This is a genomic window from Paenibacillus antarcticus (assembly GCF_001637225.1).
Classification (GTDB): Bacteria; Bacillota; Bacilli; order Paenibacillales; family Paenibacillaceae; genus Paenibacillus_AQ; species Paenibacillus_AQ antarcticus.
This window is the reverse complement of record NZ_LVJI01000003.1, coordinates 1-57,671: the sequence shown is the minus strand read 5'-3', so window position 1 is coordinate 57,671 and position 57,671 is coordinate 1. Positions and strand designations below refer to the sequence as shown.

Annotated in this window: 51 protein-coding genes, 1 tRNA gene and 1 other RNA gene (1 of these 53 running past the window's edge); 42 read left to right on the top strand and 11 right to left on the bottom strand. The window is 41.9% G+C overall.

The genetic code is table 11. The features are described from left to right. The 6 genes from hisF to trxB all read left to right on the top strand — a co-directional run. A protein-coding gene (gene hisF / locus PBAT_RS04295) for an imidazole glycerol phosphate synthase subunit HisF (protein WP_068646936.1) crosses the window boundary here: on the top strand, positions 1–508 show its 3' portion. It extends 251 nt beyond the left edge of the window; only the last 508 of its 759 coding nucleotides appear in the window; the start codon falls outside the window, past its left edge; its stop codon occupies positions 506–508. Then, a complete protein-coding gene (gene hisIE / locus PBAT_RS04290) occupies positions 505–1,200 on the top strand; it encodes a bifunctional phosphoribosyl-AMP cyclohydrolase/phosphoribosyl-ATP diphosphatase HisIE (protein ID WP_068646934.1) in 696 nt (231 codons plus the stop codon). The genes hisF and hisIE overlap by 4 nt, the downstream gene beginning before the upstream one ends. Before the next feature lie 16 nt (positions 1,201–1,216). Then, the gene (hisJ, locus tag PBAT_RS04285) at positions 1,217–2,041 is read left to right on the top strand and encodes a histidinol-phosphatase HisJ (RefSeq protein WP_068646932.1); all 825 of its coding nucleotides are present in this window, start codon (positions 1,217–1,219) and stop codon (positions 2,039–2,041) included. A 72-nt stretch (positions 2,042–2,113) separates the two neighbouring features. Next, on the top strand, positions 2,114–3,061 hold the full coding sequence (locus tag PBAT_RS04280) for a ribose-phosphate diphosphokinase (RefSeq protein ID WP_068646930.1): 948 nt from the start codon (positions 2,114–2,116) through the stop codon (positions 3,059–3,061). A gap of 124 nt (positions 3,062–3,185) precedes the next feature. Then, positions 3,186–4,898, top strand: a complete 1,713-nt coding sequence (locus PBAT_RS04275; protein ID WP_068646928.1) for a tetratricopeptide repeat protein — start codon at positions 3,186–3,188, stop codon at positions 4,896–4,898. Between the two features lie 46 nt (positions 4,899–4,944). After that, positions 4,945–5,898: a thioredoxin-disulfide reductase gene (gene trxB / locus PBAT_RS04270; RefSeq protein WP_068646926.1), complete on the top strand. Its 954-nt coding sequence runs from the start codon at positions 4,945–4,947 to the stop codon at positions 5,896–5,898. A 122-nt stretch (positions 5,899–6,020) separates the two neighbouring features. Here trxB and PBAT_RS04265 read toward each other — a convergent pair whose 3' ends face one another. The 4 genes from PBAT_RS04265 to PBAT_RS04250 are packed head-to-tail and all read right to left on the bottom strand — an operon-like array spanning position 6,021 to position 9,401. Next, positions 6,021–6,623 carry a response regulator transcription factor gene (locus tag PBAT_RS04265; RefSeq protein WP_068646924.1) on the bottom strand — a complete coding sequence of 201 codons (603 nt, stop codon included), beginning with the start codon at positions 6,621–6,623 and terminating at the stop codon, positions 6,021–6,023. Continuing rightward, the gene (locus tag PBAT_RS04260; protein ID WP_068646923.1) at positions 6,620–7,735 is read right to left on the bottom strand and encodes a sensor histidine kinase; all 1,116 of its coding nucleotides are present in this window, start codon (positions 7,733–7,735) and stop codon (positions 6,620–6,622) included. The genes PBAT_RS04265 and PBAT_RS04260 overlap by 4 nt, the downstream gene beginning before the upstream one ends. An 8-nt stretch (positions 7,736–7,743) precedes the next feature. Beyond that, entirely contained in the window at positions 7,744–8,481 is a 738-nt protein-coding gene (locus tag PBAT_RS04255; protein ID WP_068646968.1) for an ABC transporter permease, read from the bottom strand. Beyond that, the gene (locus PBAT_RS04250; RefSeq protein WP_068646921.1) at positions 8,481–9,401 is read right to left on the bottom strand and encodes an ABC transporter ATP-binding protein; all 921 of its coding nucleotides are present in this window, start codon (positions 9,399–9,401) and stop codon (positions 8,481–8,483) included. The genes PBAT_RS04255 and PBAT_RS04250 overlap by 1 nt, the downstream gene beginning before the upstream one ends. Before the next feature lie 412 nt (positions 9,402–9,813). Between PBAT_RS04250 and PBAT_RS04245 the strand changes: the two genes are divergently transcribed. The 15 genes from PBAT_RS04245 to PBAT_RS04175 all read left to right on the top strand — a co-directional run bounded on the left by PBAT_RS04245 (position 9,814) and on the right by PBAT_RS04175 (position 24,821). After that, on the top strand, positions 9,814–10,764 hold the full coding sequence (locus PBAT_RS04245) for an ROK family glucokinase (protein ID WP_068646919.1): 951 nt from the start codon (positions 9,814–9,816) through the stop codon (positions 10,762–10,764). Positions 10,765–10,818: 54 nt separating this feature from the next. Then, entirely contained in the window at positions 10,819–11,724 is a 906-nt protein-coding gene (gene rapZ / locus PBAT_RS04240; protein ID WP_068646917.1) for an RNase adapter RapZ, read from the top strand. Positions 11,725–11,735: 11 nt separating this feature from the next. Further along, positions 11,736–12,725 (top strand): gluconeogenesis factor YvcK family protein, encoded by a 990-nt coding sequence (locus PBAT_RS04235; RefSeq protein ID WP_068646915.1) that lies wholly within the window; start codon positions 11,736–11,738, stop codon positions 12,723–12,725. A 5-nt stretch (positions 12,726–12,730) separates the two neighbouring features. Next, the gene (whiA, locus tag PBAT_RS04230; protein ID WP_068600838.1) at positions 12,731–13,660 is read left to right on the top strand and encodes a DNA-binding protein WhiA; all 930 of its coding nucleotides are present in this window, start codon (positions 12,731–12,733) and stop codon (positions 13,658–13,660) included. A 98-nt stretch (positions 13,661–13,758) separates the two neighbouring features. Next, entirely contained in the window at positions 13,759–14,028 is a 270-nt protein-coding gene (locus tag PBAT_RS04225; protein ID WP_068646913.1) for an HPr family phosphocarrier protein, read from the top strand. A 195-nt stretch (positions 14,029–14,223) separates the two neighbouring features. Beyond that, positions 14,224–15,720, top strand: a complete 1,497-nt coding sequence (locus PBAT_RS04220) for a methyl-accepting chemotaxis protein (protein WP_068646911.1) — start codon at positions 14,224–14,226, stop codon at positions 15,718–15,720. Positions 15,721–15,895: 175 nt separating this feature from the next. After that, positions 15,896–16,651: an SIMPL domain-containing protein gene (locus PBAT_RS04215; protein ID WP_068646908.1), complete on the top strand. Its 756-nt coding sequence runs from the start codon at positions 15,896–15,898 to the stop codon at positions 16,649–16,651. A gap of 443 nt (positions 16,652–17,094) precedes the next feature. Next, positions 17,095–18,075 (top strand): ABC transporter ATP-binding protein, encoded by a 981-nt coding sequence (locus tag PBAT_RS04210; protein WP_068646906.1) that lies wholly within the window; start codon positions 17,095–17,097, stop codon positions 18,073–18,075. Then, complete coding sequence (locus tag PBAT_RS04205) at positions 18,072–18,926, top strand: ABC transporter permease (protein WP_068646905.1); 855 nt, start codon at positions 18,072–18,074, stop codon at positions 18,924–18,926. The genes PBAT_RS04210 and PBAT_RS04205 overlap by 4 nt, the downstream gene beginning before the upstream one ends. Further along, on the top strand, positions 18,923–19,729 hold the full coding sequence (locus tag PBAT_RS04200) for an ABC transporter permease (RefSeq protein WP_068646902.1): 807 nt from the start codon (positions 18,923–18,925) through the stop codon (positions 19,727–19,729). Before PBAT_RS04205 ends, PBAT_RS04200 begins: the two co-directional genes overlap by 4 nt. 139 nt (positions 19,730–19,868) lie before the next feature. Next, a complete protein-coding gene (locus tag PBAT_RS04195) occupies positions 19,869–20,888 on the top strand; it encodes a polyamine ABC transporter substrate-binding protein (protein WP_068646966.1) in 1,020 nt (339 codons plus the stop codon). Between the two features lie 201 nt (positions 20,889–21,089). After that, positions 21,090–21,863 carry a DUF2087 domain-containing protein gene (locus PBAT_RS04190; RefSeq protein WP_068646901.1) on the top strand — a complete coding sequence of 258 codons (774 nt, stop codon included), beginning with the start codon at positions 21,090–21,092 and terminating at the stop codon, positions 21,861–21,863. A 121-nt stretch (positions 21,864–21,984) separates the two neighbouring features. Continuing rightward, positions 21,985–22,392 (top strand): GIY-YIG nuclease family protein, encoded by a 408-nt coding sequence (locus PBAT_RS04185; RefSeq protein ID WP_068646899.1) that lies wholly within the window; start codon positions 21,985–21,987, stop codon positions 22,390–22,392. A gap of 122 nt (positions 22,393–22,514) precedes the next feature. After that, the gene (locus PBAT_RS04180) at positions 22,515–23,603 is read left to right on the top strand and encodes a PdaC/SigV domain-containing protein (protein ID WP_068646897.1); all 1,089 of its coding nucleotides are present in this window, start codon (positions 22,515–22,517) and stop codon (positions 23,601–23,603) included. Between the two features lie 135 nt (positions 23,604–23,738). Beyond that, positions 23,739–24,821, top strand: coding sequence for a PdaC/SigV domain-containing protein (locus PBAT_RS04175; RefSeq protein WP_084402826.1), 1,083 nt, complete (start codon positions 23,739–23,741; stop codon positions 24,819–24,821). Between the two features lie 68 nt (positions 24,822–24,889). Here the strand turns inward: PBAT_RS04175 and clpP are convergent, their stop codons facing one another. Beyond that, positions 24,890–25,489, bottom strand: a complete 600-nt coding sequence (clpP, locus tag PBAT_RS04170) for an ATP-dependent Clp endopeptidase proteolytic subunit ClpP (RefSeq protein ID WP_068646895.1) — start codon at positions 25,487–25,489, stop codon at positions 24,890–24,892. 187 nt (positions 25,490–25,676) lie between these two features. After that, positions 25,677–25,751, bottom strand: a tRNA-Arg gene (locus PBAT_RS04165). A gap of 258 nt (positions 25,752–26,009) precedes the next feature. Between PBAT_RS04165 and PBAT_RS04160 the strand changes: the two genes are divergently transcribed. From PBAT_RS04160 to PBAT_RS04100, 13 genes are all read left to right on the top strand, one after another. After that, positions 26,010–27,059: a sugar-binding transcriptional regulator gene (locus PBAT_RS04160; protein WP_068646894.1), complete on the top strand. Its 1,050-nt coding sequence runs from the start codon at positions 26,010–26,012 to the stop codon at positions 27,057–27,059. An 88-nt stretch (positions 27,060–27,147) separates the two neighbouring features. Beyond that, the gene (gap, locus tag PBAT_RS04155) at positions 27,148–28,158 is read left to right on the top strand and encodes a type I glyceraldehyde-3-phosphate dehydrogenase (RefSeq protein WP_068646892.1); all 1,011 of its coding nucleotides are present in this window, start codon (positions 27,148–27,150) and stop codon (positions 28,156–28,158) included. A 205-nt stretch (positions 28,159–28,363) separates the two neighbouring features. Continuing rightward, a complete protein-coding gene (locus PBAT_RS04150; protein WP_068646890.1) occupies positions 28,364–29,545 on the top strand; it encodes a phosphoglycerate kinase in 1,182 nt (393 codons plus the stop codon). A 107-nt stretch (positions 29,546–29,652) separates the two neighbouring features. Continuing rightward, the gene (gene tpiA / locus PBAT_RS04145) at positions 29,653–30,405 is read left to right on the top strand and encodes a triose-phosphate isomerase (RefSeq protein WP_068646888.1); all 753 of its coding nucleotides are present in this window, start codon (positions 29,653–29,655) and stop codon (positions 30,403–30,405) included. Position 30,406: 1 nt separating this feature from the next. Further along, on the top strand, positions 30,407–31,951 hold the full coding sequence (gene gpmI / locus PBAT_RS04140) for a 2,3-bisphosphoglycerate-independent phosphoglycerate mutase (RefSeq protein ID WP_068646886.1): 1,545 nt from the start codon (positions 30,407–30,409) through the stop codon (positions 31,949–31,951). A gap of 49 nt (positions 31,952–32,000) precedes the next feature. Next, on the top strand, positions 32,001–33,287 hold the full coding sequence (eno, locus tag PBAT_RS04135) for a phosphopyruvate hydratase (protein ID WP_068646884.1): 1,287 nt from the start codon (positions 32,001–32,003) through the stop codon (positions 33,285–33,287). Positions 33,288–33,499: 212 nt separating this feature from the next. After that, on the top strand, positions 33,500–33,730 hold the full coding sequence (gene secG, locus PBAT_RS04130) for a preprotein translocase subunit SecG (RefSeq protein ID WP_068533328.1): 231 nt from the start codon (positions 33,500–33,502) through the stop codon (positions 33,728–33,730). Between the two features lie 263 nt (positions 33,731–33,993). Then, positions 33,994–36,915 carry a ribonuclease R gene (gene rnr, locus PBAT_RS04125; protein ID WP_068646882.1) on the top strand — a complete coding sequence of 974 codons (2,922 nt, stop codon included), beginning with the start codon at positions 33,994–33,996 and terminating at the stop codon, positions 36,913–36,915. 153 nt (positions 36,916–37,068) lie between these two features. Further along, positions 37,069–37,551 carry an SsrA-binding protein SmpB gene (gene smpB / locus PBAT_RS04120; RefSeq protein ID WP_068533330.1) on the top strand — a complete coding sequence of 161 codons (483 nt, stop codon included), beginning with the start codon at positions 37,069–37,071 and terminating at the stop codon, positions 37,549–37,551. A 244-nt stretch (positions 37,552–37,795) separates the two neighbouring features. Next, positions 37,796–38,160, top strand: a transfer-messenger RNA (tmRNA) gene (gene ssrA, locus PBAT_RS04115). Positions 38,161–38,583: 423 nt separating this feature from the next. Beyond that, on the top strand, positions 38,584–39,897 hold the full coding sequence (locus PBAT_RS04110; RefSeq protein ID WP_084402825.1) for an aminoacetone oxidase family FAD-binding enzyme: 1,314 nt from the start codon (positions 38,584–38,586) through the stop codon (positions 39,895–39,897). 33 nt (positions 39,898–39,930) lie between these two features. After that, positions 39,931–41,250, top strand: coding sequence for a BaiN/RdsA family NAD(P)/FAD-dependent oxidoreductase (locus PBAT_RS04105; protein WP_068646880.1), 1,320 nt, complete (start codon positions 39,931–39,933; stop codon positions 41,248–41,250). Between the two features lie 492 nt (positions 41,251–41,742). Then, complete coding sequence (locus PBAT_RS04100) at positions 41,743–43,974, top strand: carbohydrate-binding domain-containing protein (RefSeq protein ID WP_068646878.1); 2,232 nt, start codon at positions 41,743–41,745, stop codon at positions 43,972–43,974. A gap of 45 nt (positions 43,975–44,019) precedes the next feature. Here the strand turns inward: PBAT_RS04100 and PBAT_RS04095 are convergent, their stop codons facing one another. Beyond that, complete coding sequence (locus tag PBAT_RS04095) at positions 44,020–44,214, bottom strand: hypothetical protein (RefSeq protein WP_188016984.1); 195 nt, start codon at positions 44,212–44,214, stop codon at positions 44,020–44,022. A 429-nt stretch (positions 44,215–44,643) separates the two neighbouring features. Between PBAT_RS04095 and PBAT_RS04090 the strand changes: the two genes are divergently transcribed. After that, positions 44,644–45,435, top strand: a complete 792-nt coding sequence (locus PBAT_RS04090) for a hypothetical protein (RefSeq protein ID WP_420848727.1) — start codon at positions 44,644–44,646, stop codon at positions 45,433–45,435. Between the two features lie 5 nt (positions 45,436–45,440). Beyond that, positions 45,441–46,685 carry an ABC transporter substrate-binding protein gene (locus PBAT_RS04085; RefSeq protein WP_149466263.1) on the top strand — a complete coding sequence of 415 codons (1,245 nt, stop codon included), beginning with the start codon at positions 45,441–45,443 and terminating at the stop codon, positions 46,683–46,685. Between the two features lie 165 nt (positions 46,686–46,850). Here the strand turns inward: PBAT_RS04085 and PBAT_RS04080 are convergent, their stop codons facing one another. After that, complete coding sequence (locus PBAT_RS04080) at positions 46,851–47,084, bottom strand: hypothetical protein (RefSeq protein WP_068646870.1); 234 nt, start codon at positions 47,082–47,084, stop codon at positions 46,851–46,853. A gap of 209 nt (positions 47,085–47,293) precedes the next feature. Here PBAT_RS04080 and PBAT_RS04075 point away from each other — a divergent pair, with 209 nt between their 5' ends. Then, positions 47,294–48,061: a hypothetical protein gene (locus tag PBAT_RS04075; RefSeq protein ID WP_068646868.1), complete on the top strand. Its 768-nt coding sequence runs from the start codon at positions 47,294–47,296 to the stop codon at positions 48,059–48,061. A gap of 123 nt (positions 48,062–48,184) precedes the next feature. Here PBAT_RS04075 and PBAT_RS26355 read toward each other — a convergent pair whose 3' ends face one another. Then, positions 48,185–48,274: an IS3 family transposase gene (locus PBAT_RS26355; protein ID WP_149466407.1), complete on the bottom strand. Its 90-nt coding sequence runs from the start codon at positions 48,272–48,274 to the stop codon at positions 48,185–48,187. A gap of 220 nt (positions 48,275–48,494) precedes the next feature. Here PBAT_RS26355 and ahpC point away from each other — a divergent pair, with 220 nt between their 5' ends. Then, on the top strand, positions 48,495–49,058 hold the full coding sequence (ahpC, locus tag PBAT_RS04070; RefSeq protein WP_068646866.1) for an alkyl hydroperoxide reductase subunit C: 564 nt from the start codon (positions 48,495–48,497) through the stop codon (positions 49,056–49,058). Between the two features lie 10 nt (positions 49,059–49,068). Next, on the top strand, positions 49,069–50,598 hold the full coding sequence (gene ahpF / locus PBAT_RS04065; RefSeq protein WP_068646960.1) for an alkyl hydroperoxide reductase subunit F: 1,530 nt from the start codon (positions 49,069–49,071) through the stop codon (positions 50,596–50,598). Positions 50,599–50,775: 177 nt separating this feature from the next. Here ahpF and PBAT_RS04060 read toward each other — a convergent pair whose 3' ends face one another. Together PBAT_RS04060 and PBAT_RS04055 are read right to left on the bottom strand one after the other, a co-directional pair. Then, positions 50,776–51,546, bottom strand: coding sequence for a response regulator (locus tag PBAT_RS04060; protein ID WP_068646864.1), 771 nt, complete (start codon positions 51,544–51,546; stop codon positions 50,776–50,778). After that, positions 51,518–54,481, bottom strand: a complete 2,964-nt coding sequence (locus PBAT_RS04055; RefSeq protein WP_068646862.1) for a histidine kinase — start codon at positions 54,479–54,481, stop codon at positions 51,518–51,520. Before PBAT_RS04055 ends, PBAT_RS04060 begins: the two co-directional genes overlap by 29 nt. 178 nt (positions 54,482–54,659) lie before the next feature. On the opposite strand from PBAT_RS04055, the gene PBAT_RS04050 reads away from it, so the two are divergent. The 3 genes from PBAT_RS04050 to PBAT_RS04040 all read left to right on the top strand — a co-directional run bounded on the left by PBAT_RS04050 (position 54,660) and on the right by PBAT_RS04040 (position 57,326). Then, on the top strand, positions 54,660–55,013 hold the full coding sequence (locus PBAT_RS04050) for a hypothetical protein (protein ID WP_068646860.1): 354 nt from the start codon (positions 54,660–54,662) through the stop codon (positions 55,011–55,013). Positions 55,014–55,322: 309 nt separating this feature from the next. Then, positions 55,323–56,195: a DMT family transporter gene (locus PBAT_RS04045; RefSeq protein ID WP_068646857.1), complete on the top strand. Its 873-nt coding sequence runs from the start codon at positions 55,323–55,325 to the stop codon at positions 56,193–56,195. Between the two features lie 339 nt (positions 56,196–56,534). After that, a complete protein-coding gene (locus tag PBAT_RS04040) occupies positions 56,535–57,326 on the top strand; it encodes a sensor domain-containing protein (protein WP_068646855.1) in 792 nt (263 codons plus the stop codon). The last annotated feature ends 345 nt before the right edge of the window (positions 57,327–57,671 follow it).

The window sequence follows — 57,671 nt, the reverse complement described above, 5'->3', positions numbered from 1 at the left end:
GCATGTAGATGATATGAAAAGAATTCTACGAGCTGGTGCGGACAAAATTGGTATTAACACAGCAGCGGTGGTAAATCCACAGTTGATCTCAGAAGGTGCACGTCGCTTCGGTTCACAGTGTATCGTTGTTGCGGTAGATGCCAAGTATAATCAGGCTTGGGGTGAATGGGAAGTCTATACACATGGCGGACGTACACCATCAGGTATTCGCGCTTTGCAATGGGTGAAGGAAGCAGAGACTCTAGGAGCGGGCGAGATTCTCCTGACGAGTATGGATGCGGATGGTACAAAGGATGGATTCGACCTTCCTCTTACTTCGGCTGTATCTGGACTTGTGGGTATCCCTGTCATTGCCTCTGGTGGAGCGGGAACCTCAGAACATTTCCATGACGTATTTACGAGTGGTAAGGCGGATGCGGGATTAGCTGCAACTATTTTTCATTATAAAGAAATGACGATTCAAGATTTGAAAATGGACTTAAAGCAAAAAGGAGTGGAAATACGATGAGTAACAAGCTAAATCAAGTGGAAACATGGGAACAATTACAGAGTAAGATCCGCTTTGATGAAGCGGGACTTGTGCCTGCTATCGTTCAAGATATCACAACCAAAGAAGTATTAATGATGGCTTATATGAATAAGGAGTCACTCAAGCTTTCCATAGAAAGTGGAGAAACGTGGTTCTGGAGCCGTTCCAGAAATGAATTATGGCATAAAGGTGCAACGTCTAGTAACACACAACGAATCGGTTCATTAAGCTACGATTGTGATGGTGATACATTGTTGCTGCAGGTTCAACCTCAAGGCCCAGCTTGTCACACAGGCGAGCAGACATGTTTCTTTAACAATGTTCCATTGGAGAAGAATGAAGACCTTACATCGACAAGCTACCAAGATAGCGGACGGTTTGCTGTATTAGCAGAGCTGGAGCAGATTATCTCAGCTCGTGAGAAGGAGCGTCCAGAAGGGGCATATACGACGTACTTATTTGAAAAGGGTGTCGACAAGATCCTTAAAAAAGTAGGGGAAGAAGCTTCTGAGACGATCATTGCAGCTAAGAATAAAGATAACGCAGAGTTACGTCTTGAAATAAGTGATCTAATCTATCATTTACTAGTGTTATTAGAAGAACGTAAGTTACCATTAGATGAGATTATGGCTGAACTTAGTCTGCGCAGCGAGCGCCCTAGACGCGATTAAAGGAGGAATTCGTACCATGCAAATCGATTACCATACACACCATGTCCGTTGTGGGCATGCAATCGGAGAACTGGAGGAATACGTTCTTAGAGGGATTGAGATGGGTCTATCCCAGATTGGTCTATCGGATCATATGCCTCTTCTTCATGTCGATCCAGCCGCGTACTACCCGGAGATGGCGATGCCCATGGACGAACTTCCTCGTTATGTTGAGGAGTGTCTTGCTCTTAAGGAGCGATATAAGGGTCAGATTGATGTTCGCGTAGGACTCGAAGGTGATTTTATTGAGGGATATGAAGCTGAAATTGAGCGTATTATTACCTCATACCCTTGGGATTATGTCATAGGTTCGGTGCATTTTCTTGGAGAGTGGGATATAAGCGATCATCGTCAGACACATCACTGGGAGGGTAAGGATATCCTCGCAGTATATGAACAGTATTATGATGCGGTTAAGAAAGCCACGGCAACGGGATTTTATGACATTATGGGGCATGTGGATGTGATTAAACGTTTTGGTTACAAACCATCACCAGAACTCACATCTAATGTGGAAGCATTAGAGAATTCGGCACTACTAGCCGTACGGAAAAGTGGGATGGCCATGGAGCTGAATGCTTCTGGTTTATCCAAAGTTTGCGAGGAAATGTTCCCAAGTAAACGAATGGTAACGGAAGCCTTTAAGTTGGGTATCCCGGTCACGGTTGGTTCGGATGCACATGACCCATTAAAACTTGGAGAACATTTAGACAAAGCAAGGTCTCTCCTATGGGAAGTTGGTTATCGTCAACTATCTGTGTTTGAAGAGCGAAGAAGATCCGAGGTTTCTTTTGAAATATAGCAGAATCCTGTATAATACAATTACATATGGATTAATTCAAGACTAATCTAGTCTTGAAATCAGGAGGATGCTATGCAACACAAGATGCGTATTTTTACCGGTTCTTCGAATCCGAAGCTTGCGGAAGATATTTGTCGTAAGCTTGGCGAACAATTGGGTGATGTTACACTTTCTCGCTTTAAAAGCGGTGAAATTTATGTTAACTATGAGGAAAGTATCCGCAATTGTGATGTATTTATCGTGCAGTCGCTATCACATCCGATCAATGAGATGTTTGTAGAACTGCTTGTCATGATCGATGCAGCCAAGAGAGCGTCAGCTCGTACGGTCAACATTATCATACCTTATTATGGATACGCACGTCAGGAGCGGAAGTCAGCTCCACGTGAACCGATATCCGCCAAAATGGTAGCTGATGTTCTGACTACTGTGGGTGCAAATCGAGTGATTACGATGGACTTACATGCTCCTGCTATTCAAGGTTTTTTTAATATACCTGTAGATCACTTAACGGCACTTGATCTCATTAGTGAGTACTTGAGATCTAAGAATATCAGTAATCCGGTTATCGTATCTCCAGACGCTGGTCGTGCTTCAATGGCAGAGAAACTGGCCAATCACCTTGATTCTCCATTCGCGATTATGATTAAGAAAAGACCTTCTCATAATGAATCCGTGATTACCCACGTGATAGGTGATGTTGAAGGTAGAACACCGATCATTATCGAAGATATTATAGATACAGGGACGACCATAATTAACGTGGTAGAAGGCTTGAAGGAGCGTGGAGCGAAAGATGTATATGTCTGTGCTACACATGGTCTCTTCTCAGGATCTGCCCTAGAACGCTTGAATCATCCTAATATTAAAGAAGTCGTGATCACGGACTCCATTCTACTTCCTGATGATCATGTCGGACGGGTTAAAGTGTTATCGGTGGCTCCGATGCTGGCTCAAGCGACGCGAATTATTGTAGAAGGCGGATCTATCGCGACATTGTTTAAAGACTCCGGCATGTAAACCATGCGGTGTCTTTTTTACGTATTCATGAAGAAGAATCTCCCTACTTAAAAGGACTCATGAACTTGTGGTATACTAGGATGTGGGTTACAGGATAGTAGGAAAAAGGAGGTGCCTTGCTTCAATGAATGATGAACAATTACGGGCTGAGGCCCTACACAATAAAATAGTACCTGTCCATTTCAATGCGAATTTCTTCTTTGAAAGGGCAGTTCAATCGTTAGAACGTAATCAATATGCCAAGGCATTGAAATATTTCAGTAAAGCAGTAGAGTACGAGCCGGAGAATCCGGTGAATCATTGTAATATGGCTGGCATTATGTCGGAGATGGGCGACTATGAAGGTTCCAATTCTGTTCTTGTTGATATCATTGAGCATATTGATCCGGCTATGACGGAATGCTATTTCTATATGGCAAACAACTTTGCCAATATGGAGAATTTCGAAGAAGCTGAGAAAGCACTCATCACTTATCTGGAAGAGGATTCGGAAGGTCAGTTTCTACATGAAGCTGAAGAAATGATGGATCTCCTTCTATATGAGTTAGACCGTCCGGCGAAGTTAACTCGGATTAAGAGTCGTCAAGGAATGATTGAGCATGAGCATGCTCGTACGCTTCTAGAACAGGGTAAATTTGCTCAAGCTGTAGAACTACTTGAGGAAATTGTAGAGAACTATGGCGATTTCCTAGCAGCTCGTAATAATTTAGCACTTGCTTATTATTATGTGGGTCTGTTTGATAAGGCTAAGCAAACCATCCAAGAAGTATTGGAGCAAGACCCTGGGAATCTACACGGGTTATGCAACTTGGCCATCTTTTATCAACATGAGAATGATGTAGGTCAGTTACTTCCGCTGTTACAACTACTGACGATAACCATTCCTTTCCATCAGGAGCATCTGTTTAAACTTGCTACAACGATGGGGATTTTGGGTCAACATGAGATAGCTTTCCAGCACTTCCGTCGGTTACTTAAGGATGAAGAACTAAGTGGCGATCCAAGTGTATATCATTACACAGCTACAGCTGCTGTCAATTGTGGGCGTTTTATTGATGCGGAGCGGAATTGGAGATTTGCGGCAAAGCTTGATCCAGAATCGGATGTTGCGAATTTTTACTTATCTCAGCTTCAGCATTTTCAGGAAGGAACCACGCAGCAACCTAAGATTAATTACCATTATCATCTCCCATTTGAAGAACAGCTTAAGGCATGGGAACATAACGGTGAAGGGATAGCCGATGAGGTTAAGCATAATCCGTTGGTTCGGTCATCTTTTTTCTGGGCGCTTCGGCATGGAGATCATGCGACCAAACTTCAAGTCATTCAATCTTTTGCATGGATTGGTGATGAAGAAGTGAAGCGGGTTCTGCAAGCATTCTTATGCGATCCAGAAGAAAATGTAGAGCTTAAAGAAGCAGCAATAATTGTACTAGAAGGATTAGGGATGGAGAGCTCTTTATTGGAATTTTCGACACAAACAGAGATAGTATCTTCTAAAGTGGTAGATACCCTGCTTTCTAATGACTTAGATCAACCTTCACGCACGGTCGTAAACAAGACGTTACAGATGATGGATCAATCGTGGGATTTGGACCAGCAGCATGATATACAAAATCTATGGACTGAGTTTCTGCATAAAAGTTATCCGGACACACCTGAGCTAGGTCACACCGAAGCTTGGTCAGCAGCACTTGAATATTGGGCTATCAAAATGGTGGGCCTACCGACGACTTATCAGGAAATAGCTAGAAGGTATGGTCTTTCTCCATCCACCGTCAGTCGATATGCACGACGTATGGACAGTGTATGTCATATGAAGGATAGAAATGGTTAACATAGAGTAATAGACATGAGATATATCAAATTGGGAGGTCAAACGAATGTATAAATCGATTGTCATTGGAACAGGTCCAGCAGGATTAACGGCTGCTATTTATCTAGCACGTGCGAACATGAAACCATTGGTTATTGAAGGTATGCAACCGGGAGGTCAGTTAACGACAACGACCGAGATTGAGAATTTCCCAGGGTTCCCAGAAGGTATTATGGGACCTGAATTGATGGATAATATGCGTAAGCAAGCAGAGCGGTTCGGAGCTGAATTTAAAACGGGTTGGGTTGAGACGGTAGATTTCTCAGCAAGACCGTTTAAGGTCAATGTAGATGGCATGGGAGAATTACTTGCTGAGACGGTTATTATATCAACAGGTGCTTCAGCGAAATATATCGGCATTCCAGGTGAACAGGAGAATATCGGACGCGGTGTTAGTACATGTGCTACGTGTGACGGATTCTTCTTCCGTGGGAAAAAGATCATCGTGGTTGGAGGCGGCGATTCCGCAATGGAAGAAGCTAACTTCTTAACACGTTTCGGATCTAGCGTAACCCTAGTTCACCGTCGTGAAGAGATGCGTGCTTCCAAAATCATGCAAGATCGCGCTCGTGAGAACGAGAAGATTCTATGGGCATTAAATCGTACACCGCTGGAAGTAGTAACGGAAGGTATGGGTCTTAAAGGTCTGAAAGTGCTTAACAATGAGACCAATGAGGAAGAATTGATTGAAGCGGATGGTTTGTTCGTAGCGATCGGACATACACCAAACACTGCGTTCTTGAACAAGCAAATCACGATAGATGATGTAGGCTATATCGTTGTGAAGCCAGGTACGACGGAAACTAACATTCCAGGTGTATTTGCATGTGGTGATGTGCAGGATACGCGTTATCGTCAGGCTATTTCAGCGGCAGGTTCAGGCTGTATGGCTGCTATGGATGCTGAGAAATTCCTCGAGGGTAACATGGTACATGACTGGAGTCAGACTTTAGGCGAGTAGTACTAAATTGCGTTTGCTATAGACGAAGAACCTGACGGAGAAATGTCCGTCAGGTTTTTTTGTCCGTAATAATGCGCGAGTAGCTTAATCCAGTCCATTCTCATAATTGTTACATTTCCATCCTACAACCAGCCTTTCTGCTCTGCCATCCGAATACCCTCAATTCGATTCTTAGCGTCAAGTTTATTCAAGGCTTCGGAGATATAGTTGCGTACCGTTCCATAGGAAAGGTGGAGAATGGATGAAATTTCATTAGCGGACTTCCCTTGGGCAGACAGGGATAGAATCTCACGTTCACGTGCATTAAGTGGATTCTCTTCCTTAAACGTCCCGAATATAAGTTCAGGGGAAATCTCGCGATGTCCCTTCATGACACGTCGTATGGACTCTGCAAGTTGTTCAGTGGGTCCATCCTTCAATAGATATCCCTGAACATTGGCTTTTATCGCGCGCTCGAAATAACCGGGACGAGCAAAGGTAGTTAGAATGATGACTCTAGTAATGGAACCTATTTCAATTAATTGTTCAGTTACATCCAGACCAGTCTTGACCGGCATCTCGATATCTAGTAAACAGACATCTGGTTGTAGAGTAGTGATGAGTGACAGGGCTTCTTGCCCGTCGCAAGCCTGACCTACCACTTCGATATCATCTTCTAAATCTAATAGTAAAGCTAATGCACCGCGTAACATCCGTTGATCTTCGGCAATAAGGATTCGTATCATGCAGTCTCCTCCTTAATGATAATAGGTATATTTATAGTGTAGGTGGTGCCTTCCCCTGAGGATACTGCTACAGAGCCCTCAATTAAAGATAGGCGTTCGTTCATACCCTTTAATCCATTTCCATCGTAATGATCTTTTTTGAGTCCTATACCATCATCACAAATGATGAGTGTGACTTCTGAATTCTTCTGTTCAAGAGTAACCGTACAACTTTTCGCTCGACTATGTTTCACAATATTCGTAATCGCTTCTCGGAGGCATAGACTGAGAATATTTTGAGTGAGATCAGGCACACCCACAAGCTTGGCATCTCCTTCTAAATGAGAGGTAATATCGGCACTCTGTAAAATGACCTGTACTTCCAGCATTTCTTCAGCGATCGTAACTGCACGCATATCCGATACAAGTTCGCGAACTTGTCTTAGAGCTGCGCGTGAGGTACGCTCGATCTCCTTGGCTTCAAGTTGTGCCCGCGCTGGATCTTTGGTAATGAGCCGGTCCACGATTTGGCTCTTCAGGGTAATCAGGGACAGTGTGTGTCCAAGAGTATCATGTAGATCCCTGGCAATACGCATCCGTTCTTCCCGTTTGACAAGTTCTTTGATATGTTCGTTGGCTTCATCTAGCTTCATCTCCAGCTGTTGTTGTCTATTCATAGAACGAATTCCAAAGGGAGACATAAGCATAATGATAATAAACGGGAGAAAAAATAAGTACTGCTTAGGTAAAATGCTATTTAAATTCAATATAATTGGTAGTGATATAACAATCGCTAATGAACCTAAAGATACTTTGAATTTAAAAGAGTTAGTGTAATATCCTATGAAGTTAGCAGTGAAGAAACCCATGAATAAGTTATAAGGGTTATAAAAGTAGCTGAGAATAAAAATGATAACCATCTGTGTGGCAAGCCAATATGAAAAGCTCACTTTTTCTGAAGCAAAATAAAGCTGCCTATAGGAGAATGCAAATACTCCGATCATTAAATAGCCCAAGACCAATTTCAACCCTTCTTCTTGTGCGGTATTAATGATGGGTAAGAAGAGATATATCAACCAAACATAAGGAAAGAATCCTAACTTTTCAGGGAAAAGATGAAATTTCTCGTGCATAAGGGTGTCTACACCACTTCCTGTTTTTTACGGATATACGTTGATAATACCACGAAGAAAATAAGATATCCTGACAGAATAAGTATATTATCCCACTGAGGGGCATTGCCTTGGATAAGCTCCCAAGCACCATTTCCAAAGCTATAGGAAGGTAGCCAGTGACTCGCCATTTGTAACCCTTTCGGAAAAGAATCAATAGGAAACCACATGCCGCCCAATACAGCTAATATCATATAGACTGCATTACTAACACCACTGGCAGTGTCCACTTTTTTCATTGTTCCGACTAATGTACCTAAGGCTAGGAATGGCGCACAAGCTATTAATATCCACAGTCCACTGAGAATCCACTGCGACAAAGATAAGGACACACCGTTGATGATATATCCAGCTGCAAAGATAATGATAATTGAAAATAAATGCATCACCGACTGCCCAAACATCTTGCCAAAGAAATACACACCTTCGGGAAGTGGCGTAATTCGCATATAAGTGGACCAACCATGAACCCGTTCCTGCACGATACGAATGCCAAGTGTCATGATCGATGAACCCATCACACTAAATGTAGTCATAGACATCAAATAATGCGCTTGCCATAATTCATTATCGTCGGTGTTGGTGTTCACAAGCCGAGTAAAGATATAATAAAACACGATAGGTAATATCAAGGACCAGAATACATAATAGGGATTACGGAATATTCTTCGCAACTCTGCTTTACACTGCATGGCTATCACCTTCATCATGATATAATCTCTCCTTGGGTATCCATTTCCGGATGTGTTGTTAACTGTTCAAAAGCATCATCCAGGCGACCGTGCTCCACTCGGATACCGCTAACTGCAAGCTTATGTTCAAAGATAGATGCTAACATGCCATCTGTATCTTCGGTAACGGTATAGATTCGTCCGTCCTTTTCATAAACATCTTGAACATTTGGTAATGTGATTAGAACATCACGAAGATTAAGAGCATCTGATTTAAAAGAGACCGAGGATACGGTAAGCTTGGATTTGATATCGTCAGGTGTACCATCAGCAATGATGACCCCTTGATCAAATAAAATAACGCGATCTGCATAGTCTTCAGCTTCGGGTAGATAATGTGTCGTAAATAGAATGGTTTTCCCCTGTTGGGTCAGTGAATGAACTTGATCCCAGAACACACGACGAGCGGTAACATCTAGCCCTACGGTCGGTTCATCTAAGAAGATCAGATCAGGATTGCCAGCAAGTGCAAGTGAAAACCCAAGTCTACGCTTCTGACCCCCAGATAACTTATTTGCATATCGGTATAGATCCTTTTCTTGCAAACCAGTAAGTGGAATTAATTGATCGATATCCAGAGGTCGAGGATAATAGCTACGAATTAAATCAATAAGTTCACGTACCTTCAGAGCATCCATGACACTCACCTCTTGAAGCATAGCTCCAATTCTCCTTCGTACCTCTATATCCCTAGGGTCCTTACCCATTACTTTCACTGTACCTTGGGTAGGCTTAATTAGACCTAATAACATGGATATCACGGTTGTTTTTCCTGCTCCGTTAGGACCTAGAATAGCAACGATGGAACCCTTATCGATCGAAAAGGAAACATCATCCACAGCTTTCTTATTTCTGAACTGTTTGGTTACATTCTTCATTTCCACAATTGTGTCCATACATTAATACCTCCATATGCGTTCGAATTTCTCTTAACTTCATCACAAGTAGAAAGGGCAGTGCCGTCCTTTTTAAAGACGGAACCCGTTTTAAGCTCAAATATAAGGAACAGCGTATCAAGTGAAGCTTATACTTTATTATATTGTAAGAAATATGCCGTCTACTTGTTAGTTAATACTGTCACCTTATGCAGATGACAATTGTCATAACTATCTATATTGTTTGTGCAATTAATCACAAAAGCTGCAATGACTCTACATCATATCCTCTGAATAGGCTATATAATGAAGCTTTAATTCTATCGAATAGCGTAGTGATAGAGTCTAGCTTCTCTTGACCAGATTGAGGGCATCACTTATAGTGGGTACGTAGGCTCAAAACTATTTTAGATTGAAAAAAGGTGGCTGGAACATGTCTGAAAGTATCTATGTTGGTGTGGATTTAGGTGGAACGGCGATAAAAGTTGGGATTTGTGATCAAGAGGGGAATCTTCTTCTAACGCATGAGGGACCCACGGAGGCTGCAAAAGGCGTTGAAGTCGTAATTGACAATATTGTGCAATATGTTCGTGATATTGTTGAGAAATCACCATATAGCTGGGATCAGCTAGTGGGTGTAGGAGCTGGGGTTGCCGGCTTTACGAATGTCCGTGAAGGGATTATTGTTCAAGCACCCAACTTAGGTTTTTCGGATGTTCCGATACGTTCTCTTCTAGAGGAGCGTCTTGGCAAGCCTGTGAAAATAGATAACGATGCTAATGTGGCTGCTTTGGGCGAAGCTTGGAGTGGCGCGGGACGTGGATTGGATAATTGTGTCTGCTATACACTTGGAACAGGTGTAGGTGGGGGCGTTATTTTAGATGGCAAGATTTATCAAGGCTCGTCAGGAATGGCAGGAGAAGTTGGACATATTACAGTCGTTCCTGATTTGGAAGCCATCCAATGTGGATGTGGCAAAAAGGGATGTTTAGAAACTGTATCTTCTGCAACAGGTATTATCCGTATGGCGAAGGATGCGGTTGAACGTGGAGATCGTACAACACTCTCAACGGTAGAAGTGATTAATGCGAAGGAAGTATTCGACGCAGCCAAAGCTGGAGATGAAGTAGCCTTACGCATTGTAACCCGTGCAGCATTTTATTTAGGTAAATCGATGGCAGCTGTAGCTGCTGTATTGAACCCTGAAGTATTTATCGTTGGCGGTGGTGTTGCCTATGCAGGGGATATTCTCTTTAATGAAGTTCGTGAAGTATTTGCAAAATTCACACCAGAGCCATTACAACGGGGTGTTTCGATTCTACCAGCTATACTAGGTAACAAAGCAGGAATTGTTGGGGCTGCGGGTCTGCTTCTTCGTTCATAGCATACTTCCGTTAGAATATACCTGTTGGACTCATTGACAAGGGAGTGGAAGCTGATGCAGGAAAATGAGAATACTACGTCGGCCATGGCCAACTTGATTATTATTACAGGGATGTCAGGCGCGGGGAAAACACTTGCTGTACAAAGCTTAGAGGATCTTGGATTCTTCTGTGTGGATAATCTACCACCAGTATTGATCCCTAAGTTTGGAGAACTTATCGAGCAGTCGAACGGTAAGATCGCTAAGATTGCCTTAGTTATTGACTTAAGAGGACGAGAGTTCTTTACGGCCTTATCTGAATCTTTATTATATATAAAAGAGCATTTTACAATGCGTTGCGAGATTCTATTCCTTGATGCAACAGATTCCGTTCTAGTACAAAGATATAAAGAGAGTCGTAGACGGCATCCCTTGGCTCCTGAAGGAATGCCGCTTGATGGCATCAAATTAGAGCGTAAGATGTTGGAGGAGCTTAAAGATTCTGCAACACAGTTGATCGATACTAGTAATACGAAGCCGGGGCAACTGAAAGAGAAAATCATTTCTCGATTCTCCCATATCGAACCAAATACGTTGTCTGTGAATATTACATCATTTGGGTTTAAATACGGCATCCCGATTGATGCAGATCTGGTATTTGATGTAAGATTCTTGCCCAATCCTCATTACGTGGATCATTTACGTCCTCGAACGGGTCAAGACAGTGAAGTATATGACTATGTGATGAAATGGGCTGAAACCCAATTGTTCTTAACTAAATTGTTGGATATGCTCCATTTCTTAATTCCACAGTATTATAAAGAAGGTAAGAGCCAGGTCATTATCGCTATCGGATGTACAGGGGGCAAGCATCGTTCAGTTGCTATTTCTGAGTACCTAGGTAAGATGTTGGGTGTCAGTAAGACGGAGAATGTCTCCGTCAGCCACAGAGACTCTGATCGAGATCGTGACCGGCATTAATGAGGTGAAGTATGAAGAAAGTGGCAGAATCAACTAGATCGCGTCCGCGAATTGTTGTTATGGGTGGAGGAACGGGATTATCTGTTATGCTTCGGGGATTGAAGGAAAAGCCGCTTGATATCACGGCTATTGTCACTGTAGCTGATGATGGAGGAAGTTCAGGCATTCTGCGAAATGAGATGCAGATGCCCCCACCTGGGGATATTCGTAACGTATTAACTGCGCTTGCAGATGTAGAACCGCTACTTTCGGAAATGTTAAGCTATCGTTTTAGCAGTGGTACAGGACTTGCAGGTCATAGTCTTGGGAATTTGATATTAGCAGGGATGACTGATATTACGGGCGACTTTGTAACTGCTGTACGGGAGCTAAGTAAAGTATTTGCTGTTCGTGGGCAGGTACTTCCTGCTGCAGGAGTTGCGGTAACGCTTCGTGCTGAGATGGAAGACGGGAGTATTGTCGTCGGAGAATCCAAAATACCGGAACATGGCGGCAGAATTAAGCGTGTGTTTCTCGATCCGGCTCACGTGGAGCCGTTGCCAGAGGCTGTTGAAGCGATTCGACAAGCGGATGCCATCTTGATTGGACCTGGTAGTTTGTATACAAGCATTCTTCCTAACTTACTCGTTCCAAAACTTGTAGAGGCTGTATGTGCTTCAAAAGCGATTAAGATTTTTATATGCAATGTGATGACGCAACCCGGAGAGACTGATAACTATACGGTAAGTGACCATCTTAACGCAATATATGATCATGTGGGTACACAGCTATTTGATTATGTCATTGTAAATAATGGTGATATTCCAACAGAAGTACAGGATAGATATGCGGAAAAGGGTGCAAGGCCCGTTCAAGTGGATTGGGATGAAGTACAAGGGCAAGGTTATCAGGTTATAGCTGATACACTGGTTCTATTCCGGACATATCTACGACATGATGCTGAGAAGCTAAGTCAACATATCTACCAGCTCGTACAAAATTGGATTATACGAGAGAGGTGAGTCCCTTGTCGTTTGCGGCACAGACAAAAAAAGAATTGACTATGGTCGAAGGACAGGCATGCTGCGAGAAAGCTGAGTTATCAGCATTAATTCGTATGAATGGTTCTGTCCAGTTATCGAATAAAAAGGTCATATTAGATATCTCGACAGAAAATGCCGCGATTGCAAGACGGATTTATTCCTTAATCAAAAAATATTTCCAGGCACATACTGAATTACTTGTGCGTAAAAAAATGAGATTGAAGAAGAATAACGTCTATATCGTACGCATACCTGCTCGTGTACAGGAAATTCTTAAGGAACTTTATATTGTTTCTGAAGGTTTTCTATTCACACCAGATATTGAGTCAGACCTCATACGCAAAAACTGTTGTAAGAGGGCTTATTTACGAGGGGCATTCATGGCTGGTGGATCCGTTAATAACCCGGAGGGTTCTTCATATCACCTCGAGATCTCCTCTATGTACGAAGATCACTGTAAGGCGTTAGTAGATTTGGCTAACCAGTTTAAATTGAATGCTCGGTTTATTGAACGTAAGAAGGGCTTTGTTCTTTACATTAAGGAAGGCGAGAAGATCATTGAATTTCTCAGCCTAATCGGCGCACATCAATCGTTGTTCAAATTCGAGGATGTTCGTATCATGCGCGATATGAGAAATTCTGTAAATCGTATCGTCAACTGCGAGACTGCGAATCTGAATAAGACGATTGGCGCCGCAGTAAGGCAAATTGAGAATATTAAATTGTTACAACGTGAGTTGGGACTTGAGAATTTGCCACTGAAACTGCGAGAAGTAGCTGAAGTAAGGCTCGTTCACCCTGATATGAACTTGAAAGAAGTTGGCGAAATGCTAAAGGGTACCGTCAGTAAATCAGGTGTAAATCATCGTTTGCGTAAGCTTGATGAGATGGCTGATAAAATTCGTAATGGCTGAGTTTTTTTCTTCTAGTGTCCTTCATGTTATAATGGTATAATGTTCTTAAATAAAATGTGTGTACAGTGTACAGATTTATAAATAGGGGGTAAGTTTCCATGATAAAACACCCGGTAGTTGTCCGTCTAAAGACGGGTCTCCATGCGAGACCGGCAGCGTTGTTCGTGCAAGAAGCCAATAAGTACTCGTCTGAAATTTTCGTGGAAAAAGATGATAAAAAAGTGAATGCAAAGAGTATTATGGGAATCATGAGTCTTGCAATCAGTTCTGGTACGGAAGTTGATATTAGCGCTGAAGGTGCTGATGCCGAGCAGGCTGTAACCGCTTTAGTAAATTTGGTAAGTAAGGAAGAATTAGAGAATCAATAAGACCTCAATATCACGAGCGAATAGCAGCTAATCCCTCACCCGGGATTAGCTGCTATTTTTTTGATTAATGTGCGGTTTTTTATAGACATAACTCATCAATGATAAGACTTCTGCCGATATATATTATACCTAACATAGAGTTCTCACAGATGGTACACGTATACATATTTCAGATCAGAGGGAGTTATGGGAATCATGAAATTGTCATTTCTGGGAAGTATTAACAGGCACAAGGATGAATCATTATCGGTTAGAGATAGGGATGTTATAAGACGTAATATCCTTCTTATTATTGCGGTACTTATTTCAACGTTAATGGGATTGGCTACAGTGTCAACTGATATCACATCCATTAAAAATATTTGTAGTATAGTTAACGTTGTTACTGTAATCCTACTGGTGAGCTTTCATATTAAAGGTAAGTATATTCATTTAAATGCCTATATCGGAATGGCAGGTATGCTGTTAAGCTGTGGGCTGCAAATTATATTTGAACCTTCGTTGACGAGTATTACAACAGTGTATTACTTAGTTATTTTGTCTTTGATTACGATGAGGCAAAGTGTAACGTACATTACCTTGGTAGCTGGATTAGGATTCACATGGTATTTATCCCAAGTAGGTATAGATGGGTTGGAAAGGTCTAATCTTCGAATAAGTATTATAGGCAGTTATGTGATTTCGTCTATTATAGTTATTTTATTGCTACGTGTATCAGAAGCATTAAAGAACAATATAGAGGAATCCCGCACGCAGTCAGAATATTTACTGAATGATCAAAAAGTTCAGAAGGAACAATTGGTGGGGAATGTCGTTGTCGTGTCACAAAACATGAAGGATATCACGCAATCTATGGAAGATAACACATCTTCGTTTCAAGAAATGAACGTGGCATTTCAGGAAATAGCAACAGGTGCTGTAACGCAAGTGGATACAACACTTTCCATTAATGATTCGGTTCAGAAGATGGGCGTTATGATACATGAAATGACGACCTCTACGGAGACACTTATCGACAAGACCAATGAGACGAATCATCTATCTATGATGGGTAAGGAGAAGGTCGAGACATTAAGTGGTACAATCCTTGAATTCAAAGAGGAAATTGACGCGATGGCGTCCGATATTCAGGAACTTACGGTGCGCGTGAATGAAACTTCTCAATTTAGTCAGACTATACGTGAAATAGCCAATCAGACGAATTTACTTTCTTTAAATGCGAGTATTGAAGCGGCACGTGCAGGGGAATATGGACGTGGTTTCTCTGTCGTTGCTATGGAAATACGTAAACTTTCAGAGCTTACCTCAAATTCGGCAGAACAAATTACGACGCAACTACAGGGGTTCTCAGAACAGACGAATGGGACGCTTCAAAGAATGAACTTGGTAGCCAAACGTATGCAAATGAGTAGTGAACTGACCCAAGAGACAGCCGATGCGTTTGAATCTATCAAAGACTCCATCGGAATACTACTCCAAGTTTCTGAGGAGTATGGAGGTATGATGCAGAAAGTGACTCAGTTCTCTAGTTCTGTGGGTGATTCAACAAATCATTTGGCTTCTGTTAATGAACAGACTTCAGCTACGTTAGAAGAGCTTTCGGCAACCCTACAATCCTTACTTAACAATAATCAAGTGAGTCTGGATAATACGAAGAGTGCTGAGGAGAATCTCAGATTACTTGTAGAATAGATTATTTAAATACAACCAATAAATTTGTTTGTCCTTCTTTGCAACATTTTCCAATAAACCTCGTCTAAAAGGTAAATGAAGGATAAACTGCTTACGAGGTAAGTTTTTCTTCGTAAAACTAAGTTAATGCATACGAAGTCAGTTTTACTTCGTAAAACTTTTAGGAGGCGAAGTTATGAAAAGTTGGGTAAAGACGACAGGAAGTATAATGATTGCAGGGGCATTAGCATTTGGGCTAACAGGGGTGAGTTCTTTGGGTAACACATCGAAAGTGTATGCGGATGAAGTACAACGTAATGTTATTAATGTTGTAGGTAAAGGTGAAATATCTATTACACCGGATATCGCTTATCTATCGATCGGTGTAACCTCACAGGCAGAGACGGCTCAAGCGGCACAGAAGGCAAACGCAGCTAAGATGCAGAAGCTGAATGATGTATTGAAGAAGACATGGAAAATTTCCGATAAAGATATCAAGAGTGCACAGTTCTATGTACAACCTAACTACACATATACGGAAAAAGAAGGACAAAAGGTTAAAGGCTATAATGCCATTCACTCCATTGAAGTAACCTATCGCGATCTTGCTAAGATTGGTCAATTACTTGATGCGGCATCGACTGCAGGCGCGAATAGCATTGAGAATGTTCGCTTCTCCATAGAGAATCGTGATCAGTTCGAAACGCAAGTGATTGAGAAAGCTATGGCGAATGCTAGTCTGAAAGCGGGTGCTATTGCAAAAGCTGCTAACCGACAACTAGGTGCAGTACTTGTTGTAAGCCAAGGCGATGCTAGTAACCCGATCGTATACGGACAAAATGAAATGTTAATGAGTGCGAAGGCTAGTATGGATTCTGCTAATTCAACTGCTATTGAAGCAGGAGAACTTAAAGTGTCTACGCAACTTAGTGTTCAATTCGAACTTAAATAACGCTTGAAACAAGATCGTTAAGCGCTTAAGAGTCACCATCCTCTGACAATCCTTTGTCGTGGAAAGGTGACTTTTTTGTGATAATAAGTTAGTATAGGTTTTTGTTCAAATATAAGAATGTATAAGTTGCACTTCATACGCTATTCCTTATATTTCAGCTAAAAAGGGTGCAATCTTTGAAAGTGGACGACTTGTATCTCAATCATTACTATATTGTGACGAAACTTGCCAGGTTACTTGTCGATGACAATAGAAAGATGTTGTACCTCAAGGCGAAAAACGTTATAGTGAATATGCGAAAATGCTACGAATTTTTGAAATCAAATGATTGAATAATAACAATAAAAGTAAGCCATACAGATGATATGGCTTTTTTAAAATGTAAGAGGTTATATATTCATGGAAACATGTACGGACATATGATAAAAAAGGGGATGGTACTTATGATTGAACTCGTTGATATCGAGAAGCAATTTCAAGGGCAAGTGGTGGTGAAACCATTGTCTATGCTTATTGAGGAGGGTGAATTTCTCACGTTGCTTGGACCAAGCGGATGTGGTAAGACGACCATTCTTCGTATGATTGCGGGTTTTGAACAACCGACTAGTGGGGATATTGTACTTGCTGGGAAAGTGGTTACAGAGAATCCTCCTAACGAAAGAGATTTGAACTTGGTATTTCAGCACTATGCTCTATTTCCGCATATGACGGTAGAAGAAAATATTGCGTTTGGACTTAAAATGAAAAAGATTCCGAAAGACCAACAAAAGCAGCGGATTGCAGAAGCAGTTGCCATGACGCAACTAACAGCTCTAACTTCTCGTTACCCTCATCAGCTCTCAGGAGGTCAGCAACAGAGAGTAGCTATTGCCCGGGCTATAGTGAATAAACCTAAAGTATTATTGCTTGATGAGCCACTTGGTGCGCTCGATTTACAACTACGCAAAAACTTACAAACCGAGTTGAAGCATCTTCAACGCACACTTGGTATTACATTCGTGTATGTAACACATGATCAAGAAGAAGCTATGATGATGTCTGATCGCATTGTTATTTTAAATAATGGACAAGTTGAGCAGATCGGAACCCCTAAAGAAATCTACTCATCCCCACGTACCCTGTTTGCTGCAACTTTTGTTGGTGAGAATAATATTTTCACTTCTCCCCAAGGTTTATTTGCCGTAAGACCTGAGAAACTACGCCCGCAACGAAGTGAAGAAGGTTCAATGAAATCAGGCATCATTCAAGATGTTCTGTATTTAGGGAATGTGCATAAATTAATGGTTGAACTTGATCAAGTGGGTGAGCAGAAAGCCATGACGGTAACCATCGTACTGGATTCGACAGATGAAGAATCTTGGCGAGTGGGTGAGCGAATTGGGGTGAACTGGAACCCTAAGGATGAGGTGGTGATCCAACCATGAATAAGTCTAAATGGTTCTTTACACCGGTACTCATATGGTTAGGATTATTTCTGATTGTACCTATGCTTATCGTCGTGGCGATGTCTTTTATGCAACGCGACACACTGGGTAATGTTGTCTATAGTTTCAGTTGGGAAGGCTATAAGACATTCTGGGATTCGCTTTATCTAGGGATCTACTGGGATACGATTGTGTTATCTATTACAACGACAGTGATATGTCTTGTGGTAAGTTACCCTTTAGCATACTACTTGGCGAATTCCTCTCCCCGAGTGCAGAATTGGGGTCTGATCCTGATTACAATTCCGTTCTGGATTAATTTCTTGATTCGGACTTATGCATGGGTATTGTTGCTCAGAACGCAGGGCGTGGTTAACAGTTTATTGATCCATTTCGGATGGATCGATGAACCCTTGCAAATGCTGTATACAAAGGGAGCTGTTTTGCTAGGAATGGTCTATAATTTCGTTCCTTTTATGGTGCTACCGCTATATGTAGCTATCGAGCAAATTGATCGACGTTTGTTAGATGCTGCAAGTGATCTAGGAGCTAGTCGTTGGAAGGCATTCTGGCATATTGCCCTGCCTCAGAGTAAAGCGGGTATTATGACCGGGTCTGTACTCGTATTTGTGTCTACTGCAGGAATGTTTGTTGTAACAGATATTCTAGGGGGATCTAAATCCTCTATGATTAGTAATATTATTCAAGCTCAGTTCCTGGGGGCACGCAATTGGCCTTTCGGTTCGGCTCTTTCGGTCATCTTTGTCCTGACTTCGCTCATACTGATTGTATTATTTAGCCGAGTGATGAAGTCTCGAAGCGATCGAACAAGAGAGGGGGGGAACGCATGAAGAAGAAAGGACATCCTCTTCTCGGTATTCATTCTGCGCTAATGATGATATTTATATATGTGCCGATTGTGCTTGTTATGGTGTATTCATTCAATAACACAAGACTAAGCGGAGATTGGAAAGGATTTACTTTAGATTGGTATGTTTCTTTACTGAAAGATCGTCACGTGATGGAAGCTTTAATGAACAGTCTCGTTATTGCAGTGGTATCCACCATTGCAGCTACCTTATTAGGGACAATCTCAGCGTTATCTATGCGGGATATCGCGAGGAAGTGGAGAGGTCCACTAAATGGGGTATTGTATATGCCAGTGATTATACCGGACATCATCATGGGATTGTCGTTGTTGGTATTGTTCAGTCAACTTCAGATTCCATTAGGAAAGTCCACCGTCATGATCGCCCATATCACATTTAGTATGTCTTATGTATATGTTGTCGTGAATGCCAGATTGGCAGGTATGGGCAGACAGCTTGAAGAAGCAGCTCAGGATCTGGGAGCTACGTATTGGCAGACGTTCCGGCATGTCACATTACCACAGATTACGCCTGGTATTATTTCGGGGGCGTTGATCGCCTTTACGCTTTCCCTTGATGATTTCATGGTTAGTTTCTTCGTGGCTGGACCTAGCTCGACGACGCTTCCAATCTATATTTATGGACAAGTGAAACGAGGCATCTCACCGGAAATCAATGCACTCTGTACACTGCTAATTCTCGTTAGCATCACGTTAATATTGTTAGCGCAATACGTATTGAACCGTGGTAAGGGTCAGAAGAAACATAAGATGTTGCCCTTTTAATGTCTAAAGTGTGAGAACGAATTTATCTTGAATGTTAGATGATCAAGCTGTGAGTGTCATGGCTTGTGAGTCTTTCAAATACAATGGTGTGACGAAAGAGAGGAGATACGTAACTGTGAAAAGAACTGGATTGTTAAGTATGCTAGGAGTAAGCGTGTTAGCCATTTCTCTGTTAGCTGGTTGTTCTTCTAAGGAGAAGTTGCATATTTACAGTTGGGCGGATAATTTCAATGAAACGGTAATATCAGATTTCGAGAAAGAGTTCAATGTGGACGTAACCTATGATATTTTTGCAAACAATGAGGACCTTTTAGCTAAAATTAAAGCTGGAGGCGGAGGTTATGATCTGATCCAACCTTCTGATTATATGGTGGAGACGATGATCAAGAACAATCTGCTTGAACCACTGGATAAGAATAATATCCCTAATTACACGAATATTGCGGATACATTCAAAGATCCAACGTTCGATCCAGGCAATAAATATTCCATTGTCTATACTTCTGGTGTAACCGGAATTGCATATAACAAGAAATACATTAAAGATCCAATTGATAGTTGGGAAGATCTTTGGAATCCAGCATACAAGGGCAAAGTATTGCTATTGGATGACAACCGTGAAATGATCGGCATGGCTCTTAAGAAGCATGGTTTCTCTAACAGTACGACTAATGAAACGGAAATTAAAACTGCCGTAGATGATCTGAAGAAATTGCTTCCGAGTGTGCTTGCTTTTGATACAGATACGATTAAACAAAAGATGATTCAAGAAGAAGGTTGGATTAGCACGGTATGGTCCGGAGATGCGGCGTATATTGTGAAAGATAACCCTGATATTGCCTATGTCGTGCCAAAAGAGGGCGCAACGATATTCTCTGATAACTATGCCATCCCTAAAGGGGCTAAGAACAAAGCGTTAGCAGAGAAATTTATTAATTATATGTTAGATCCTAAAGTAAGTGCAGCGAATTATGAAGCGATTGGATATAGTGATCCAAATACAAAGGCTATGGAGTTCCATAGCGAAACATACCGCAGCAATACAATGATTAATCTCTCTGCGGATGAGCTAAATCGCGTAGAGTGGTTAAGTGATGTAGGCGATAGCCTACAATTCTATGACCGTTACTGGACAGAATTGAAAAGCGGACGGGAATAATATCCTATTCGCCTAAATGCGAGTAAGGTAAGGGATATAGAGAAAGCAGTTCGAAGCTACAATCGTAGCTTTGGACTGCTTTTTTGCTATGTTAAATGGGAACTAGATTGCGTATACTCTGACGTGTTACTTGAAATAAACCAAACAATAAAATATAATGTTTATAAATAAAGCAAACAAAATTGAAGGGTGTCTATAATAATGACTCATTTATCTGATTTATTCTGGAACGCGAGTATAGAAGAAATGAAGCAAGGTTTCGTGTTCGATCAAGAGCACGAGGCTTATGAGTGCTTGGTCTGCGGTAAACGTTATGAGAAAGGCGTTATCTATCAGGATGAGGGTGTATTATACGAGGCTGAGAAGTATGTGCGTCGTCATATTGCGATTGAGCATACGTCGATGGTGGACTTTTTACTGGGACTTGATAAGAAATGGACTGGATTAACGGAGTTACAACGAACGTTACTGAACTATTTTCAAATGGGACTCAGTGATCAAGAGATCGTTAAAGAATTAGATGGCGGAAGTTCGTCTACCATTCGTAATCATCGGTTTACGTTACGGGAGAAGATGAAGCAAGCGAAGGTATTTCTGTCCATCATGGAACTTGTAGAGGAGCGGTCAAGTCATAAGAGCAAGTACATTCACATTCATGATTCCCCTTCTTTACTGGATGAACGGCATGCCATTACGGAGCAAGAGAATGAAGAGATTCTCAAGATCTATTTCAATCAAGGGTTAGATGGCCCGTTAAAAGAGTTCCCGAAGAAGGAGAAGCGTAGAATTGTTATTATGCGATATCTTACGAAATTATTTGACGTTCAAAAGCACTATTCGGAAAAAGAGGTCAATGAAATTCTGAAAGCACGCCTAGATGATTATGTCACATTAAGACGTTATTTGATCGAATATGGGTTTATGGATCGAGAAGCAGATGGCAGTCGCTATTGGGTGAAAAGTAAGGCGAAATAGAATGAACTAAAGTAAGTCTCATCTTTAGCTCAATCTATGTAAATAGAATGAACTAAAGTAAGTCACTTTCATCTTTAGTTCAATATGCAAATATCACATGAAGTTGAAGGAGTGAAGGACAATGGATCAACAAAGACGTAAACAGTTAGTAAACGAGTATCAACAGCTACCACGAAAGATAGGTGTGTTTCAGATTTGTAATTTGGTCAACGGTAAGGTTTGGATAGGAAGTAGCTTGAACTTACATGGAGCGCTGAACAAAGAGGTATTTATACTAAACATGGGGAATCATGATTGTGTACCCTTACAGAAGGAATGGAAGGAATATGGTGAACAACAGTTTAAGTTGGAAATACTGGAGCAACTGAAGCTAGAAGAAGGAGAATCTCTTATTGGGATGATCCCACTGAACGTACCTGTAAACCATCCAACGAATAAAAAACATCGAAAAGAACTAGTGGAGTTAGAGCAGAAGTGGCTAGATAAGTTGCAGCCTTATGGAGACAAAGGTTATCACATACACGCATAGTGCCTCTCTTGTGCTGATAACTAGCGACAATACTGTTACTCGGATGTTACCTTATTCATTTCCTATTTCGATATACTATGAATGGAATACCATTATTTAGTTGTCGGAGGGATTACTTAGAAATGAATAAGGTAATGAAATATAGTGCAACAGTGTTAGCAGCGGGTCTTATTGTAACAAGTATTGGATTTACAGGACAGACACCAGCCTTTGCAGCCGAATCACCGACTACGAAGAATACCGCACAACAGGCATCTGTACTGCTGAAATGGAAGGATAAGACGTTATCCCAAAAAGGGCTGATCAGTCAGGGGAATACATTGATTCCAGTTACTGTACTGAGAGATCAACTTGGACTAACGTTATCATATAATTCGGCAACGAGAACATATAGCCTTGGTACTGGATATAGACAGTTAAATATAGCTGTCACTGAGTATGGCATAGACACCAGAATTAATGGCTACTATGTAAATGAATACGAAGTGAAGAATATCGGAGGCAGGTTGTATGTCCCGTTTAAATTAATGAGCGAATATTTAGGGGTCCAAGGCGTGTGGAACCCATCTCTAAAGTCTTTGAGCATGACTCCGAGAGTGGAGAATGATGTAGTGATTACAGCAGAATCAGTAAATACGAAGACTAAGGATGCATCATTTCTTCTGGAGTACCCTGTTATCAGTGGGCTTGTGAGCACAGATGCGGAGAAAGAGATCAATTCGGTGCTAGAGAAGCTTAAGAATCAGTTCGTTGAAGCTTCAAATGAGCAGGCTGGGAACAGAGATGGCGCTGTTGAGCACCCTTATGAATTCCTGCAAAATTATCTCTTGACCTATAATCAGAATGGCTTGTTAAGTCTTGTAATGAATCAGTATAGTTACACAGGTGGAGCACACGGTATGAATAATCGCATAGGTTTAACTTTCTCATTGAAAGACGGAAAGTTACTTTCTCTCGAGGAACTTCTGAAAGAGAAGAATCCTACGTACAAAGTAACACTAGATAAATTCGTATTAAAGAGTCTTCAGGGATTCGAGGGTTATTATGGTGAATTTAAAGAACTTAATGCGAATGCTGACTATTATCTCAAAACAGATGGGCTAGCGTTGTTCTTCCAACAGTATGAATATGCACCTTATTCTTCAGGAAATCCGACCTTTGTTATTCCATATGATCAGGTATTACCTAAAGGGACGCATCTCTTCGAATAGTATTCTTTTTTGATTATCATAAATCTTGTTCTGCCGAATCTGGGGGAGCAAGGTTTTTTTGAAAATATGTTTATGTTTCGATGTCCACTGTTTGGGTAATACCATTAATTGGGTTGCAAAGAAGGGAGTGTTAATGTGAATAAAGTATTGAAATATAGCATTTCAGCAATGATGGCGGGGGTCCTACTAACAAGCTTTGGATATACAGGACAGGCTACAGTCTTTGCAGCACAAACGACGAAGAAAACGGTGGAACAGACATCTGTAATTTTGAAATGGAAGGGCAAGACGTTATCTCAAAAGGGATTGATCAGTCAGGGAAATACCCTCATACCTGTGACCGTATTAAGAGACCAGCTAGGGTTACCTTTATCTTATAATCCAGGAACCAGAACCTATAGCCTTGGCAGCGGATATAAACAGTTAAATATGGATGTATCTGAATATGGAGTAAATGCAAACGTTAATAACTATTATATTTACGATTATGAAGTGAAGAATATTGGCGGGAAAATCTACATCCCATTTAAACTGTTAAGTGACTATTTGGGAATACAAGGGGTATGGAATCCATCGCTGAGGTCGTTAAGTATTACACCGAGAGTCGAGAATGACATTAAAATTGTAACGGAGTTATTAGAAACAAAGACGAAAGATACATTGTTCCTGATGCGTTATCCTACCGTTAGTGGGTTAGGGGATAAAGAGGTGGAGAAGAACATCAACGCTGTGTTAGAGAAACACAAGACTCAGTTTATAGAAGACTCGAAAGAACAGGAGAAGAAGAGAGATAGTTCTGTCGATTACATGTACCAAGCTTTTCAGAATTTTGTCGTAACCTACAATGAGAATGACATGTTAAGTCTGGCCATAGATCAGTACAGCTATACTGGTGGAGCTCACGATAGTACCATTCGAACAGGATTTACTTTTTCTTTGAAGGATGGGAAGGTATTTACATTAGAGGACCTATTGAAAGAGAAAAGTCCCAATTACAAAGTGGAGTTAGACAAACTCGTAGCGAAGGATCTAAAAGATATCAATGGTTATTATGGGACATTCAAAGGACTTAATGCTGACGCTGAGTACGTTATCAAACCAGATGGGCTAGCGGTATTCTTCCAACAATATGAATACACACCATTCGCTGCAGGCATTCCAACGTTCTTGATCCCATATAACCAGGTATTATCGAAAGGGACTAGCCTTTTCAAATAAGATTTTTTGTGAAAAAATAAAAAAATCCTCCTCCTACTAATCTAGGGGGAAGATTTTTTGAAAAGTACTTATTGTTTATCTAAAGCTAACGGTCTCTCAATCACTTTGTCGATAATACCATAAGTCGCAGCATCTGCTGCACTCATAAAGTAATCACGATCAGTGTCCTTCTCAATACGCTCAAGCGGTTGTCCTGTACGTTCGGACAATATTTTGTTCAACTTATCACGCATTTTGAGAATACGACGCGCACGAATCTCGATATCCGATGCTTGACCTTGTGCACCGCCCAAAGGTTGGTGAATCATGATCTCGCTGTTTGGTAGAGCGAAGCGTTTACCAATAGCACCTGCGTTCAATAAGAATGCACCCATTGAAGCAGCCATACCTACACAGATGGTGGATACATCTGGTTTAATATATTGCATCGTATCGAATATCGCCATTCCGGCTGTAATCGATCCACCAGGACTGTTTACATATAAGGAGATATCCTTCTCCGGATCTTCAGCAGCTAGGAATAACAATTGTGCGATGATGGAATTGGCAACGACATCATTAACATCAGAGCCCAAGAAAATGATGCGATCTTTCAAAAGTCTAGAATAGATGTCATATGCGCGTTCGCCGCGGTTGCTTTGTTCAACGACCATAGGAATGAAACCCACGTTGAAAACCTCCCTTTAATAGCTATATTATAACCTTTATTATACATACGATTACCGTATTTACCACATGATAAACATTTTAAATCAAAAAGTCAAAGAAAGTCAAACTCAAGACAAAAAAAAGAGCCGTGATTGGCTTTTGATGGTTTGGTTAATAATATAGTAGTTAGCTATTGTGAAATATAAATGGTGCGCCCGCGAGGAATTGAACCTCGATCTCAGGCTTCGGAGGCCTACGTCATATCCATTTGACCACGGGCGCAAAATCAATAGCAAGAATTATTATATGATATCTATGGCAGAATAGCAAGGGATATCAATGTCCACCTTCTATATGTAGGGTTATGAATCAAGTGTGGCATGGGTGGACGAGCCATGATGTATAAGAAAATAACTCGTTGTAAAATATACTCATGGAACACTTGCAACAGGAGCAAATATTGAGTAGAATGGTAGTGGGACATAAAAAGTTCTTATGGGACATTTTAAGGCCATTGAGAATATAGCAGGAGTGGAGAGCGTGCGAAATTTATTGGAAATACAAAAGCAGCTTCTACCTGATCTCATGGAAATACTCAAGACAAGGTATAGCATTCTTCACCGCATCATGTTGTGTGATATGATCGGTCGCAGAACACTTGCTGTATCGCTCCATATGACGGAACGCGTGTTGCGTGCCGAGACGGACCTGTTGAAATCACAAGGATTGATTGAGATTGAGAGCAAGGGTATGCGAATAAGTGATGCAGGTAGGAAATTGCTTGAGTCGCTTGAACCCATCGCTAAGAATCTATTCGGACTCGCTGATTTGGAAGAGAAAATTCGTCAAGCGTATGGACTGCGTAAAGTAGTGATTGTGCCTGGTGATTCAGAAGTATCAGCGTTATCCAAGCGAGAGCTGGGGCGTGCAGGAGCGAAAGCACTGCTTAGCGTCATGGGTAATGAGGATATAATCGCGGTTACAGGAGGTTCTACACTTGCTGCAGTGGCTGAGCAATTGACTCAACCGTCATCAGCTCACGTTAAACGGACCTGGTTCGTTCCTGCCCGCGGAGGGCTAGGAGAGAGCATGGAGTTCCAAGCGAACACCATTGCCTCAACGATGGCTAAGAGTGTAGGCGCCCAATATCGATTATTACATCTACCTGACTTACTCAGCGAAGATGCTTATCAATCACTTGTCCAAGATGTTAACATTCAGGAAATTGTGCAGATTATCAGACAGTCGCGAATCATCGTGCACGGTATTGGTGATGCCATGGAAATGACACGTCGCAGAAAGCTTGATTCAGCTACTGTTGAGGCGATTAGGACAGATGGTGCTATCGCAGAGTCCTTTGGGTATTATTTCAATGACGAAGGTGCTATGGTTCATAAGATGATGATTCTAGGTCTTCGACTGGAGGATATCAAGAAGACTGAAATTGTGATCGGAATTGCAGGCGGTAAGAGTAAAGCCAGAGCAATACACGCCGTTCTCAAGTTTGGTCAGGAAGATATACTCGTTACAGATGAAGCTGCCGCCCTGGAAATTGAGAGAGAGATGGAAGAAAAGGCTCTCACAACTTAGAATAATGATGATTTATTACATTGTTGTCTCGACAGGCTTAATAACCCGTCTTGAATAAATAAAAACGAATTCTGGGAGGAACTATTAAATGACTATTAAAGTTGGTATTAATGGATTTGGACGTATTGGTCGCCTTGCATTTCGCCGTATTCAAGCTGTGGAAGGTATCGAAGTAGTTGCTATTAATGACTTGACAGACGCTAAAATGTTAGCTCATCTTTTAAAATATGATACAACGCAAGGTCGCTTTGATGGTGACGTTGAAGTACATGACGGATTCTTCAAAGTTAACGGAAAAGAAGTTAAGGTTCTAGCTAACCGTAACCCTGAAGAATTGCCTTGGGGAGAGCTTGGTGTAGAAATCGTTCTTGAATGTACTGGATTCTTCGTATCTCAAGAAGCAGCTGAGAAGCATTTGAAAGGCGGCGCTAAAAAAGTCGTTATCTCTGCTCCAGCTACTGGCGATGTTAAGACTATCGTATATAACGTTAACCATGACATTCTTGATGGTACTGAAACAGTTATTTCTGGTGCTTCTTGCACAACGAACTGCCTTGCACCAATGGCTAAAACGTTGCAAGATCAATTCGGAATTGTTTCCGGTTTGATGACTACAATTCACGCTTACACTGGTGACCAAAACACATTGGATGCTCCACACAACAAAGGTGACTTCCGTCGTGCTCGTGCAGCAGCTGAGAACATCATCCCTAACACTACTGGTGCTGCTAAAGCAATCGGCCTAGTTATCCCTGAACTTAAAGGTAAATTGGATGGTGCAGCTCAACGTGTTCCAGTTGCAACTGGTTCATTGACTGAATTGATCACTGTTCTTGACAAAAAAGTAACTGTTGATGAAGTTAATGCAGCTATGAAAGCAGCTTCTGATTCCGAAACTTACGGATACACAGAAGACGAAATCGTTTCTTCTGACATTAAAGGAATTACATTCGGTTCCTTGTTTGATGCAACTCAAACAAAAGTATTGACTGTTGGAGACCAACAATTGGTTAAGACTGTAGCTTGGTATGACAATGAAATGTCCTACACAGCACAACTTGTTCGTACGTTGGAGCACTTCGCAAAATTGGTTAAGTAATACAGCCAAAGGTAGCAAATTTAAAGAGCGGAAACGGGTAATATGGTTTCCGCTCTTTCTACAATAATGAAATAAAATCACAAATTTTAAATACATGCGCTGTATAACGCTTCCGCTCTACTTGGCGTTAAGTCGTAGTTGTTTTGAAATGTTATTCCTTGGATTCCAATCGATAAAAATATAATGGGTGTGGGGGAACGTGGAGATGAATAAAAAGAGTGTACGTGATGTAGAAGTTAATGGGTTGAGAGTATTTGTTCGTGTCGATTTTAATGTGCCGCTCGAAGATGGTAAAATTACCGATGATACACGTATTCGTGAAACGCTACCAACGATTAACTACTTGGTAGAACGCGGAGCTAAGGTTATTTTGGCAAGTCATATGGGACGTCCAAAGGGAGAAGTCGTAGAATCTATGCGCTTGACTCCTGCTGCTGAGCGTTTGTCTGAATTGCTTGGTAAGAAGGTTATCAAAGCGGATGAAGCTGTAGGCGAAGCTGTTAAGGCTCAAATTGCTGAAATGACTAATGGTGACGTATTGTTGCTTGAGAACGTGCGGTTCTATCCTGGAGAAGAGAAGAATGACACTGAACTAGCGAAACAATTTGCTGAATTAGCAGACTTGTTCGTGAACGACGCTTTCGGCGCCGCTCACCGTGCTCATGCTTCTACTGAAGGCATCGCTCACATTTTACCGGCGGTATCCGGACTGTTGATGGAAAAAGAATTGTCCGTGCTTGGTAAAGCATTCTCCACACCTGAACGTCCTTTCACTGCAATCGTTGGGGGATCTAAGGTTAAAGATAAAATTGACGTGATCAATAACTTGCTCAATCTTGCTGATAATGTTCTTATCGGTGGCGGATTGGCTTACACGTTCTTTAAAGCACAAGGGCATGAGATTGGTCTATCCCTATGTGATGATTCTAAGCTTGAGACTGCGCTAGGATTCATCGCGAAAGCGAAAGAACTAGGTAAGAACTTTATGCTTCCAGTCGACATCGTTATTGCTGACGACTTCAGTGCGGATGCAAATGTTCAAATCGTTGACATTGATAGCATCCCAGTAGGTTGGGAAGGCGTGGACATCGGACCAAAAACACGCGCTTTGTATGCTGAAGTTATCAAAAACTCCAAATTGGTTGTATGGAATGGACCTATGGGCGTATTTGAATTGGAGCCGTTCGCGAATGGTACACGTCAAGTAGCACAGGCTTGTGCTGATACAGACGCTTACACGATTATTGGTGGTGGAGATTCTGCTGCAGCTGCTGAGAAATTCCATCTTGCTGACAAGATGAATCACATCTCTACAGGTGGCGGAGCTTCTCTTGAATTTATGGAGGGTAAGGCCCTTCCTGGTGTTGAAGCATTGAACGATAAATAAATCCTCATTGTTCATTTATGAATGGCGGGTGATTCGATCGCGTACGTACGACGAGGTTGGATCATTCGTCAAATATATATGTAAAGAGGCTAAAAGGAGTGGATAGCATGAGAACACCTATCATTGCAGGTAACTGGAAAATGTTCAAAACGGTTCCAGAAGCTAAATCGTTTATTGAAGAAATTAAAGGTAAAGCAGAAGTAGCAGGTGTAGAGAGCGTGATCTGTGCTCCTTTCACGAATCTTCCAGCATTGGTTGAAGCCGTTAAAGGAACTGCTATTAAAGTCGGTGCACAAAACTTACATTTCGAAGATGATGGCGCTTATACAGGTGAAATCAGCGGAATTATGTTGAAAGATCTAGGCGTAGACTATGTCATCATTGGTCACTCCGAACGTCGTGCCTATTTTGCTGAATCCGATGAAATCGTAAATAAGAAAGCACATGCTGCTTTCAAACACGGTATTACGCCTATCATCTGTGTTGGTGAGAAGCTAGAAGAACGTGAAGCTGACCAGACTAAGGCTGTATGTAAAGTACAGACTGAAGGTGCTTTGAAAGGTTTGAGTGCTGAACAAGTGGCTCAAACTGTTATTGCTTATGAACCTATCTGGGCTATCGGTACAGGTAAATCTTCTACAGCACAAGATGCTAATGAAGTCATTTCCTATATTCGTGAACTTGTAAAAGGTTTGTATGGAGAGAGCGTTTCTGACGCTGTTCGCATCCAATATGGCGGTAGTGTGAAGCCTGAGAATGTGGTAGAATATATGGGCCAAAGCGACATTGATGGCGCATTAGTCGGCGGTGCTAGCTTGCAACCAACTTCATTCGTACAGCTTGTTGAGGGGGCGAAGTAAGATGCCAGCACCAAGACCGGTAGCCTTAATCATTATGGATGGTTTCGGGCTGCGTAATACGCAAGAAGGAAACGCTGTGGCACAAGCAAAGAAACCTAACTATGATCGGTTGATGAGCCAATATCCTAATTCAACACTCATTGCCTGTGGCGAAGAGGTTGGATTGCCTGTAGGACAGATGGGGAACTCAGAGGTGGGTCATCTTAATATTGGTGCAGGCCGTATCGTCTATCAGGACTTGACTCGCATTTCTAAATCCATCCGTGATGGTGAATTCTATGAGAATCCGACCTTGGTTGAAGCTGTACGCTCTGCCAAGAATAACAATAAGAAGTTCCATATCTATGGTCTTCTTTCGGATGGCGGAGTACACAGCCACATAGAACACGTATTTGCGATGTTGGATTTGGCGAAGAAGGAAGGCTTGGATGAAGTATATATTCATGCCTTCCTAGATGGTCGTGACGTTTCTCCTGACTCAGGCAAGCATTTCGTTGAACAATTGAATGCTAAGATTGAGGAAGTTGGGATTGGTACGATTGCAACGGTACAAGGTCGATATTATGCTATGGACCGTGACAAACGTTGGGAACGGGTTGAGAAATCATACCGTGCTATCGTTTATGGAGATGGACCGCAGTATACTGATCCTCTTCAAGCCGTGACAGAGTCATACACGAAGTCAGTCTTCGATGAATTTGTAGAACCTACCGTGATTGTTAATGAGCAAGGGAACCCTGTGGGTACAGTTGAGAGTGGAGATTCTGTTGTATTCTTGAACTTCCGTCCAGACCGTGCCATTCAATTGTCTCAAGTATTCACGAATAAGGACTTCCGCGGTTTCGATCGTGGAGATAAATTCCCAGAGAACTTACACTTTGTATGTCTGACGATGTTTAGTGAAACGGTTGAAGGGTACGTTGCGTATGAACCGAAGAACCTGGATAACACACTCGGGGAAGTATTGGTACAGAACAACAAGAAACAACTACGTATTGCCGAGACAGAGAAATATCCACATGTCACCTTCTTTTTCAGTGGTGGACGTGATACGGAACTGCCAGGTGAGACTCGTATTCTCATAAATTCACCTAAAGTAGCTACATATGATCTGCAACCAGAGATGAGTGCATATGAAGTGGCTGATGCATGTGTGAAAGAGATCGAGGCGGAGAACCACGATGCTATTATTCTTAACTTTGCTAACCCTGATATGGTTGGACACTCAGGTATGCTTGAGCCAACGATCAAGGCAGTTGAAGTGACGGATGAGTGTATGGGTAGAGTTGTAGATGCTGTCATTGCTAAAGGCGGGGTAGCGATTATTATGGCTGACCACGGTAACGCTGATATGGTATTTGATGAGCAAGGACGCCCATTTACTGCGCATACTACGAATCCAGTACCGTTCATTCTAACAGCATCCGATGTTGTGTTGCGTGACGGAGGTATTCTGGCAGATGTTGCACCAACGATCCTAGATCTGATGAATTTGCCACAACCTGCTGAAATGACTGGATTATCCATGATTGCTAGTCGTAAATAAAGATATAATAAGGTTTCATAAATATTGTACAAAAAAGGAGATTAAATACATGACTATTATTTCTGACGTGTACGCTCGCGAAGTCCTAGATTCTCGCGGTAACCCAACAGTTGAGGTTGAAGTTTATTTGGAATCAGGCGGTCTTGGCCGTGCAATCGTTCCTTCCGGTGCTTCCACTGGAGCTCATGAAGCTGTAGAACTTCGTGATGGCGACAAATCCCGTTACCTTGGTAAAGGTGTATTGCAAGCTGTTAAGAACGTAAACGATATCATTGCTCCTGAAGTTATTGGTATGGATGCATTGGATCAAGTAGGCATCGACAAATTGATGATTACCCTAGACGGAACACACAACAAAGGTAAATTGGGCGCTAACGCAATTCTAGCTGTATCCATGGCTGTAGCTCGCGCTGCTGCTGACGCTTTGGATCTACCATTGTACGTATACCTTGGTGGATTCAACGCTAAAGTTCTTCCAGTACCAATGATGAACATCATCAACGGTGGTGAGCATGCTGACAACAACATCGATGTTCAAGAGTTCATGGTTCTTCCTGTAGGAGCTCCAAGCTTCAAAGAGGCTCTTCGTATTGGTGCAGAAATCTTCCACAACTTGAAATCTGTATTGAGTTCCAAAGGTCTAAATACAGCTGTAGGTGACGAAGGTGGTTTCGCGCCGAACCTTGGTTCGAATGAAGAAGCAATCACTACAATCATCGAAGCTATCGAAAAAGCTGGTTACAAACCAGGCGTTGACGTATTCCTAGGTATGGATGTTGCTTCTACTGAGTTCTATAAAGATGGTAAATACACACTTGCTGGCGAAGGTAAATCTTACACTTCCGCTGAGTATGTTGACCTTCTTGCTTCATGGGTTGAAAAGTACCCTATCATTACAATCGAAGACGGTATGTCCGAAGACGACTGGGATGGTTGGAAATTGCTTACTGAGAAATTGGGCGACAAAGTTCAATTGGTTGGTGACGACTTGTTCGTTACAAACACAGAACGTCTTGCTACAGGTATCGAAAAAGGCATCGGTAACTCCATCTTGGTTAAAGTTAACCAAATCGGTACACTTACTGAAACTTTCGACGCAATCGAAATGGCTAAACGCGCTGGTTACACAGCTGTTATCTCTCACCGTTCAGGTGAATCAGAAGATAGCACAATCGCTGACATCGCTGTTGCAACAAATGCAGGTCAGATCAAAACAGGTGCTCCTTCACGTACAGACCGTGTTGCTAAATACAACCAATTGCTTCGCATTGAAGATCAATTGGGTGAATTGGCTCAATACAGCGGCATGAAGGCGTTCTATAACTTAAAGAAATAATTTTAACATAGATAAAAGCCAGTTCGGGTGTACACCGACTGGCTTTTTGTGTTATTAGGATCGTTTTACTTGAGTGGATCCAGTGTCGAACAGACAATCTTGTCAAATATAGGTTGGATGTGATACAATAAGAATGCTGTTTTCCGTAAATAATGAACAATTTTCTTCTTGGAATCCAAGAGAATGTTCGACACGTCTAGGAGGTGGAATGAATGGAACTCTTTTTACAAGTATTGCTCGTCATTTTCTCCATTGGTTTGATCACGGTGGTTCTTTTACAAAAAGGGAAAAGTGCAGGTCTTTCCGGCGCCATCTCCGGCGGTGCTGAACATCTTTTTGGTAAAAGTAAAGCTCGCGGTATGGACTTAGTCCTTCAACGTGTAACAGTTGCTTTAGCTGCAGGATTCTTTATCCTTGCTATCGCTGTAGCTGTTGTTAGCTAATGAAAATTTCTTGAAACCTTCGCTCTTACATATCCTATGTGGAGTGAAGGTTTTTTTGTTAAGTAAAATAATATTTCGTCTGATATATTCCCCTCCAATTTGCTGAAGTGCGAATGGGATGTATCCGATTGAAATCGTGTATACTAGGGTAAGGGTATAGTAAAGAAATAATTGGTAAACAACTAAATCATAAAGAACTAATATGAAGCAAAGGATACATAAGAGCTTGCAGTACACAAAGGCAAGTTATCTGAGGTGATAAGATGATAACAGAACAAGAGATACTTGATTTCATGCGGGAAACCGCTTATAAACCGATGACTTACCAGGAGCTAGAACAGCATTTTGGTATTGATAAGGCGCAGGACTTCAAAGAATTCGTGAAGTTACTGAATGCCATTGAACAGGATGGAAAAATAATTCTAACTCGTACGAATCGTTATGGCGTACCTGAGCGAATGGATCTTATACGTGGTCGTGTACAAGCACATGCGAAAGGTTTCGGATTCCTTATTCCTGATGATCGGGAACATCCAGACGTATATATCAATGCAAATGATCTAAAGAGTGCTATGAATGGCGATATTGTTCTTGTCAAAGTGACCTCTAAGAGTGCTGCCGGAGGTAAATTAGAAGGCGAAGTCATCCGCGTTGTGAAACGGGCTGTTACGCAAATCGTGGGTATATTCCAGAATAACGAAGCGTATGGTTTTGTGTTACCGGATGATAAGCGGATTAACCGAGATATTTTTATACCTAAAAATGCATTTAATGGCGCAGTTGATGGTGAGAAGGTCGTTGTTCGCATTGTGAATTATCCCGAAGGTCGTTCGGCTGCAGAAGGTGAAGTAGCAGAAGTCCTTGGTCACAAGGATGATCCGGGTGTAGATATTATATCGATTATTCGTAAGCACCAATTGCCAGAGGGTTTCCCTGAAGAAGTCACTGCGGAAGCAGAACAAGCACCGGATTCCATTACGGATGAAGAGATTGTTCAACAGGGTCGACGTGACTTGCGTGACAAAATCATTGTAACGATTGATGGCGAAGATGCGAAGGATCTCGATGATGCCGTAAATGTGGAGCTTCTACCGAATGGTCATTATCTTCTTGGCGTACATATAGCCGATGTTGGTTACTATGTGCCAGAAGGTTCTGAATTAGATAAGGAAGCTTATAATCGTGGATGTAGCGTCTATCTGGTCGATCGGGTTATTCCGATGTTGCCACACCGTCTTTCCAATGGGATCTGTAGCCTTAACCCACAGGTGGACAGGCTCACCTTATCATGCGAAATGGAATTTGACGAGAATATGAAAGTGGTTAATCACGATGTGTTCACGAGTGTGATCAGAACCAAAGAACGCATGACGTATACGAATGTACGCAAAATTCTAGAGGATGAAGATCCTGAAGTTATGGAGCGTTACAGTGATTTGGTTGATAATTTCCGTCAGATGAAGGATTTAGCTTTGAAACTTCGTGGCAATCGGATGCGCCGAGGTGCTGTAGATTTTGACTTCCCTGAGTCCAAAGTTGTAATCGATGACAAAGGCAAGCCGATTGATATTGTCAAAAGAGAGCGTTCTATCGCGGAGCAAATGATCGAGGAGTTCATGCTTGCGGCTAATGAGACTGTAGCGGAACATTTCCATTGGTTGAAGGTTCCATTCATATATCGTATCCATGAGAACCCAGATCCTGAGAGACTACAGAACTTCTTAGCATTTGCTGAGAACTTTGGATATCATGTCAAAGGTCGCGGGAACTCCATTCATCCAAGAGCACTGCAAGGGTTGCTTGAAGATATCCAAGGAACCAAAGAACAGAAGGTAATCAGTACGATGATGCTTCGTTCGATGAAGCAAGCGAAGTATGATGCAGGCACGTCGGGTCATTTCGGTTTGGCGGCTGAGTTCTATTCACACTTTACATCACCGATTCGTCGTTATCCTGACCTTGCGATTCACCGTGTTATTCGTGAAGTGATCGAGAGCAAGGGCGTATTGACAGAGAAACGTCAGGAATACCTAGCTTCACGTATGCCAGATGTCGCTCAACAATCTTCTGAACGTGAGCGTGTTGCTGTAGAAGCAGAACGAGATACAGATCAGCTTAAGAAGGCTGAGTATATGTTGGATAAGGTTGGAGAAGAATTCGATGGAATGATCAGCAGTGTGACCAACTTCGGCATGTTCATTGAGTTAGAGAATTCAGTTGAAGGTCTCATTCGTTTGAGCGCGTTGACAGATGATTATTATCATTTCGATGAGAAGGTCATGTCATTAATCGGTGAGCGTACGTCTAAAGTATTCCGCATTGGTGATGATTTGAGAGTTCGTCTCGCTCGTGTGAACATGGACGATCATACAATTGATTTCGAATTATTAGATATGAAGCCACGTGCTGACGGTGGTCGGGGTGATCGTGGAGGTCGTCCTCAAGGGGCAAGTGGTGGATTTGGCAGAGGCCCAGCACGCGGTGGTAAGAGCGGTGGAACTCGTGGTGGTAAGGCGGCCGGTGGGAAAATTGGTTCAAACAGCGGAGGCGCAAAGGCGCCTGGTGCAAATGGTGGAGGTAAGAAGAAAGCGATGAATACGGGGAATAGTACAATAGTTAATGCTGTGTCTACAGATGCAGGAAGTAAGCCATCTGAAGGCAGAAGCGCTAGAGGTAAGAGTAAATCCGGCGGTTTCAACAAACGTAAAGGTAATAAAGACGTTGTGTTTAAACCAGTAGCCGACAATGGTGTAGGTGCTACTGCTACAACCGAAGGTGTGAAATCCGCAACTCCGAGTGAGAGTACGAAACCAGCTAGTCGTGGGGGCTCATCAGCTCCAAGACGTGATGGTGGTAACAAGGACAAAGGTGCAGGACGTGGCAAACGCGATCGTGGACCAGGTGCTCCAGCAGGTCGTTATGATGCTCTACAGACATCACGTGGCCCTGGGTTCGCCTTTGGTTCAGGCAAGGGTGGATACGGTGCAGCAGCGAGTAGCGAACCTACACGTAACGATAGCCAGTCATCGAGTGGTAACGCTCGTAAATCTTCTGGTCGCGGCGGAATCTTTCTAGGTGGGGATGCTACACCAGGCAATAATGCGGGTGGAAACGATTCTCAGAAACGTCCATCCAGAGAAGACAATAGTAATAAGATGACTGGAACTCCAAGTGAAGAGAAGTAGAATTCCTTTCGAAGCGTAGAGCTAAAGAAGGCTTGTCTCATCTTGATTTTGAAGGATGCAGTTGATACAATGGATTTCTGGTACATTCCTCTTTCTACTCGAGGATATGTTTACTGGAATCCATTTTTTATAATGATCTAAGGGGTTGAGGACATGGGTAAGAACAATAGTGACGGGAAAGTCTTGGCCCAGAACAAGAAAGCTTCCCATGATTATTTCATAGAAGAAACGTATGAAGCTGGAATGGTCTTAACGGGAACAGAGATTAAGTCGTTACGTAATGGTAGATCAAATATTGGTGATGCATTTGCAACGATTCGTAATGGTGAAATCAACATTCATAATATGCACATTAGTCCTTTTGAACAAGGCAATCGTAGCAATCCAATCGATCCAACGAGAACGCGTAAACTACTCATGCACAAGGCGCAAATCAAGAAATTGGTAGGGCTATTGAAGCAAGAAGGTTACACTGTCGTTCCGCTTAAGATCTATATTAAGAATGGCTATGCGAAGCTGCTCATTGGTCTAGGTCGAGGGAAGAAACAATACGACAAACGTGATACAGCTGCTAAGCGCGATGCACAGCGTGATATCCAACGTGCGCTTCGTGAGAAACAGAAGATTGCTAGGTAAATGAATGAGTGCATTCTTATAGATGTGTAAGCCTCTAAAAGCCATCAATGGCAATCATAACCTACATTTCCTTGAACAAAGTATCATAGTGTAGTGGAAATGTGATATACTAAGTTATACGAGATCAATTGATCTTGTTGAATGATTACCTTCTAGTTGTCCTTTTTCATGGAGGAAAAGGATGCTGAATAGAACATCATGTCTTGGCTACTCAAGATTCTATCCTAGAAGCCCTTTATATTAAGGGGGCGTTTATGGATTCGACGGGGATAGTTTGAGCATGAGTAGCGGGTAGTGGGGCCGCGTCCACTTTATCAACGCTAAAGCCTATTAAATGGCAAAACACAAAACAACTACGCATTAGCAGCTTAATAACCTGTTAGCGTGCTCCTACCTAGCATCGTCCATGTGACTAGACTAGGGGCTAACAAATAGTGGAATACGCTGTCTCATCTCCGCCTGGGGTGAGCTGAAGAAGATAATCAGGCTGACCCAACGTATAGCCGGTTACGGGGCGATACTCGGGTGACATCAAAACTGTGACTACACCCGTAGAATCTTATGTGTCGATATTTTCGGACAGGGGTTCGACTCCCCTCGCCTCCATACTTGTAGTACCAAAAACGGACACCCATGGGTGTCCGTTTTTGCATATTGTCTTTACAAGAAAGTTCTGATATTTCTGGGTTTGTATTATTTTAATTTAATTGGAATACAGCAGGCGCTTAGAGGCTCAAATCTCTGGAGTCATGTGCTTCCACATATTGCAAAAACACATGATTCAGTTCGTCAAAACAGACAAACCGTTCGGCACGATAGATCTCCTCGCCTGCATAGAAGATCAGAACTGTTGGTGCTGAGAAGGGAAGAAAAATTTGGATGTGATCTCTGGCGCGTCCTCCATGAGGGTTATTGATGTAATGGGATCAGGAATTCTAACCGAATTTCGGCGATGCTTACACTTATGCTATAATTTAATAAAGAGCTTCTGTACTTTTACGAAAAATTGGATAAAGGGTGTATTGATCAACCATGTATGAGAATCAGACTTCTATGCACCACAAGCTGTTTATTATCGGCGCAGGTGCTGCAGGACTAATGGCCGCCGTTACTGCGCAGGATCAGGGTATCGATACTGCCATTCTGGAGAGCAACGACCGGATTGGAAAGAAGATATTAATGACAGGTGATGGCCGCTGTAACATTACGAATGAATCCACTGCGACGGGTACAGATGAAGCGGTCGCTTTATCACGTAAGTATCACAGCAATCAGACTGGATTTCCAATTACGGTACTGCAGCAATTTGGCATCCGTCAAACCATCGATTACTTCTCTATGCTTGGGCTTCCGCTTACAAGATTGAAGGATGGCTTCATGTATCCAATGTCGCTGCAGGCAGCATCGGTGCTGGATATTTTTGAACTTGCGCTGGAAGATCGGAATGTTCCGGTATACCTCAAGAACAAAGTGTTGGATGTTACCGTTTCGACGAATCATCCGCGCTTCACGATAAAATGTCAAACGGAGACAGAGGAGCGGGTTGAGCAGGTTGTTTATACCAGCGAATACCTGTTTCTATGTGCGGGTGGACTTGCTGGTCCGAATGCGGACAAAGATAGTCCTAGTTATACGCTTGCCGAACGGCTGGGACACACCCTGGTCGAGCCTGTGCCGGCTATTGTGCAATTGAAGCTGCACTATCCGCATATGAAGGCACTATCGAATATCAAGCTTCAGGGACAGGCCCATATCATCGTAAATGGTAAAGTCATCCGCAGTGAAAAGGGTGAAATTGCTTTCACGGATTATGGCATAGCAGGCCCGCTAAGTCTCCAGCTAAGTAGGAAGGCTGCGTATCATCTTGCGAAAGGGGAATCTGTGAGTGTATCGGTTGATTTGATGCCGGGCCGCACGGAGGAAGAGTTAGTTGAGTTTTTGGAAATGCACTGGGCAACCTTCGGACATCGGACTGTTGCGGATTCTCTACTGGGCATCTTCAATAAGAAGTTGGTTCCAGTCTTGCTGAAGGAGGCAGGCATCGATCAGCAGCCGGACTTGCTTTGTCAGGATCTTTCGAGGAAAACCAAAAAAATATTTTGTGGAATATTGAAGCGTTGGGAATTTAAAGTGATCGATACCAAAGGCTTCGAGAACGCGCAAGTAACAGCCGGCGGCATTGATACGACTGAGCTAATTGAGGGGACGCTGGAATCCAAGCTAGTACCTGGGCTTTATTTGGCTGGCGAGGTGATGGATGTGGACGGGGATTTCGGTGGGTATAACTTACAATGGGCATGGAGTTCCGGTTATGCGGCCGCGATGGCGCTTGCTAAGCAAATGTAATGAATTCATAGGAAAAGGGATGCATCGATCAAAATGTATGAAGATCAGAATTCTAAGCACCACGAGCTGTTAATTATCGGTGCAGGCGCTGCAGGTATGATGGCTGCTCTTACTGCACGGGACCAAGGTATTGATACTGCAATTATTGAAAGCAATGACCGGATGGGGAAGAAGATATTAACGACGGGCAATGGGCGTTGCAACATTACGAACGAATCCACTGCGACGGGTGAGGATGAAGCGGTCGCTTTATCGCACAAGTATCATAGCAATCAGGCTGGATTTCCATTGCCTGTTCTACAGCAATTTGGTGTGCGCCAGACGATCGACTTTTTCTCCTCGCTCGGGCTTCCTCTTATACCCTTAGAGGATGGTCGGATGTATCCCATGTCGTTGCAAGCCGCATCCGTGCCGGGTGTTTTTCGCCTTGCTCTGGAGGATCGGAATGTTCCGATATATTTTAAGAATAAAGTGTTGGATGTTATCGTCTCGACGGAACATCCGCGTTTCACGATTAAATGTCAAATGGAGACAGAGGAGCAGGTTGTTTATACTAGCGAATACCTATTTCTATGTGCGGGTGGGCTTACTGCTCCGAAGACCGGAACGGATGGATCAGGTTATACGCTTGTCCAACGTCTGGGACACACGCTTATCGATCCTGTGCCGGGCATTGTGCAATTGAAGTTAGACTATCCTCATTTGAAGGAACTGTCCGGTATTAAATTCGAGGGACATGCCCATATTATCGTAAACAATGAAGTCATCCGCACTGAATATGGCGAAATTCTTTTTACGGACTATGGCATCTCTGGCCCGCCAATACTCCAGCTAAGCAGGAAGGCTGCGTATAATCTCGGTAGAGGAGAATCTGTGACATTATCGGTTGAATTGATGCCTAGCCGCACGGAGGAAGAGATAGTTGAGTTTCTGGAAACGCACTGGGGGATCTTCGGACACCGAACTGTTGCGGATTCCCTTATCGGAATCATAAACAAGAAGCTGATACCTGTCCTGCTGAAAGAGGCAGGAATTGATCAACAGCTTCACCTGCTTTGTCAGGATCTATCGTGGAAAACCAAGAAAATATTTTATAGAATCATGAAGCGTTGGGAATTTAAAGTGACCGATACCAATAGCTTCACGAACGCGCAAACAACAGCCGGTGGCATCGATACGACTGAGCTAATCGAAGGAACGTTGGAATCTAAGTTAGTACCTGGGCTCTATTTGGCTGGCGAGGTAATGGATGTAGATGGAGATTGCGGTGGTTATAACCTGCAATGGGCCTGGAGCTCCGGCTATGCCGCCGCGATGGCGCTTGGTGATCGACGACGTGCAGGCACCACGTAAGGGGATAGATGGTTGCTGACTCCTGGCATGTTGAGGTGGAATATTTGCATGCATTGAACACGCTCCGGCGAATTGTGCTTTTGCACAGCCACGGTTCGCCTCCATATGGAACACACAGAAAAGACATCCGAGAGGGTGTCTTTTTATATTACTTGGTTAATTAAATAGATGAAAATAACAATAATAGGGCTCGACTTCCCTTGACTCCACCACATGAACACCATCCGCATGAGGATGGTGTTTTTGTAATGAGAATGGTTGAACGAGAACAAAAATATTAACTAGATAAGGGGATGTGAGAGTGAAATCTAGCAACGCCGACACCCGTTGAAGAACCGAATACAATAACGTTTTGTAGTTATAGAATTTGGAGCATATAACTAGCAGAGCATTCAGTATACTCTCAGCCAGCATTCAGCTTCTAATAAGTTTTGTTTAAGAAAAGTAATATATACTAATCTTGTATAGAAAATTGAAAGGAAGTGAGATAGTATGCTGAAACGTACAATGAGTCTTATGCTTGTCTCAATCTTGACAATGACTAGTATGCTAGGGATTGCTTCTGCTAGTACAACTACGAAGGAAACGGTTATTAACCTTTCTGATACAGCAGTAACAGTTGATGGACAAAAGGCGTCAACGAGTTCATCGGCAGCTGTATATGTAGGAGCTAGCATTGTATATTATGAGGACGGACATGATAGTAGCTATGGAGAAGGTACTGATTCAGATGGGCACAGTGCGGAGGAAGCAACTGAGCATACAGTTGTGACCATAACGGAGCCTGGAACTTATCGTGTATCGGGCAAGTTATCGAAAGGACAGCTTGCAATTGATCTTGGAGAGGATGCGGCTTCTGACCCTACAGCAGTCGTGACACTTATTTTAGATGGAGCAGATATTACGAGTACAGTTGCTCCGGCAGTTATTTTCTACAATGTGTATGAGCCATACTCCAATACAGAGGACACAAAAGGAACTGTCGATCTTAGTGATGCAGGCGCACAGGTTATATTGGCAGACGGTTCTATCAACACTGTAAACGGCGCTTATGTCGCACGAATTTATAAAGAAGGCACAACGAAAAAACTGCATAAATATGATGGAGCCTTCTATTCTAAAATGTCCATGAACATTTCTGGAGAAGCTAAAGGAACAGGAGAGCTGCATATTACTGCTACTAACGAAGGGCTCGATTCTGAGTTACACTTAGCTCTCAACAGCGGAAAGGTTTATATTGAATCTCAGGATGATGGAATCAACACGAATGAGGATGGAATTTCGGTTACAAGTATCAATGGTGGATATCTTTACGTGAATGCAGGTCTAGGAGCCGAAGGAGATGGAGTTGACTCCAATGGCTACTTAACGATTAACGGAGGAACCATTGTTACTATGGCTAACGACCGTAGTCCTGACGGTGGTATTGATGCCGATAGTGATATTATCATTAATGGTGGTACAGTCATTGCACTAGGAACACGTAATGATGCGTCTTCTTCTACATCTAAGCAGCCGTTTATGGAGCTATCTTTTGCTACGACACAAGCGGTGGGAAGTACAATTAAATTAACAGACGAGAAAGGTAATGAACTTCTAAACCATAAAGCGGAAAAGAAATTTCAAAGCGTAACCTTCTCATCTGCTGACCTTAAACTGAATACTGAATATCATCTATACGTTAATGGTGTAGAGCAACAGTATACAGGAAATTCCTTTGGTATGATGGGTGGCGGCTTTGGTGGAAATCCTCCTAGTGGTAATAATGGACAAGGTACTCCTCCAACAGGAGAGCGTCCAGAAAAGCCAGAGGGCACACCTCCAGAAATGCCAGATGGTATGCAGGCAATGCCAGAAGGTGGATTTAATCCAGATGGACAAAACACAACAAACACAACAGTAAGCGGTGAAGGCTCTACAGCATTCAAAATAACGGAATCTGTTCATAGCTTTTCAGGTATTTCCGAGGCATCTGACAATAGCGGCAAAACGAAAGTGACTTTTACTGTTAATGACGGTGCTGGCATTCAAAGTGTAGCTTCTGGTGTAAGTGTTGTATTTAAGGGAGTTACAGCAAGTGCAGCTGTTCCAGAAAGTGACATTCAGCTAACAGTAACAGATGTACCTTCAGAGAACTATTCTGAAACGTATCTATTATCTGATTTGAAGGGTGACTTATCTAAAATTATGCCCGAGGAGGATGGGCAATACCGACTTACCATTGCGGTAGTGTCTTCTAATGAAACATACACGGGGGTATCACAATGGCAATTTGCAATAGGTGTGTTACCTTTCACGGATGTGAAGTTAAACGACGCTTCTTATAATGCCATTAAGGCTTTATATGAAAAGGGAATTATGATTGGAACGAGCTCGACTCAGTATTCACCAAATTTACCAGTAACACGCGCAACTGCGATTACAACACTTGGTAGACTTCTTAAAATAGAGCAAACTGAAACAAGCTCCTTCAATGATGTTGTGAAAAATAGCTGGTATAGTGGATATGTTGGTTGGGCAGTGGAAAACGGAATTGTTATTGGCGATGGAAAAGGGAACTTCATGCCAAGAGCTAATCTGACTGCTGAGCAGATGAAGCTTATTATAACAAGATATGTAGAATTGAGTGGATCAAATATTTCATTAGACGATCTCTTCCCAAATACTATTACTGGTACAATGACCCGCGCAGATCTTGCGACTGTATTAAGCAAGCTACTATAAACGCCTCGTGCTGACAATAGCTAAAAAGTAAAATTCAAATGATTATTAGTCAAATCCACAACCGCATGAGGTTGTGGATTGTTGCTTTTCCTCCATCTCTAGCTTCAAAATAAGTTCTACATGCTCCTTATAGACGATTACCTTCTCTACATAGCTTCCAATGAACTTCTTGATTTCAGGGATATTACGGTCCATCAGATGATCTTTGAAAGCAGCTAGTAGTTGTTTCAGGGCGTCCATGGGTATAACGCTATTCGTATAAGTTTTAACAAAGGGAAATAAGCCCATCCTACTCTAATGTTAATCTCGTTTTTAGACTAAATCCGTTTTTATTCTTGCAAAATTATCTAAATATATCCATTTTGTCATATGACAAAAGTAATGACAGCCGTCACTATAAACTCGGAACTTTCTGTGATAGTATGGTAAATGTTGTAATTAAACCTCCGATGTTGCTGAAGTGTTTCTGATCCAATGGCTAAACTCGATAATATTAATCCAGCGATCCATCCGTCTGTTTTCTCTATCATGTGTTGTACAGAAGTGTGATGGGTAAGAGATAACTTCTTGGCAGCGTTAGTTGCAAAGAAAATAAAGGTATTGGTAGAATTTCAATAAATGCGTGTTATACGAAACTATATAAATGAGGAGAATGTTATTGTGAGTACGATGAAGAAAATAATGATCTCGAGTATGCTGACTCTATTGGCCCTTTCTGCGTCAGTCGCTTCAGCCTCGGAACAAATATTAACTACGCAAAGTGAGCCTTTAGACGATGAAATTACTCAGATATTGGATGTCGTAACGACAAATGAAAAGGAACAAGTAGACCTAGAAACACAGATTACTGATGCACAGAATAATAATGATCAGGCTAAGGAAGAGCAGTTACAAGCTCAATTGGAGCAAAAAATAAAAGTGCAAGAGCAATTGACAGCTTCCATGATAATAGCTGAGCCGGAAGTTGTAGCTCAGTCTGAAGTCACTCAATTAGGTCAGTTAAATTTACAGAGTATGGATATAGAAACAGCTTTGATGGCAGTACAGAGTGAAAGAACGAGATTGTTAGAAGATCAGCTTAAGTCTCAAATTGCGGCAGTGGAAGATCGGAATTCACAGATTAGTAAGTTAAATAATGCGCTTAGTCAATTAAATAAGGTCCAAGCAACACTTCCTGCAGATGCAAATTCAGATACTAAGTTAAATTTAAGCAGCGAGACCATCCAAGCCATTCAGAATGTGGGTATCGAAGTTCCAAACACAGTGTTAAGTAAAGCTGAAACTAATACAATGATTACGAAGTTGAAATCCATGATCGATTCTCAGTCTAACTCACAACAAATGGACATGCTTCGACTACAATCTTTGAGCAACAAGCGTAACGAAGCATTCGACGTGATGACTAATTTCGTCAAAAAAATGCAAGAAAGCAGATCATCGATTATTGGAAATATACGTTAATTAAATTGAGTATCGAACGGGAGCCAAATATGAAACGATATGGATTTTTAGTATTGACCATTCTATGGATTATTCTTCTTATGGCCTGTTCAGATGGAGATAAGAATAACACTGGACCCATTGGGATTGGAGCTATTCTTCCCTTAACAGGAGAATTATCCTCAAAAGGTGAAGCAAGAGAAACGGCTCTTCATTTGGCGATGGATGAGATAGATACATACTTGGATAAAGCTAACTTAGGGTTCAATATGCAATTGACTGTTAAGGATAGCAAGAGTGACCCTGAAGAAACATTGAAACAGGCCAAGGCACTACATGAAGAAGGAACGGATATCCTTATTGTGGGTTCGAGTGCTGAATTAACACTTCTAAAGAGCTGGTCGGATTCAAATGATGTCGTTGTTATCAGTTACAGTAGCACTGCCCCCTCATTGGCGGTTGATAAGGATAGTATTTATAGAGTGGTGCCAAATGACTATCAACAGGCGAAAGCCTTGGCTACTCTCCTATCTGAACAAGGAATTCGTAAGATCATTCCAGTCCAACGCAACGATGTGTATGGACGAGAATTGTCACAGCAGCTCATTATGGAGTTTAAGGAACTTGGCGGAAAGGCTGCTTCGCCAGTTATATACGAGCCAGGGAGTACTGATTTTAAATCCACGGTGTCACAAATGGAGCAACAGCTCGAGAATTCTGATATAGATCCAGATTCCGTCGGTATTGTTTTGTTTTCATTTGATGAAGTGATTCCTCTACTTGAACAAGCAGATGCCTTGAATCATGTACGTTGGTTTGGGACGGATACAACTGTGCTGAACTCTGCACTCATTAATAATGTTGAAGCTGCCACTTTTGCAGCTACTGTGAATTTTATGGGAGTCACATTCGGTATTAATGATACACCTCTATTCCAAGAGGTTCAGAAGAAATTACAGGAGAAGTTGAAGACACAAGTGATTCCTGATGCTATATTTGCCTATGATATTCCATGGATGCTAGTAACTGCATTTGAGAACATGGATAATCCTGACGATGCTGTTGAGTTGAAAGCTAACCTGGTTGAACTCTCTGCCAAATATGCAGGAGCAACCGGATGGATGTTATTGGATTATAAAGGTGACCGCAAGTACTCCTTATATGATATCTGGCAGGTTAAGGAGAATTCGTCCAAGGTTTCTTGGATAAAAACTGCGCAATATAGAAGGGACCCAGGGCTTTCTGGATTTATCACAAGTGTGCAGAATTGACGTGTACGAGTACATAACATATTTGAAGTTCCTCCCATTCAATGATTTGAATGAGGAGGCTTTTCTTTTTTTATCGAACTTTTACACTGTATTGTTATAGTTGTCTATGAAGAACTATGAAGAAGTGAGCAACCAATATATGCACTATGGGGATGAACAGGGAGATTAAGGGTACTTAATACGTTTAGGAATCAGATATTCTGCGATTTCTTTATAGTTATACTCATGTTTCGAGGGGATTAGAGTATCAAGACTCCTTAAAGACAACACAGAGAAGCATGTATTATCTATGATGACTAGAATGCAATCTGCTAGTCCTGCTCCTGTTAATATGCCACCGATAGTTCGAATTCCATTCCATTTCCATTTGTCTGTGATATTATTTAATGTGTCTTTCATTAAGAGATCAGCTTCAGCTAGATAATATAGTAAGAGTGAATAAAACATAAATTTTAGAATAACAAAAGAAGATACATAGAATAATGGTTGCCAGATATGCGTAGATCGTCTTTACGATCATCAATTTTCAGGTATTAGCCTTTTACGACGAATGTCTTTTCTTGATCGTATTATAAAGTTCAGTTAACAAAGAAAGGAGCTCCACTCTGATGGTGAAGCAAAGGCATGGACGATCCAAAAAGAAAAAATCAGTCAGTTGGGGACTGGTATTATTTGAAGTCATCGGCTGGATTGTTCTTGCTGGTATGCTGCTAAGCATTTATAATTCCAGCAAAACCATATCAGTCATCGTGGACTCTAAGCCGATTGCTCAACTTTCGGCAGATACGACGGGAATCGTAAGGCTAGAGGGGCTCACTGCTAGTGAAAAAGAGATAACGGAGCAAGGTACACTGCGGCATACCTATGCTTTGTTACAGAAGGAATTATTTTATTGGGGATGCGGCGGCCGGGGCGGCTGCGATTATAAGCGTGATCAAGGAGCCATTCCGAAGATATCGGGAAGTATAAGCGTGAATGATATTGAGGTTCAAGCTGATAGGTATCTGTTTTATAAGAACTGGTTACCGCTGGATAGCGGGACAGTAGAGCCTAATCATTTTTTTCGCATATATGAAGGTGGAACAACACGGCCGCTCATGGTGGAGGAGCATGAAAGTACGGCGTATGGATATCATGCAGTTACTCGGGGAGAACGGATCACAGTCATCGGGAATGCGGTCAATGGTCGGATAGAGCCTTTCTCTATTTCAGTTAGCAAGGGGAACGCAGTTCTTATTGGGGATAATATAGAACAAATGGTCGCAAAAGAGAAGGAAGCCCGGACCTTTTATATAATAATAGGTTTCCTCGATATTATGCTGTTGTCGCCAGCTATGATCGGAAGGCTCCGGCGGCAGAAGGAAAGTAAAAGATAAAATAGTTTATTTACTCCTATACTTGCATCACTAGCGACGAATTGTGGATCTGTACAGCCATGGTTCGCTCCATTTGAAGTACGTCTGTTGAAGTGATCCCTTAATCTTAGACAGGTTATATAATTAGGGGACTTGTTGGGCCTGAGTTCGGTACTGTACCGGACTCAGGTCTTTTAGATTTACTTTACTACGTTTGTGATTAAGTAATGATATATTCTTGAATACTCTGTTTTAATTAGCAGCATAATGAATGATGAGTTTAATAATTTTGGAGAGTTCACTAATGTATTAATTATAATTATTCTAAACAACTTGACAGATTGTATTATATAGTTAATAATAATCATTATAAAGTATAATCATATTAGGTTGTATGAAGGCCTGGATATGCTCTATCTATACTAAAAAATACAACTTAAGAGGAGATATATATATGTCACTTATTGGAACAGAAGTACTACCATTCACAGCATCCGCATTTCAAGACGGTCAATTCATCGATGTTACTGAGGAAAATTTCAAAGGTAAATGGAGCGTAGTTTGCTTTTACCCAGCTGACTTCACTTTCGTGTGCCCTACTGAACTAGAAGATCTACAGAACCAATATGAAACTTTAAAAGGACTTGATGTTGAAGTATATTCCGTATCAACGGATACACATTTCACACACAAAGCATGGCATGCTAGTTCTACTGCTATTGGTAAAGTTAAGTATATTATGATTGGTGATCCTGCGCATGTAATCTCTCGCAACTTTGATGTATTAATTGAAGCTGACGGTCTTGCTGATCGTGGTACGTTTATCATTGATCCGGATGGTGTTATTCAAACAGTTGAGATTTCTGCTGGCGGTATTGGTCGTGATGCAAGTACTTTGGTTAACAAGATCAAAGCTGCTCAATATGTTCGTAACCATCCAGGTGAAGTTTGCCCGGCGAAATGGTCAGAAGGTGCGGAAACACTTAAGCCAAGCCTAGATCTTGTAGGTAAGATCTAAGATGAGCAATATGATACTAGATCAAGAAATTAAAGCCCAACTAGCTCAATATCTTGAGCTTTTGGAAAGTGATATCGTGCTCAAGGTTAGTGCAGGCTCCGATGATGTATCTGCTGAGATGATGGCTCTAGTAAATGAAATTTCCAGTATGTCTGCCATGATAACGGTAGAGAAAACACAGTTATCTAGAACACCAAGCTTTAGTGTTAATCGGGTGGGTGAAGATACAGGCGTAACCTTTGCTGGAATTCCATTAGGACACGAGTTCACTTCATTAGTGCTCGCTCTACTGCAGGTTAGTGGACGAGCTCCTAAGGTTGAGCAAAGTGTTATTGATCAGATCAAAAACATTCGCGGTGAATATACGTTTGAATCTTATATCAGCCTGAGCTGTCATAATTGTCCTGATGTTGTACAAGCTCTGAACTTGATGTCTATCCTCAATCCTGGTATTTCGCATACGATGATTGATGGTGGAGCATTCAAAGAAGAGGTAGAAAGCAAGGAGATTATGTCTGTGCCAAGCGTTTACCTTAACGGTGAATTTTTCGAGAGCGGTCGTATGACGGTTGAGGAAATTCTTGCGAAGATGGGTAATGCTCCGGACGCTTCAGAGTTTGATAATAAGGAACCCTTTGATGTACTTGTTGTTGGCGGAGGCCCAGCAGGTGCAAGTGCTGCAATTTATGCGGCACGTAAAGGGATTCGCACAGGTATTGTTGCTGAACGCTTTGGCGGTCAGGTCAATGACACTGTAGGTATTGAGAACTTTATCAGTGTCAAATACACTGAGGGTCCTAAGCTCGTAGCTAGCATTGAAGAGCAGGTTAAAGAGTACGGCGTCGATGTGATGAATCTACAGCGTGCCAAGCGTATTGAGAAGAAGGATCTAATCGAGGTTGAACTCGAGAATGGTGCTATTCTGAAGAGTAAGACGGTCATCCTATCTACAGGTGCTCGTTGGCGGAATATGGGTGTTCCTGGTGAAGCGGAGTTCAAGAACAAGGGTGTGGCTTACTGTCCACATTGTGACGGTCCTTTGTTCATTGGTAAAGATGTTGCGGTTGTTGGTGGCGGTAATTCTGGTGTTGAGGCAGCGATTGATCTTGCAGGTATTGTGAGACATGTGACTGTGCTTGAGTTTGCACCAGAGCTCAAAGCTGATGCTGTGCTGCAAGATCGTCTTCACAGTCTGCCTAATGTTACGGTACTGAAGAACGTTCAAACAAAAGAAGTTACTGGAACTGACAAAGTTAACGGGATTTCCTATGAGGAACGTGATACAGGAGCAACGAAGCATGTTGAATTGCAGGGCGTGTTCGTACAGATCGGTCTTGTACCTAATACCGATTGGTTAGGTGACATGGTTGAACGCACTCGCATGGGTGAGATTGTTGTAAACATTCATGGGGCTACAAATCTACCTGGCGTGTTTGCTGCAGGCGATTGCACGAATAGTCCTTATAAGCAGATCATCATTTCGATGGGATCTGGTGCTACTGCAGCGTTAGGTGCTTTCGATTATCTAATTCGAAATTAATCGATATTTATTAAGGTAAGCGAACAAAAGCCCTCATTTTTCACAAAATGGGGGCTTTTGTTGTGCCATCCTATTGACCAACTGAGATATTCTGTATTCATATGAAATTATGAATTCGCAACAATAGCTTCGTAGCAAAACCCTTGATCCCCTATGAGAGCTTCACCTCTAAGCAGCCTAACCTATCGATATCCAACGATAGGCCCATAGATATCCTTTTGATTCTAGCAGACGGGCATCCGGCCTTTCTTTGGGTTCAATTACGATACTCTTGTTGGTATTCATAATGTAACCATCATGCCTACGTTCGATGACGATTGGAATATCCAGCTCCATGAACAGCTGCCTAATACGATAAATTGTATTATACAGATTAGAGAGTGCTCGTTTTTCCTCTCCATTCGTCCAGAGGTCATCAATAATTCTCCACTTATAGCACAATTTATTTTCATGAAGTAGCAAATAGTAGAACAGTTCTTCCGTTATGCGAGTAGGCCACTTTACAAGTTGCTCTCCTATCTTAATGGATGCTTCTCCGTATAGTTGGACATAGAGCTCTTTCTTATTGGAGAGCTTTGGTCTCTGACCATAATACTTCTGAAGGCGTTCATCTAGCCGCTTAACCATATTCAGGGTCATCGGTTTCAAGATGTAATCCAGAGCTTGAACGCGAAAAGCTTGTACTGCATATTGCTGGTGGGCTGTTGTGAAGACCACAGGCACGTCAATACCGTTCTCGACTAAATTCTTAGCTAGTTGAAGTCCCGTCATTCTCGGCATTTCAATGTCGAGCACGAGTGCGTCCACATCCAGATTCGGTATTTCCTGCAGCGCATCAAATGGCGATTCGAAGCAACCTACAATTTGAAAGGGGCCATAGGTTTCAAGCAATCTGGCATGCAGGTCCAGAATCGGTTTCTCATCCTCTACGATGACTACTTTCCACATCATCTCGTTCCTCCTTCATGGGAATCATTAATTGAATGCTTGTTCCTTTGCCCGGTAAGGAACTAATCTCTAGATTGCCTTGTGTGAGACCATGTACACGTCGACGAACATTCGTAAATCCGATGCCGAGGTGGGCAGTCGAACCCTCCATTAATTGAGCGCATAGCTTGGCTGACATGCCTACGCCATCATCGGTGACTCGTATGTTCAAGAAAGATGCGTGCGAAGAAATCGTGACCTGAACATGTCCCGGACCTTCTTTGTCGAATAGGCCGTGGCGAATCGCATTCTCGACTAAAGGTTGTAAGAGTAAACTAGGAATCAGAACATTCTCAGCAGCAACAGACGGATCGATGTCATAGGCATAGGTTAATCGTTCACCAAATCTAGCTTTCTCCACCTCTACATAAGCCTCGATAATTTCCAGTTCCTTCTGCAGTGAAGAAGATTGACCATCCCGACTCGTCTCAAATATATAACGTAGGAAAGAACTGAGCATGGTTAGAAGATAAGCAGCGCGCTCTCCATCTGTATAGCAAAAGGAAATGATGTTGCTAAGCGCGTTATATAGAAAGTGCGGTTTGATTTGGCTCTGCAAAAACGCCATTTCATACTCAATCGCTTTCAGCATAAACTGCTTCGTTTGTTCAGTAGCATTCAAGCGGGCCATCAAGGTCTCTTTCGAAAAAGGCTTCATTAAATAATCATTAGCACCAGAAGCAAAGATCATTTCAATATGTCTAGGATATTCGGAAGAAATCATCATTAAGATCGGCAGCTCCATTAAAGATGCCTGTATACGGATTTGCTGGAGCAATTCTAAACTATTGATATCGCCTGGAATAATATCATCTATGACCATCATTGTTATTTCTGGGTGACTCCTATAGTAGTCAAGCGCCTCTTGAGCCGTATAAGCGATGCGTACCTTGTAAGAGTCCTTGAGCATACCCATTATGACTTCTGCATGTACCACATCGTCATCCACAATTAAGAGCGTCCCTAGCTCTTGGTCTTCTGAGAACACGGTAGATGGTATGTTGTATTTGTGTTCAGTTGCAGTAACCGGCTCTTTGAATTCGCTGAAAGCAAGTCTGACCGTGAAGCGGATGCCGCTCTCCATACGGTCATATGTTAATCCGCCGTTCATATGCAAGATGAGCTCCTCCGTCATCATGAGGCCCGAGGAATGCTGCCGATCCCAATTCCCGGTCGTTGATTCGCGGTTAGTCCTGACTTGAAGTAAAACATCCGCTCCAGTCTGTATGGATTCAATATTCAGGCTGTCTTCCACGGTGTCGTGAGATATTTCTGTCATTATACGTATGAGTACCTGCGTCAGACGCTGCTCATGGGCCCATACGTAAAGCTGTTTCGAAATATTCTCATTTATGTGGATATTCTTCTTCGTGAATGTTAGCTGCATCAGTTGAATGACATGGAGCATGACCATCCGAAGATTGGTAGATTTAAGTTGGATAGCGTAATCATCAAATCGAATGCGAGTAAAATCATGTAGATCTCTTAATAAATAAACCATGTTCCCCATGAGTTGCTCAGCTAAGTATAATTGATCCCCCTGCTTCTGATGATCGTGCTCACGGGAAGCCGACATCATTAAATGAACGGCATCATGAAGAGGTCTCTGTAAATCTTGTGTAGTGACCTTCAAGAAAGCATCCTTTGCATCGTTTACCTTCTGCAGCTTGGCTGTCAGTTGTTCCGATTCTTCAGCTCGATTCATCAGTCGTATGCCGAGAAAAACATTCATGGCCATCATAAATCCGACTAAACCGATTCTGTTTAAATTGTTACGGCCGGAGAAATATAAATTATCAGACGAAGAGCTTATAGCAAATATGGCTAGAAACATAAGCATCAGCATGAGAATGATGGCTTCGTTCTTCTGTATATTGATTCGTTTTTTAACAGTTAAATAGAATATTCGAACGATAATTCCTAGGAATAATAGATCATTGTAGTAAAAGAACCCAAACTGTGCGACCGATACGGTTCTCGCTGGGAGAATTATATTTAAGAATACATAGAGCAGAATCGGAAGAAAAAGCAAAAACAGCGTCTTTTGTTTCATGATGGAAGGAATCATTTTGACAATAAAGACAATAAGCAAGATGGAGGTCACAAAGGTAAAGGTATCTTGCAGGCGAAAATAAAGATCAAAAGGGAATGATGGAAACTCACGAATGAGTAGTCGCTCCCCTCGTAATACAATGACTATTGCCAACATTAGAAAGTGCAGTCCGCTGTACAAGAAAGCCTCATCTTTCGCTCGCAACAAATAGATGGTCAGATGGAACATGCTGAACAGCAGCAAGCATAAGGTTGCTGTCCACTCCAGAGAAAGATCTCGATGCACGTCTTCCTTCATGAGTTCAGCGTCTCCAATGTCGATCGGTAGGACAATGCCACCTCTTGTGTTGTAGAAGTTAGATGCATGAATGGTGATTAGTAGTTGCTGGCCCTCTGGTTTAAAGTACACCTCATAGGAAGGATTACTAGGGGTAGTCTCTTTCTTAGATACAGCTACCGTTCCCTTTTCCGAGATTAGTTCACCATCGACGTAGATCGTATGAGCGGACCAAATGTTACGAACACGCAGACCAATATCTGACCAGTAGTCGGGTAAATATACGATTAACTGATAGGAGCCCCATTTCACATTTGATGCCCAGGCACCAGGTACCATCAGATTATTCGTTTCTCTCAGAAAGTCAGTTGGGGCGACAAAAGAGTCTGCAGTGAATTTCCAATCGCCAGCTAACGATACAAAAGGTGATTCTGTGATCTCTCGCAGATCAAGCACGCCGTCTATGGCTTTAATTTTGACTGAACCCGTATCCTGGTCACTAAAAATCATATAAATAATGGCGATCAAGGCGCAAGCCGCGCCCAGACAACCCATCAGTTTCTTCATGTGTAGTCACACCCCTATGGATACTATCATATGTTAAAAATCTCTCAAAAATCTACCAGTTGATAGCAATTATGTTTGAGAGAGTATCTGATATTTTAAAATTAACAATTCTTATAATCTACTTCGTTGGAGGGTGTCGTCTTCATAGATTCTTATTGAATGTGAATAGAGGCATAGGATGTTGTTACTAACTTATAGGATAGGTGAAACTTATGAAGAAAAAAATGATTTCCATGTTAATGGCTTTATTGTTCGTTGTTACGAATACATCAATGGCGTATACACTTTCGCCGGTAGCAGAGGTTTACTTCCGTGGGACATTAAGGTTGAACCGAAATGGACCGATGTTTCGGAAGACCACGACAATTATTTAGACATTATGGAAGCATCAATTCCGCATCATTTCGAGCAACTTGAGACCGGAATTGAAGATTGGAAGCAAATCGACATCAGTCTCTGGATCTGTGGAGTACTGAATATAATATCTATTTATTTGCAGATGGACACTGTGCTTCGGATTGTATTTTTTTAAAAGGATCTGTTAAAGCTTATTATGAAGTAGAATAGTTAAAATCCACTACGGTGAGCGTATCGTTAAAGTGAAAGTAGAGTTTATCATCGGAGTCCTTCACAGACTTTTGAAAGAGGATAGTAATTCCTCTATGAATCAGGGGCAAGAATAAAGCATGGAGGTTATAATAAATACTATAAAGAAGAACCGATAATTACTGACCGTCAGTACAAAAGACCGTGTACCTAACGAGGGGCGGTCTTTTTTTGGGTTAGGTGCTTATGGATGAGACGTGAAGTCAGTATTGTTGAAGGGTGATTGTGATTATTGATGTTAAAAGTTTATAGTTGGCTCACTTTTTGTGTAGTCGTATGGGGTAGTAATTTTGTGTTTGGCAAGATCTTAGTTGAGGACTTTTCCCCCGGTCTGTTAACATCACTGAGACTTTTATTTATTGTGGTATTTTTAGTAGGATTAACGTCTTACAGCAAGAATTTCAAGCGAGTGAATAAATCGGATGTACTATCCATTGTATTACTAGGTGTTATTGGTGTATTTATAAATCAATGGTCCTTTTTCAAGGGTCTACAAACAGCTGACCCAACAACATCTGCGATCATTTTAGCTATGACTCCTATATTAACTGGCTTGTTAGCAGCGCTCTTTTTGAAGGAAAAATTAACGGTTCGTATGTTGATGGGGTCCATTTTAGCGATCATAGGCATTTATTGTGTTGTTGTAATAGGCGGTGGATCCTCGTTACATTTTGACAAAGGACTTATGTGGATTGTTGTAACGATGATAACATTCGCAATTATGATTATTATGACGAGGGTACTCTCGCAAAGAGTAGATCCATTCACGATCACATTATATTCGAATCTAGTGGGTTTTATAGTATCAATCCCGTTTGCGTTCTCGCTAGATACACCTTTACGAATGAGCTCAAATATGACGGATTGGGCGCTGCTGATCGGAACTGCCGTTGTTGTACACGGCATAGCCACACTGATATGGAATAACAACATTCGACATGTTGATGCTTCAAAAGCGTCTGTACTATCAAATTTAGAGCCTTTTGTAGCCATGATTATGGGATTAATATTACTGTCCAAACCAATTACAGGTGTAGAAATATTAGGGTCTTTGTTCATTCTAGCAGGAGTTATGCTATCTACGTATCAACGAACAATCGCGATATAAGGGAACAAGGGAATGATTCTTTAGTCTTTCTATATTTTCAGAAATGGTTCGAAAGAGCGCTGCCTAGTCAACAGCCTCATTGAAAGATGTACGTTTTCTTCAAATGACGATTAGATCCAACAACGAAGGATTCTTCTCTATGCGAAGGATGAAAGAACGGTGACAAGGATATGTTGAAAATTAGCGTCTTTGCTTCAATAAGTTCATCTGAACAGGACCAGTCCTAGTCTAAAGTCTAGGTTCAGACACTCCCTAAGACGGTTATGTCAGGCAAATAAAGAGGATATAATGGATTTATAACTCAAAATGTGACGTACGAAGTCAAAGGAGTGTTTGAATATGAAGGCAATAGAAGCGCCTGCAAAGGTACCAAATGGTAAGGTGAATTGGGTGCTTTTTAATCCAAAAACCTATGCAACGATCCTCTATTTTTTGCTATCCCTCCCTTTAGGGATTATCTATTTTACAGTAGCGATAACGGGACTTGCACTATCCATCGGTTTAGCTCCAATTTTTATCGGAATACCGCTGTTTTTTGGAGTAGCTAAGCTGTTGAATGGGATTGTGAATTTTGAGCAGAGCATGATTAGACAAATTTTAGGGTTACCGACTCCTCCTGTTGCATATGCCTACAAACAACAGTCTGAATCTGGGCAGAACTGGTTAATGCGAATGGTGAGAGGTTTTGACGGGGGGCTATTCATTCGAGATCTGCTGCTCGTATTACAAAGATTTGTAACAGGCATTGTATTCTTTGTTATTATGGTAACGGTGATTTCACTAGGATTAGGATTTATTGCTCTTCCAGTCGTGCATATCATTTTGATGAATGAAATGAAGCTTGATATTTTAGAAAATACCTTGTTTAGTTATTTTCATATCGATTGGACCTATAATCAGCAATATATGCTGTATGTAGGCGTTGGGCTTATGCTTTTTTGGAACGCGCTTCGCGTCGTAAATGGACTCATGCAAATTCAGCGCAGAATCATGTATGTGGATGTGCCATATCAGCAGCCTTCAGTGCCAGTAGCAGTACAAATACATGAGGCCGATCAGTCGCAATATTATGAGTACCAAGAGGATCAGCCCACTCAAGGTATGATGCAGCCAGCCTATAGAGAGCTTTAGAATCCCTCTTTTTTTTAATCCACTACTAGATGCGTATCGCCAAAGTATTTATCTCTCTATGAATGAGGTACATGAATAAAGAAGCGATCCATATGCTGATGGGGTCAGTTCTAGCGATGATTATGGGATTAATAATACTGTACGAAACAGAAGAACCCGCTCACTGTGATATGCTCCCCTTATAGTAGACAGAAAAAAGCAAGCCGATTAATCTGTCTATTATGGAGGGGATTTTTTTATGGGCGAAATTAGGAAGACTTACGATGTTGCATTTAAGAAAAAGGCAGTCAATCTCTATCTCAAAAAGGGAATGAGCTACAAGAGTGTAGGTAAAGAATTGAACTA

What these genes read in the sequence shown, in the direction of transcription:
- hisIE (WP_068646934.1), top strand. Translation starts at nt 505, where the DNA reads ATGAGTAACAAGCTAAATCAAGTGGAAACATGGGAACAATTACAGAGT.
- hisJ (WP_068646932.1), top strand. Translation starts at nt 1,217, where the DNA reads ATGCAAATCGATTACCATACACACCATGTCCGTTGTGGGCATGCAATC.
- PBAT_RS04280 (WP_068646930.1), top strand. Translation starts at nt 2,114, where the DNA reads ATGCAACACAAGATGCGTATTTTTACCGGTTCTTCGAATCCGAAGCTT.
- PBAT_RS04275 (WP_068646928.1), top strand. Translation starts at nt 3,186, where the DNA reads ATGAATGATGAACAATTACGGGCTGAGGCCCTACACAATAAAATAGTA.
- trxB (WP_068646926.1), top strand. Translation starts at nt 4,945, where the DNA reads ATGTATAAATCGATTGTCATTGGAACAGGTCCAGCAGGATTAACGGCT.
- PBAT_RS04265 (WP_068646924.1), bottom strand. Translation starts at nt 6,623, where the DNA reads ATGATACGAATCCTTATTGCCGAAGATCAACGGATGTTACGCGGTGCA.
- PBAT_RS04260 (WP_068646923.1), bottom strand. Translation starts at nt 7,735, where the DNA reads ATGCACGAGAAATTTCATCTTTTCCCTGAAAAGTTAGGATTCTTTCCT.
- PBAT_RS04255 (WP_068646968.1), bottom strand. Translation starts at nt 8,481, where the DNA reads ATGAAGGTGATAGCCATGCAGTGTAAAGCAGAGTTGCGAAGAATATTC.
- PBAT_RS04250 (WP_068646921.1), bottom strand. Translation starts at nt 9,401, where the DNA reads ATGGACACAATTGTGGAAATGAAGAATGTAACCAAACAGTTCAGAAAT.
- PBAT_RS04245 (WP_068646919.1), top strand. Translation starts at nt 9,814, where the DNA reads ATGTCTGAAAGTATCTATGTTGGTGTGGATTTAGGTGGAACGGCGATA.
- rapZ (WP_068646917.1), top strand. Translation starts at nt 10,819, where the DNA reads ATGCAGGAAAATGAGAATACTACGTCGGCCATGGCCAACTTGATTATT.
- PBAT_RS04235 (WP_068646915.1), top strand. Translation starts at nt 11,736, where the DNA reads ATGAAGAAAGTGGCAGAATCAACTAGATCGCGTCCGCGAATTGTTGTT.
- PBAT_RS04225 (WP_068646913.1), top strand. Translation starts at nt 13,759, where the DNA reads ATGATAAAACACCCGGTAGTTGTCCGTCTAAAGACGGGTCTCCATGCG.
- PBAT_RS04220 (WP_068646911.1), top strand. Translation starts at nt 14,224, where the DNA reads ATGAAATTGTCATTTCTGGGAAGTATTAACAGGCACAAGGATGAATCA.
- PBAT_RS04215 (WP_068646908.1), top strand. Translation starts at nt 15,896, where the DNA reads ATGAAAAGTTGGGTAAAGACGACAGGAAGTATAATGATTGCAGGGGCA.
- PBAT_RS04210 (WP_068646906.1), top strand. Translation starts at nt 17,095, where the DNA reads ATGATTGAACTCGTTGATATCGAGAAGCAATTTCAAGGGCAAGTGGTG.
- PBAT_RS04205 (WP_068646905.1), top strand. Translation starts at nt 18,072, where the DNA reads ATGAATAAGTCTAAATGGTTCTTTACACCGGTACTCATATGGTTAGGA.
- PBAT_RS04200 (WP_068646902.1), top strand. Translation starts at nt 18,923, where the DNA reads ATGAAGAAGAAAGGACATCCTCTTCTCGGTATTCATTCTGCGCTAATG.
- PBAT_RS04195 (WP_068646966.1), top strand. Translation starts at nt 19,869, where the DNA reads ATGCTAGGAGTAAGCGTGTTAGCCATTTCTCTGTTAGCTGGTTGTTCT.
- PBAT_RS04190 (WP_068646901.1), top strand. Translation starts at nt 21,090, where the DNA reads ATGACTCATTTATCTGATTTATTCTGGAACGCGAGTATAGAAGAAATG.
- PBAT_RS04185 (WP_068646899.1), top strand. Translation starts at nt 21,985, where the DNA reads ATGGATCAACAAAGACGTAAACAGTTAGTAAACGAGTATCAACAGCTA.
- PBAT_RS04180 (WP_068646897.1), top strand. Translation starts at nt 22,515, where the DNA reads ATGAATAAGGTAATGAAATATAGTGCAACAGTGTTAGCAGCGGGTCTT.
- gap (WP_068646892.1), top strand. Translation starts at nt 27,148, where the DNA reads ATGACTATTAAAGTTGGTATTAATGGATTTGGACGTATTGGTCGCCTT.
- PBAT_RS04150 (WP_068646890.1), top strand. Translation starts at nt 28,364, where the DNA reads ATGAATAAAAAGAGTGTACGTGATGTAGAAGTTAATGGGTTGAGAGTA.
- tpiA (WP_068646888.1), top strand. Translation starts at nt 29,653, where the DNA reads ATGAGAACACCTATCATTGCAGGTAACTGGAAAATGTTCAAAACGGTT.
- gpmI (WP_068646886.1), top strand. Translation starts at nt 30,407, where the DNA reads ATGCCAGCACCAAGACCGGTAGCCTTAATCATTATGGATGGTTTCGGG.
- eno (WP_068646884.1), top strand. Translation starts at nt 32,001, where the DNA reads ATGACTATTATTTCTGACGTGTACGCTCGCGAAGTCCTAGATTCTCGC.
- secG (WP_068533328.1), top strand. Translation starts at nt 33,500, where the DNA reads ATGGAACTCTTTTTACAAGTATTGCTCGTCATTTTCTCCATTGGTTTG.
- rnr (WP_068646882.1), top strand. Translation starts at nt 33,994, where the DNA reads ATGATAACAGAACAAGAGATACTTGATTTCATGCGGGAAACCGCTTAT.
- smpB (WP_068533330.1), top strand. Translation starts at nt 37,069, where the DNA reads ATGGGTAAGAACAATAGTGACGGGAAAGTCTTGGCCCAGAACAAGAAA.
- PBAT_RS04110 (WP_084402825.1), top strand. Translation starts at nt 38,584, where the DNA reads ATGTATGAGAATCAGACTTCTATGCACCACAAGCTGTTTATTATCGGC.
- PBAT_RS04105 (WP_068646880.1), top strand. Translation starts at nt 39,931, where the DNA reads ATGTATGAAGATCAGAATTCTAAGCACCACGAGCTGTTAATTATCGGT.
- PBAT_RS04100 (WP_068646878.1), top strand. Translation starts at nt 41,743, where the DNA reads ATGCTGAAACGTACAATGAGTCTTATGCTTGTCTCAATCTTGACAATG.
- PBAT_RS04095 (WP_188016984.1), bottom strand. Translation starts at nt 44,214, where the DNA reads ATGGACGCCCTGAAACAACTACTAGCTGCTTTCAAAGATCATCTGATG.
- PBAT_RS04090 (WP_420848727.1), top strand. Translation starts at nt 44,644, where the DNA reads ATGAAGAAAATAATGATCTCGAGTATGCTGACTCTATTGGCCCTTTCT.
- PBAT_RS04080 (WP_068646870.1), bottom strand. Translation starts at nt 47,084, where the DNA reads ATGAAAGACACATTAAATAATATCACAGACAAATGGAAATGGAATGGA.
- PBAT_RS04075 (WP_068646868.1), top strand. Translation starts at nt 47,294, where the DNA reads ATGGTGAAGCAAAGGCATGGACGATCCAAAAAGAAAAAATCAGTCAGT.
- ahpC (WP_068646866.1), top strand. Translation starts at nt 48,495, where the DNA reads ATGTCACTTATTGGAACAGAAGTACTACCATTCACAGCATCCGCATTT.
- ahpF (WP_068646960.1), top strand. Translation starts at nt 49,069, where the DNA reads ATGATACTAGATCAAGAAATTAAAGCCCAACTAGCTCAATATCTTGAG.
- PBAT_RS04060 (WP_068646864.1), bottom strand. Translation starts at nt 51,546, where the DNA reads ATGTGGAAAGTAGTCATCGTAGAGGATGAGAAACCGATTCTGGACCTG.
- PBAT_RS04055 (WP_068646862.1), bottom strand. Translation starts at nt 54,481, where the DNA reads ATGAAGAAACTGATGGGTTGTCTGGGCGCGGCTTGCGCCTTGATCGCC.
- PBAT_RS04050 (WP_068646860.1), top strand. Translation starts at nt 54,660, where the DNA reads ATGTTGTTACTAACTTATAGGATAGGTGAAACTTATGAAGAAAAAAAT.
- PBAT_RS04045 (WP_068646857.1), top strand. Translation starts at nt 55,323, where the DNA reads ATGTTAAAAGTTTATAGTTGGCTCACTTTTTGTGTAGTCGTATGGGGT.
- PBAT_RS04040 (WP_068646855.1), top strand. Translation starts at nt 56,535, where the DNA reads ATGAAGGCAATAGAAGCGCCTGCAAAGGTACCAAATGGTAAGGTGAAT.